General features: G+C 59.5%; 54 protein-coding genes and 2 tRNA genes. 38 read left to right on the top strand and 18 right to left on the bottom strand.

Annotation, left to right across the window (positions count from 1 at the left end; genetic code table 11):
- Positions 1 to 360: 360 nt before the first annotated feature.
- The 8 genes from I2H81_RS05085 (at position 361) to folB (ending at position 7991) form a co-directional block, all read left to right on the top strand.
- A complete protein-coding gene (locus I2H81_RS05085) occupies positions 361 to 2094 on the top strand; it encodes a glycoside hydrolase family 13 protein (RefSeq protein ID WP_229108075.1) in 1734 nt (577 codons plus the stop codon).
- Positions 2095 to 2235: 141 nt separating this feature from the next.
- A tRNA-Gly gene (locus I2H81_RS05080) sits at positions 2236 to 2311 on the top strand.
- A 3-nt stretch (positions 2312 to 2314) separates the two neighbouring features.
- Positions 2315 to 2389 (top strand) — tRNA-Val (locus tag I2H81_RS05075).
- 633 nt (positions 2390 to 3022) lie between these two features.
- A complete protein-coding gene (nrdD, locus tag I2H81_RS05070) occupies positions 3023 to 5245 on the top strand; it encodes an anaerobic ribonucleoside-triphosphate reductase (RefSeq protein WP_099431452.1) in 2223 nt (740 codons plus the stop codon).
- Between the two features lie 427 nt (positions 5246 to 5672).
- Positions 5673 to 6254, top strand: coding sequence for an anaerobic ribonucleoside-triphosphate reductase activating protein (nrdG, locus tag I2H81_RS05065; protein WP_195644789.1), 582 nt, complete (start codon positions 5673 to 5675; stop codon positions 6252 to 6254).
- A 66-nt stretch (positions 6255 to 6320) separates the two neighbouring features.
- Entirely contained in the window at positions 6321 to 6878 is a 558-nt protein-coding gene (gene folE / locus I2H81_RS05060; protein ID WP_195644788.1) for a GTP cyclohydrolase I FolE, read from the top strand.
- Between the two features lie 2 nt (positions 6879 to 6880).
- Positions 6881 to 7462 carry an HD domain-containing protein gene (locus I2H81_RS05055; protein WP_171021502.1) on the top strand — a complete coding sequence of 194 codons (582 nt, stop codon included), beginning with the start codon at positions 6881 to 6883 and terminating at the stop codon, positions 7460 to 7462.
- 43 nt (positions 7463 to 7505) lie between these two features.
- Positions 7506 to 7991, top strand: coding sequence for a dihydroneopterin aldolase (gene folB / locus I2H81_RS05050; protein WP_195644787.1), 486 nt, complete (start codon positions 7506 to 7508; stop codon positions 7989 to 7991).
- A gap of 6 nt (positions 7992 to 7997) precedes the next feature.
- On the opposite strand, the gene I2H81_RS05045 is transcribed toward folB, so the two are convergent.
- Together I2H81_RS05045 and I2H81_RS05040 are read right to left on the bottom strand one after the other, a co-directional pair.
- Positions 7998 to 8774: a M48 family metallopeptidase gene (locus I2H81_RS05045; protein ID WP_195644786.1), complete on the bottom strand. Its 777-nt coding sequence runs from the start codon at positions 8772 to 8774 to the stop codon at positions 7998 to 8000.
- Between the two features lie 74 nt (positions 8775 to 8848).
- Complete coding sequence (locus I2H81_RS05040) at positions 8849 to 9862, bottom strand: dipeptidase (RefSeq protein WP_195644785.1); 1014 nt, start codon at positions 9860 to 9862, stop codon at positions 8849 to 8851.
- Positions 9863 to 9982: 120 nt separating this feature from the next.
- Between I2H81_RS05040 and I2H81_RS05035 the strand changes: the two genes are divergently transcribed.
- From I2H81_RS05035 to I2H81_RS05025, 3 genes are all read left to right on the top strand, one after another.
- Entirely contained in the window at positions 9983 to 10411 is a 429-nt protein-coding gene (locus I2H81_RS05035) for an FKBP-type peptidyl-prolyl cis-trans isomerase (RefSeq protein WP_035138874.1), read from the top strand.
- 3 nt (positions 10412 to 10414) lie between these two features.
- Positions 10415 to 10993, top strand: a complete 579-nt coding sequence (locus I2H81_RS05030; protein WP_195644784.1) for an urease accessory protein UreE — start codon at positions 10415 to 10417, stop codon at positions 10991 to 10993.
- Positions 10994 to 11076: 83 nt separating this feature from the next.
- Positions 11077 to 11874, top strand: coding sequence for an HAD-IIB family hydrolase (locus I2H81_RS05025; protein ID WP_195644783.1), 798 nt, complete (start codon positions 11077 to 11079; stop codon positions 11872 to 11874).
- A gap of 15 nt (positions 11875 to 11889) precedes the next feature.
- On the opposite strand, the gene I2H81_RS05020 is transcribed toward I2H81_RS05025, so the two are convergent.
- The 5 genes from I2H81_RS05020 to I2H81_RS05000 all read right to left on the bottom strand — a co-directional run bounded on the left by I2H81_RS05020 (position 11890) and on the right by I2H81_RS05000 (position 15412).
- Positions 11890 to 12270 (bottom strand): Fur family transcriptional regulator, encoded by a 381-nt coding sequence (locus tag I2H81_RS05020; RefSeq protein WP_195644782.1) that lies wholly within the window; start codon positions 12268 to 12270, stop codon positions 11890 to 11892.
- Positions 12271 to 12331: 61 nt separating this feature from the next.
- Positions 12332 to 12742, bottom strand: coding sequence for an acylphosphatase (locus I2H81_RS05015; RefSeq protein WP_117655275.1), 411 nt, complete (start codon positions 12740 to 12742; stop codon positions 12332 to 12334).
- 2 nt (positions 12743 to 12744) lie between these two features.
- The gene (locus I2H81_RS05010) at positions 12745 to 13851 is read right to left on the bottom strand and encodes a Gfo/Idh/MocA family protein (protein ID WP_117779257.1); all 1107 of its coding nucleotides are present in this window, start codon (positions 13849 to 13851) and stop codon (positions 12745 to 12747) included.
- 73 nt (positions 13852 to 13924) lie between these two features.
- Positions 13925 to 14410: a ribonuclease HI gene (rnhA, locus tag I2H81_RS05005; RefSeq protein ID WP_089572983.1), complete on the bottom strand. Its 486-nt coding sequence runs from the start codon at positions 14408 to 14410 to the stop codon at positions 13925 to 13927.
- 99 nt (positions 14411 to 14509) lie between these two features.
- Positions 14510 to 15412 carry a LysR family transcriptional regulator gene (locus I2H81_RS05000; RefSeq protein WP_195644781.1) on the bottom strand — a complete coding sequence of 301 codons (903 nt, stop codon included), beginning with the start codon at positions 15410 to 15412 and terminating at the stop codon, positions 14510 to 14512.
- Positions 15413 to 15687: 275 nt separating this feature from the next.
- Between I2H81_RS05000 and I2H81_RS04995 the strand changes: the two genes are divergently transcribed.
- From I2H81_RS04995 to I2H81_RS04985, 3 genes are all read left to right on the top strand, one after another.
- Positions 15688 to 16998 carry an O-acetylhomoserine aminocarboxypropyltransferase/cysteine synthase family protein gene (locus I2H81_RS04995; RefSeq protein WP_117716543.1) on the top strand — a complete coding sequence of 437 codons (1311 nt, stop codon included), beginning with the start codon at positions 15688 to 15690 and terminating at the stop codon, positions 16996 to 16998.
- A 312-nt stretch (positions 16999 to 17310) separates the two neighbouring features.
- Positions 17311 to 18087 (top strand): hypothetical protein, encoded by a 777-nt coding sequence (locus I2H81_RS04990; RefSeq protein WP_195644780.1) that lies wholly within the window; start codon positions 17311 to 17313, stop codon positions 18085 to 18087.
- A 189-nt stretch (positions 18088 to 18276) separates the two neighbouring features.
- Positions 18277 to 18483 (top strand): hypothetical protein, encoded by a 207-nt coding sequence (locus tag I2H81_RS04985; RefSeq protein WP_195644779.1) that lies wholly within the window; start codon positions 18277 to 18279, stop codon positions 18481 to 18483.
- Between the two features lie 108 nt (positions 18484 to 18591).
- On the opposite strand, the gene I2H81_RS04980 is transcribed toward I2H81_RS04985, so the two are convergent.
- Entirely contained in the window at positions 18592 to 19506 is a 915-nt protein-coding gene (locus I2H81_RS04980; protein WP_229108074.1) for a ketopantoate reductase family protein, read from the bottom strand.
- A gap of 121 nt (positions 19507 to 19627) precedes the next feature.
- Positions 19628 to 20398, bottom strand: coding sequence for a cyclase family protein (locus I2H81_RS04975; RefSeq protein ID WP_195644777.1), 771 nt, complete (start codon positions 20396 to 20398; stop codon positions 19628 to 19630).
- 163 nt (positions 20399 to 20561) lie between these two features.
- Here I2H81_RS04975 and I2H81_RS04970 point away from each other — a divergent pair, with 163 nt between their 5' ends.
- The 6 genes from I2H81_RS04970 (at position 20562) to I2H81_RS04945 (ending at position 27124) form a co-directional block, all read left to right on the top strand.
- Complete coding sequence (locus I2H81_RS04970; RefSeq protein WP_195644776.1) at positions 20562 to 21752, top strand: aldo/keto reductase; 1191 nt, start codon at positions 20562 to 20564, stop codon at positions 21750 to 21752.
- Between the two features lie 90 nt (positions 21753 to 21842).
- Positions 21843 to 22862 carry a Gfo/Idh/MocA family protein gene (locus I2H81_RS04965; RefSeq protein ID WP_271817477.1) on the top strand — a complete coding sequence of 340 codons (1020 nt, stop codon included), beginning with the start codon at positions 21843 to 21845 and terminating at the stop codon, positions 22860 to 22862.
- 144 nt (positions 22863 to 23006) lie between these two features.
- Complete coding sequence (locus I2H81_RS04960; RefSeq protein ID WP_195644775.1) at positions 23007 to 23873, top strand: deoxyribonuclease IV; 867 nt, start codon at positions 23007 to 23009, stop codon at positions 23871 to 23873.
- A gap of 147 nt (positions 23874 to 24020) precedes the next feature.
- Positions 24021 to 24881 carry an ABC transporter substrate-binding protein gene (locus I2H81_RS04955; protein ID WP_195644774.1) on the top strand — a complete coding sequence of 287 codons (861 nt, stop codon included), beginning with the start codon at positions 24021 to 24023 and terminating at the stop codon, positions 24879 to 24881.
- Positions 24882 to 25021: 140 nt separating this feature from the next.
- Positions 25022 to 26359, top strand: coding sequence for an ABC transporter permease subunit (locus I2H81_RS04950; RefSeq protein WP_229108073.1), 1338 nt, complete (start codon positions 25022 to 25024; stop codon positions 26357 to 26359).
- A gap of 12 nt (positions 26360 to 26371) precedes the next feature.
- Positions 26372 to 27124, top strand: a complete 753-nt coding sequence (locus tag I2H81_RS04945; RefSeq protein ID WP_055251428.1) for an amino acid ABC transporter ATP-binding protein — start codon at positions 26372 to 26374, stop codon at positions 27122 to 27124.
- Positions 27125 to 27240: 116 nt separating this feature from the next.
- Here I2H81_RS04945 and I2H81_RS04940 read toward each other — a convergent pair whose 3' ends face one another.
- Together I2H81_RS04940 and I2H81_RS04935 are read right to left on the bottom strand one after the other, a co-directional pair.
- Positions 27241 to 27660 (bottom strand): flavodoxin, encoded by a 420-nt coding sequence (locus I2H81_RS04940; RefSeq protein WP_195644773.1) that lies wholly within the window; start codon positions 27658 to 27660, stop codon positions 27241 to 27243.
- Positions 27661 to 27705: 45 nt separating this feature from the next.
- Complete coding sequence (locus I2H81_RS04935; protein ID WP_195644772.1) at positions 27706 to 28410, bottom strand: DUF3793 family protein; 705 nt, start codon at positions 28408 to 28410, stop codon at positions 27706 to 27708.
- Positions 28411 to 28585: 175 nt separating this feature from the next.
- On the opposite strand from I2H81_RS04935, the gene I2H81_RS04930 reads away from it, so the two are divergent.
- The gene (locus I2H81_RS04930) at positions 28586 to 28969 is read left to right on the top strand and encodes a heavy-metal-associated domain-containing protein (RefSeq protein ID WP_195644771.1); all 384 of its coding nucleotides are present in this window, start codon (positions 28586 to 28588) and stop codon (positions 28967 to 28969) included.
- A 26-nt stretch (positions 28970 to 28995) separates the two neighbouring features.
- Here the strand turns inward: I2H81_RS04930 and I2H81_RS04925 are convergent, their stop codons facing one another.
- Both I2H81_RS04925 and I2H81_RS04920 read right to left on the bottom strand, forming a co-directional pair.
- Complete coding sequence (locus tag I2H81_RS04925; RefSeq protein ID WP_271817476.1) at positions 28996 to 29421, bottom strand: hypothetical protein; 426 nt, start codon at positions 29419 to 29421, stop codon at positions 28996 to 28998.
- Complete coding sequence (locus I2H81_RS04920) at positions 29414 to 30940, bottom strand: Y-family DNA polymerase (protein ID WP_411266928.1); 1527 nt, start codon at positions 30938 to 30940, stop codon at positions 29414 to 29416. Before I2H81_RS04920 ends, I2H81_RS04925 begins: the two co-directional genes overlap by 8 nt.
- Before the next feature lie 201 nt (positions 30941 to 31141).
- Between I2H81_RS04920 and I2H81_RS04915 the strand changes: the two genes are divergently transcribed.
- The 14 genes from I2H81_RS04915 to pgi all read left to right on the top strand — a co-directional run bounded on the left by I2H81_RS04915 (position 31142) and on the right by pgi (position 44567).
- Positions 31142 to 31666 (top strand): iron-containing alcohol dehydrogenase, encoded by a 525-nt coding sequence (locus I2H81_RS04915; RefSeq protein ID WP_229108082.1) that lies wholly within the window; start codon positions 31142 to 31144, stop codon positions 31664 to 31666.
- Positions 31667 to 31675: 9 nt separating this feature from the next.
- Positions 31676 to 31996, top strand: a complete 321-nt coding sequence (locus tag I2H81_RS04910; protein ID WP_195644768.1) for a DMT family transporter — start codon at positions 31676 to 31678, stop codon at positions 31994 to 31996.
- Positions 31997 to 32247: 251 nt separating this feature from the next.
- Positions 32248 to 32598: a P-II family nitrogen regulator gene (locus tag I2H81_RS04905; protein WP_195644767.1), complete on the top strand. Its 351-nt coding sequence runs from the start codon at positions 32248 to 32250 to the stop codon at positions 32596 to 32598.
- A 28-nt stretch (positions 32599 to 32626) separates the two neighbouring features.
- Positions 32627 to 33739 (top strand): ABC transporter ATP-binding protein, encoded by a 1113-nt coding sequence (locus tag I2H81_RS04900; protein ID WP_195644766.1) that lies wholly within the window; start codon positions 32627 to 32629, stop codon positions 33737 to 33739.
- Between the two features lie 12 nt (positions 33740 to 33751).
- The gene (locus I2H81_RS04895; protein ID WP_229108072.1) at positions 33752 to 34687 is read left to right on the top strand and encodes an ABC transporter permease; all 936 of its coding nucleotides are present in this window, start codon (positions 33752 to 33754) and stop codon (positions 34685 to 34687) included.
- 3 nt (positions 34688 to 34690) lie between these two features.
- Positions 34691 to 35536 (top strand): ABC transporter permease, encoded by an 846-nt coding sequence (locus tag I2H81_RS04890; protein ID WP_195644765.1) that lies wholly within the window; start codon positions 34691 to 34693, stop codon positions 35534 to 35536.
- 3 nt (positions 35537 to 35539) lie between these two features.
- Entirely contained in the window at positions 35540 to 36646 is a 1107-nt protein-coding gene (locus tag I2H81_RS04885) for an ABC transporter substrate-binding protein (RefSeq protein WP_195644764.1), read from the top strand.
- A gap of 6 nt (positions 36647 to 36652) precedes the next feature.
- The gene (locus I2H81_RS04880; protein WP_195644763.1) at positions 36653 to 37786 is read left to right on the top strand and encodes a tyramine oxidase subunit B; all 1134 of its coding nucleotides are present in this window, start codon (positions 36653 to 36655) and stop codon (positions 37784 to 37786) included.
- Between the two features lie 195 nt (positions 37787 to 37981).
- Positions 37982 to 38365 (top strand): (2Fe-2S)-binding protein, encoded by a 384-nt coding sequence (locus I2H81_RS04875; protein ID WP_195644762.1) that lies wholly within the window; start codon positions 37982 to 37984, stop codon positions 38363 to 38365.
- 1 nt (position 38366) lies between these two features.
- Complete coding sequence (locus I2H81_RS04870) at positions 38367 to 39974, top strand: FAD-dependent oxidoreductase (RefSeq protein WP_195644761.1); 1608 nt, start codon at positions 38367 to 38369, stop codon at positions 39972 to 39974.
- On the top strand, positions 39967 to 40335 hold the full coding sequence (locus I2H81_RS04865) for a (2Fe-2S)-binding protein (RefSeq protein ID WP_195644760.1): 369 nt from the start codon (positions 39967 to 39969) through the stop codon (positions 40333 to 40335). The genes I2H81_RS04870 and I2H81_RS04865 overlap by 8 nt, the downstream gene beginning before the upstream one ends.
- Before the next feature lie 2 nt (positions 40336 to 40337).
- Positions 40338 to 41489, top strand: coding sequence for an NAD(P)/FAD-dependent oxidoreductase (locus I2H81_RS04860; protein WP_195644759.1), 1152 nt, complete (start codon positions 40338 to 40340; stop codon positions 41487 to 41489).
- Complete coding sequence (locus I2H81_RS04855) at positions 41489 to 42673, top strand: iron-containing alcohol dehydrogenase (protein WP_195644758.1); 1185 nt, start codon at positions 41489 to 41491, stop codon at positions 42671 to 42673. Before I2H81_RS04860 ends, I2H81_RS04855 begins: the two co-directional genes overlap by 1 nt.
- Positions 42674 to 42872: 199 nt before the next feature.
- Positions 42873 to 44567, top strand: a complete 1695-nt coding sequence (gene pgi / locus I2H81_RS04850) for a glucose-6-phosphate isomerase (protein ID WP_195644757.1) — start codon at positions 42873 to 42875, stop codon at positions 44565 to 44567.
- 101 nt (positions 44568 to 44668) lie between these two features.
- Here pgi and I2H81_RS04845 read toward each other — a convergent pair whose 3' ends face one another.
- The 3 genes from I2H81_RS04845 to I2H81_RS04835 all read right to left on the bottom strand — a co-directional run bounded on the left by I2H81_RS04845 (position 44669) and on the right by I2H81_RS04835 (position 47704).
- Entirely contained in the window at positions 44669 to 45979 is a 1311-nt protein-coding gene (locus I2H81_RS04845) for a VirD4-like conjugal transfer protein, CD1115 family (protein WP_195644756.1), read from the bottom strand.
- A complete protein-coding gene (locus I2H81_RS04840) occupies positions 45972 to 46589 on the bottom strand; it encodes an ATP-dependent Clp protease proteolytic subunit (protein WP_195644755.1) in 618 nt (205 codons plus the stop codon). The genes I2H81_RS04845 and I2H81_RS04840 overlap by 8 nt, the downstream gene beginning before the upstream one ends.
- 65 nt (positions 46590 to 46654) lie before the next feature.
- Positions 46655 to 47704, bottom strand: a complete 1050-nt coding sequence (locus I2H81_RS04835; RefSeq protein WP_195644754.1) for a hypothetical protein — start codon at positions 47702 to 47704, stop codon at positions 46655 to 46657.
- 330 nt (positions 47705 to 48034) lie between these two features.
- On the opposite strand from I2H81_RS04835, the gene I2H81_RS04830 reads away from it, so the two are divergent.
- The 3 genes from I2H81_RS04830 (at position 48035) to I2H81_RS04820 (ending at position 50525) form a co-directional block, all read left to right on the top strand.
- Positions 48035 to 48877 (top strand): Cof-type HAD-IIB family hydrolase, encoded by an 843-nt coding sequence (locus I2H81_RS04830; protein WP_195644753.1) that lies wholly within the window; start codon positions 48035 to 48037, stop codon positions 48875 to 48877.
- Positions 48878 to 48941: 64 nt separating this feature from the next.
- Complete coding sequence (locus tag I2H81_RS04825; protein ID WP_324253206.1) at positions 48942 to 49601, top strand: HAD family hydrolase; 660 nt, start codon at positions 48942 to 48944, stop codon at positions 49599 to 49601.
- 60 nt (positions 49602 to 49661) lie between these two features.
- Entirely contained in the window at positions 49662 to 50525 is an 864-nt protein-coding gene (locus I2H81_RS04820; protein ID WP_195644751.1) for a PfkB family carbohydrate kinase, read from the top strand.
- 279 nt (positions 50526 to 50804) lie between these two features.
- On the opposite strand, the gene I2H81_RS04815 is transcribed toward I2H81_RS04820, so the two are convergent.
- Positions 50805 to 51587, bottom strand: coding sequence for a TatD family hydrolase (locus I2H81_RS04815; protein WP_195644750.1), 783 nt, complete (start codon positions 51585 to 51587; stop codon positions 50805 to 50807).
- Positions 51588 to 51601: 14 nt separating this feature from the next.
- The gene (locus I2H81_RS04810; RefSeq protein ID WP_195644749.1) at positions 51602 to 52393 is read right to left on the bottom strand and encodes a tRNA threonylcarbamoyladenosine dehydratase; all 792 of its coding nucleotides are present in this window, start codon (positions 52391 to 52393) and stop codon (positions 51602 to 51604) included.
- Positions 52394 to 52459: the final 66 nt, after the last annotated feature.

Below are 52459 nucleotides of genomic sequence, written 5' to 3'. Positions count from 1 at the left end.
CAGCAGCCCGACTACTACGGTAGCCGGGCTTTTTCGTACCCATCGCTTGGGCTCGAACCCGAGAGGGAGCGAGCGTTAAGCAAACGCGGAGCGTTTGTAGCGAGCTGGCGAGGACGCCGGCAGGCGGCCGAAGCCGGTGCGGATCCGCGAAGCGGATACGCGGACGCCCCGTTGTCCGCTCCAAACGCAGCAGCCCGACTACTACGGTAGCCGGGCTTTTTCGTACCCATCGCTTGGGCTCGAACCCGAGAGGGAGCGAGCGTTTGGGGCGTGGCTGTGGCGTTGTTTGCCGCGAATGTCCGCTTTGGGCGTATCATCGTGGGCATCTCGCAAAACCTCGTTGCAAGGGAGGCGCACCCCATGGCTACAGAAAAGTCCTCTTCGCGCTCATGGATGTCCGATGCCGCGATCTATCAGATCTACCCGCGCTCGTTTAAGGATTCGACTGGTTCGGGTCTGGGCGATATCGCGGGCATTACCCAGCAGATGGACTATCTTGAGCGGCTGGGTATCGAGGCCATCTGGCTGAGCCCGTTTTACCCATCGCCTCTTGTTGATGGCGGCTATGATGTGGCGGACTACTGCGATGTCGACCCACGTCTCGGCTCGCTTGACGACTTCGATGACATGATCGCTGCGGCTCACGCGCACGGCATCAAGGTCATCGTCGACATCGTGCCCAACCATTCGTCCAACCAGCACCCCTGGTTCAAAGCCGCTCTTGCCGCCGGCCCCGGATCGCCCGAGCGCGCCCGTTATATCTTCCGCGATGGCCGCGGCGAGCACGGCGAGCTGCCTCCCACCAATTGGAATGCCAACTTTGGCGGCCCCGCCTGGACGCGCGTCGCGGACGGTCAGTGGTATCTGCACATGTTTACACCCGAGCAGCCGGACTTTGACTGGTCGTGCCCCGAGGTTCATGCGTTCTTTTGCGACGTCCTGGCGTTTTGGAGCGATCGAGGCGTCGATGGCTTTCGCATTGATGTGGCGCACGGTCTCGCCAAGGATCTCGACCGCGATGACCTCGACCGGTGGCATCTCGCCGAGGGCGATGACATGGTTGACGACGGCACCCATCCGCTGTGGGACCGCAACGAGGTCCATGAGATCTATCGCGAGTGGCGCCGCGTGTTCGACCGCTATAATCCGCCGCGCAGCGCCGTTGCCGAGGCATGGGTGCTGCCCGAGCGCCAGTATCTCTACGCGCGTCCCAGCGAGCTTGGCCAGACATTCAACTTTGAGTTTGCCAAGGCCACTTGGACCTATGATGACATGCACGCTGCAATCGAGGAGGGCTTGAAGGCAGCTATAGAATCCGATTCCGCCTCGACCTGGGTACTCTCCAACCACGACGTGCCGCGCGTGGCGACGCGCTATGCCCTGCCGCAGATCAAAGCGACGCGCTACCACCAGATTGCGCTCGACTGGCTCTTACGCGACGGGTCGTCTTATGACGAGGACCGTGAACTCGGCGAGCGCCGCGCGCGGGCGGCCCTTTTGCTCGAGCTGGCGCTTCCGGGCTCGGCATACGTGTATCAGGGTGAGGAGCTCGGCCTTTTTGAGGTGGCTGACATTCCGTGGGCTGCACTCGAAGATCCTACTGCGACCAATACGCACGGACCGAAGCGCGAGAAGGGGCGCGACGGCTGCCGTGTGCCCCTGCCGTGGGTGGCGGCGGACGATCCCGCGCAGGGCGGATCGTTTGGGTTTTCACCGGCGGACGCCGATGCGGCGCCCCATCTGCCGCAGCCTGCATGGTTTTCCGATTACGCTGCCGATAGGGAAGAAGCGGACCCGACATCGATGCTTGCGCTCTATCGTGACGCCCTCTGGCTGCGGCGCAAGCTGCGCGGGTGCGCCAACGATCTCGCGTGGCTCGATCTTGACGGGCGCACCGGCCTTGCGGATGGTGCCGAGGGCGCTGAGGGCGGCGTCATCGCCTATCGCCGCGACAACGGCTGGACGTGTGTGACGAACTTCGGTGCAGCACCCGTGGAGCTGCCGGCGGGCAGGGTCCTGCTCACCTCATCACCGCTTGCAGACGGCAGGCTCGCGCAGGACAGTTCTGCCTGGATCATGCTCGCTGAGTTGTAGGGGCCTCTTGAGGCGAGTTTGCGTTTGCCTGCGCCTTACGTGGTGGTTGATGTCTTTGCGAGGTTCGCGAGGGCGTCGCAAAACTTTTCAAAAAAAGTTCTTGCATAGGATGCGGGTATCACGTAAGATTAATCCTCGTAAGCGGACATGGCTCAGTTGGTAGAGCACAACCTTGCCAAGGTTGGGGTCGCGGGTTCGAGCCCCGTTGTCCGCTCCATTTGGGCGTTTAGCTCAGGGGGAGAGCGCTTCCCTGACACGGAAGAGGTCAGAAGTTCAAATCTTCTAACGCCCACCAAATGTTCGCAGCTCAGAGGCTATGTCCTCTGGGCTGTTTTGTTTTGCCACCAAGCACGCCGCCAAATAAGCCGCCAAATATTGATCCAAGGTCTGTACGCGATGGTCTTCGCATCCCGTAGAGGTGCCGGCAGATTGCATACGTCCTGGCCGATCGTGACCGCAACATGTTGGTCAAGCATAATCTTTTGGATTCTTTTGGCGTGAGCGGCTTGGTTTTGGTAGGATTTGTCAGCGGCGCGGTTGAGGGGGTTTCAAAACTGCCGTGCAGGTAGTCGAGCTGATAACGTTTTAGCACTCTGCCAAGAGCCCTTCATTTTTAATGCGTCTGCAAAATGACTAATTGCTTTGACCTGCTGAAACACTATATGTTGTGTTTGACCTAAAAAAAGAATACAGGATATAGATGCCTCTTTGTCGTATGATAGATGGCGGACAGAGAACGAAGACCTTAACTGCCTCTTTTGAACGTGTCCTTGAGCCGCTTGATCGGCTCCTGGGAATGTCCGCATGGAGGCTTATGGTTTATCGAGAACACAGATTGCGCGACGGCGCCGCAAGACAGGGACAGGCCCTGTCGGGCATCGTTTGGCTCTGAAGCGCAATGAGACTACGACGCGAAAGAGGCAAGAGGATGAAGATCATCAAGCGCAGCGGCACCGAGGTTGTCTTTGACATCGATAAGATCGTCAATGCCATCCGCGCCGCCAACTTGGAGGTCGAGGAGAGCTCTCGTCTAACCGACCGCCAGGTGGTTTATGCGGCACAAAACGTCGCCGAGGCATGCGAGAACGCGGGCCACACCGTTTCGGTCGAGGAGATCCAGGATTTGGTCGAGGACGAGATCATGCGTCTCGACTGCTACGAGGTTGCTCGCCACTACATCATCTATCGCTATGTTCAGAGCCTGAAGCGCCAGAAGAACACGACCGACGACAAGATTTTGTCGCTGATCGAGTGCAATAACGAAGAGGTCAAGCAGGAGAACTCTAACAAGAACCCGACCGTCAATTCCGTCCAGCGTGACTATATGGCCGGCGAGATCTCCAAGGACCTGACTCAGCGTGTGCTGCTGCCCCAGGAGATCGTGGATGCCCACAATGAGGGCCTGATCCACTTCCACGATTCCGACTACTTTGCCCAGCACATGCATAACTGCGACCTGGTGAACCTGGAGGACATGCTCCAGAACGGCACCGTTATCTCGGGCACGCTGATCGAGAAGCCGCACAGCTTCTCGACTGCCTGCAACATCGCGACGCAGATTATCGCCCAGGTTGCTTCCTCCCAGTACGGCGGCCAGTCCATCTCGCTGACCCATCTCGCCCCCTTTGTTGAGGTGAGCCGTCAAAAGATTCGCGGCGAGGTTGCCCGCGAGCTCGAGGAGCTCGGTGTTTCGGCATCTGCCGAGAAAGTCCGTGAGGTCGTTGAGGACCGTCTGCGTGACGAGATCCGTCGCGGCGTCCAGACGATTCAGTATCAGGTCGTGACCCTTATGACCACCAACGGCCAGGCGCCGTTTGTGACGGTCTTTATGTATCTCAACGAGGCTCGCTCAGCGCAGGAGAAGCACGACCTTGCCATGATCGTGGAGGAGACGCTTCGTCAGCGCTATGAGGGCGTTAAGAACGAAGCCGGTGTGTGGATTACCCCGGCATTCCCCAAGCTTATCTATGTACTCGAGGACGATAACGTTCACGAGAATTCCCCGTACTTCTACCTGACCCAGCTGGCTGCCAAGTGCACCGCCAAGCGCATGGTGCCCGACTACATCTCCGAGAAGAAGATGCGCGAGCTCAAGCTGTCGAAGGGCGAGACCGCCGGCAACGGCGATTGCTACACCTGCATGGGTTGCCGCAGTTTCCTGACGCCCGACCGCTCGGGCAACGGCTTTAACAATGTCGCCAACGCGCTGAACTATGACCCGACCAAGCCTAAGTACTACGGTCGCTTTAACCAGGGCGTTGTGACCATCAACCTGCCCGATGTCGCGCTGAGCTCGCATCAGGACATGGACAAGTTCTGGAAAATCTTCGACGAGCGCCTCGAGCTGTGCCACCGCGCCCTGCTGTGCCGTCATGAGCGTCTGATGGGTACGCTTTCGGATGCCGCACCGATTCTTTGGCAGTACGGTGCCCTCGCCCGCCTGAAGAAGGGCGAGACGATCGACAAGCTGCTCGTGGGCGGCTATTCCACCATCAGCCTGGGGTATGCCGGCCTGTATGAGTGCGTCAAGTACATGACGGGCCACAGCCACACCGAGAAGGAGGGCACGCCCTTTGCCATGGCCGTCATGCAGCGTATGAACGATAAGTGCGCCGAGTGGAAGGCCGAAAGCGATATTGACTTCTCGCTGTACGGTACCCCGCTTGAGTCGACGACCTACAAGTTCGCCAAGTGCCTGCAGCGTCGTTTTGGCATTATCCCGGGCGTGACGGACAAGGGCTACATCACCAACAGCTACCACGTCCACGTGTCCGAGGAGATCGACGCATTCGACAAGCTTAAGTTTGAGGGCATGTTCCAGCAGCTTTCGCCGGGCGGTGCTATCTCCTACGTCGAGGTTCCCAACATGCAGGACAACCTCAAGGCTGTCATTCGCGTGATGCAGTACATCTACGACAACATCATGTACGCCGAGCTCAACACCAAGAGCGATTACTGCCAGGTGTGCGGCTACGACGGTGAGATCAAGATTGTCGAGGATGACGGCAAGCTGGTGTGGGAGTGCCCCAATTGCGGCAACCGCGATCAGGAGAAGATGAACGTCGCCCGTCGTACGTGCGGCTACATCGGTACCCAATTCTGGAACCAGGGTCGAACCGAGGAGATCCGCGACCGCGTGCTGCATCTCTAATACCGCTCCGGGGCTGAACCGAGAGGGCCGCTTGGGCATTTGCTCACTATTTCGGACAGTCCTGCGCAAGACGAAGGCCACATTAAGTGGCCTTCTTTGCGTGCGGAACTCATATCGAGCAAAAGCCCAAGCGGCCCTCTCGGTTCAGCCAAGTTGACGTAGCTGAGATGCAGCATGCGGTCTGCTCACTCCTCGAAGTTCTTAGCGGAAATAATTCGAGCTGCAGCTGCGATTTACTTGCGATGGTGGTTGAGCCGCAACCCAGTTTTTATTGGACCTCGAACCCTATGCTCGATGTTCGCTTCGTTCATTGAGTTACCCTTTGCATGAGGCCGGGACATATCGTCCCGCCCGCAGTTTCGCAGGCCGAAGGCCGAGAATGTTTGAGGACGGGATGATATGTCCCGGCCTCCCGGGAGAGTTACCTATGAACTACGCGAACATTAAGTATTTCGACATTGCTGATGGGGAAGGCGTTCGTACTTCTCTGTTTGTGAGCGGGTGCCGTCGTGGGTGCAAGAATTGCTTTAACTCTGTTGCGTGGGACTTTGCCGCGGGCGAGCCCTTTGATCGTGCCGTCGAGGACAAGATTATCGAGAGCCTCGATCATCCCTTTATTGACGGCCTGACGATTCTGGGCGGAGAGCCTATGGAGCCCGAGAACCAGGCGGGGCTCGTTGAGTTTGTCGAGCGTGTTCGTGCCGCTTATCCTGTGGGGTCGGGGAAGACTATTTGGTGCTTTACTGGCGACGTACTCGAGGAGCTTATGCCGGGCGGTCGTCATCATACCGAGGTGACGGACCGCATCCTTGCCTGCCTCGACATGTTGGTGGACGGCCCGTTTGTTCAAGATCTGTACGATATCTCGTTGCGCTTTAGGGGCTCGAGCAATCAGCGCGTGATTGATATGAACGCCACGCGTGCCCGTGCCGAGCGTGAGAACGTTGCGCTTTGCGACGCCGTGGAGCTTTGGCGGGACGATCCGGTCTATTCGACCCATACTATGTAGCTTGTGGTCGATGCCGGAGGGCGTGGTACCATAGCGCGAACGTGAAATCGGAAAAGTGAGGCCCAGATGGTCGATCAGGAAAAAGTCGAGGCCGCCATTAAGCTGTTGCTTGAGGGCATAGGCGAGGACCCAACTCGTGAGGGCCTGCTGGAGACCCCGGCGCGCGTTGCCCGTATGTATGGTGAGATCGCCGGCGGCATGGACCAGAGTGCCGAGGAGCACCTGTCCAAAACCTTTGCCGTCGCTTCGAACGATTTGGTTATCGAGCGCGACATTACGTTCTACTCGCTGTGCGAACATCATCTGCTGCCGTTTTATGGCAAGGCTGCCATTGGTTATATCCCTAACGGTCGGGTGGCTGGGCTTTCCAAGCTCGCCCGCACGGTTGAGGTTTATGCCCGCCGTCTTCAGCTGCAGGAGCAACTGTGCGCACAGGTTGCCGATGCCCTCATGGATTATCTCGCTCCCCAGGGAGCGATTGTGTTGATGGAGGCCGAGCATATGTGCATGACGATGCGTGGCGTGCAAAAGCCCGGCACCAAGACCGTGACGCTTGCTCGCCGCGGCGTCTTTGAGACCGATCTCGCGCTCGAGGAGCGTTTCTTTAGGATGCTGGGCCGCTAACCATGAGGGTCGTCAACGACTTTACATCGAAGACCGATGAGGGGACGTCGCGTCGCGGCTTTATGGCTTCGGGCCTGGCCCCCTTTGGTGCCATGCCTCGCATTGATTACATTTGTGCCAACGGGCTGTTCCGGCGGCACCTGGGCAACATCGCACAGTTGGAATCGGGGCGCATCTTCTGCCGCCACGGTATTGACCATCTGCTCGATGTCGCTCGCATTATGTGGATCAAGAATCTCGAGGAGCAGCTCGAATTTGACCGCGAGGTCATCTACGCCACGGCACTTCTTCACGATATCGGCAAAGATGAACAGTATGAATCGGGTATATCCCATGATGTTGCAAGCGAACGCGTCGCTGATGCGATTCTCGGCGGCATGCCCGATGACGTGGCGTTTGAGCCAGCCGATGCCGCAGCCATTAAGACGGCCATTCTGGGCCATCGAAAGCTGCGCGTGAACAGCCAACCGCTTGAGCGTCTGCTCTATGCAGCCGACAAAGCGTCGCGTGCCTGCTTTGCATGCCCCGCGCGCAACGCTTGCAACTGGAGCGATGATAAAAAGAACCTGTCGATTCGCGTGTAGTTAGTTTGCGCGGTCGGGGTTCTAAACGAAGGAGACGATCGCGTTGAGTAACAAGAAACTGCCCGAGAATGCAACCAAGACTGAAGGTGCTGAGCTCGCCCGCCGTGGAAGGGGCGAAATATCCACCGCAGCGGCGGTGCCCCACGTGAGCTATGACGATCTGCGCCATGCCGATCGCATTGTCATTGACGGCCTTGAGGTTTTTGCCAACCATGGCGTGTATCCCGAGGAGAATGCGCTGGGTCAGAAGTTCATCGTTTCTCTGGTGCTCTATGCCGACCTGCGCGCGGCGGGGGAGCACGATAACCTGGATGCCTCGATTGACTACGGCTCGGTGTGCCACGATGTCGATGGCTATCTGCGCGAGCATACGTTTAAGCTCATCGAGGCGGCAGCCGAGGGGACAGCCCAGATGCTGCTGCGCCGTTATCCCTCGCTGCTTGGTGTGCGCATAAAGCTCGATAAGCCGTGGGCTCCTGTTGGCCTGCCTCTGGCAAGCTGCGGCGTCGAGATCGAGCGTGTGCGCTAACCGGTTCTAATACGACTCTATGGGTGGCTGCTTGAGCCGCTGCGACAGAGCTCTATTGTTAGGGCAGTACGTGTCAAGCAGGGCGTGAAACCGCTGGTTGTGGCTTGGCTCGAGCAAGTGGACGAGCTCGTGGGCGACAACCATGTCGAGGCATTCGACGGGGTAGGCGGCGAGCTCGCGCGCGATGCGAATGGCGCCGGATTTGGGCGTGCATGATCCCCAGCGCGTTTTCATGCTGCGCACGGAGATGCGGGCCACGGTGACGCCCATTGCGATTTCGTACGCGTGCACGATGTCGCGTAGCGCTGCGGTGGCCTCGGACGTATAGAGCTGGTCGATGTGGGCTTGGAGCTCGTCGGACGTTAGGCCGTCGAGGATTGCGCGCCGCTTGGCCTGCGGGCCTTCGTCCGATTCGTCGATACCCATAAAACTTGCGAAGGTGGCCTGCTTGGGCCGCCGTGCGGGCGATGCAAAGTTGTGATCGAGTGCGTCCTGTACCGTGATGGGCTTGCCCCAAAGTGCAATGATGGTCGAGGGACTGAGCGACTCTCGCGCCGTCGCCTGACGTTGCCCGCGCTGGGCAAGTCGGCTGATAATCCAGGCGTTGTTGCGCTTCACAAACGCTTCGATACGCTCGCGGCTGGCGCCGAGCGGCGCGCTGGCGTGGACCTCACCGCTCGATGTGACACGTAGGTTAAAGTTCTTGACGCGCTTTTTAGTAACGACGACGGGGATGGATGTGCCATCCGGTCGGGATACGGAAATCGTAAATTGCTGCGTCAAAAGCGGTCCTTCAGATTGGGGACGGGCCGGCATGTCGACCATTCGGCATGCCGGCCCGCTCAAGGGATGTGAAATTAATAACGCTCAAAGAAGGCAAGCGCGTTGTCGCTGCAGAGCTTTTGCATCACGGTCTTGCCAAAGTGCTTGGAGAGCATGTTCTGGAACTCGGGCATCTTGCTGGCATCGGAGAGGAAAGCGGGCACCGTGGCGCCGTCCCAGTCGCCGCCGAGCGCGATGACGTCCTCGCCACCCAGGTCAAGCCAGTGTTCGATATGTGCCGCTAGCTGGTCGAAGGTGACGTCTGCGGCGGTTTTGTCGGTTGCGTCGTTGGAAAGGAACTCGCTGCAGTAGTTGAGGCCGACGATGCCACCCATGTCGCGAATGGTGCGGAACTGGTCGTCAGTGAGGTTGCGCTTGACGCCGCAAACCGCACGGGAGTTGGAGTGACTGGCGACGAAGGGGCGCGTGGCGTGGGCGACAACCTCGTCAAAGCACTCGTCGTTGAGGTGGGAGACGTCGAGTACCATGCCGGCGTGCTCCATCTGCGTAAGTGCCTCGATGCCGGCGGCGGTAAGGCCGGCGTGGGTGTCGTGACCGCTCGCGAGCGGTCCCTGCGCGTTCCAGCTGAGTGAGGACATAAGCACGCCCAGGCTCTTGAGCACCTCGATCAGCGCGGGGTCCTCGGCAAAGAACGTGGCGTTTTCGATGGTGTGGATGCAGGCAACCTTGCCGTCTTTGAGCGCAGGGCGAATGTCGGCGGCGCTGCGTACATTGACCATGTGGTCGTGGTTGAGCATTGCCTGGCCGCTCATATGCGCCATGATCTGCGCCTGGAAGCGCGCGGCGTGGGCGGTGGGAATCTCGTCGGGGACAAACGTGGCGAAGCACTGTGCCCACGGCGTGTTGCCGATCTTTGCGAGCGAGATGGCGCAGGCGTTGCCCTCGATGAGGTCGAAATCTTGCGGATGTGTCTCGTCGCCGGGGAAATACCCGTCGGTGCCGGCGGTAAAGCGCAGGTCGAGATCGAGCGTGGCCCAGCCGATGCGGTCGGCGGTGTCGCAGTGTAGGTCAAATACGGGATATGCCATGATTCCTCCGGTTGCAGCGTTTCTTTGCAAACTGTCCTTGAATTGTATGACTAGGGTATAGTTAGCGCCATATGTTCATGGCGGCCCGTGTTGTGCGCCGCCCTTATTACGGAGGTTACCATGTCCAACCAGGGCAAGAAGGTCAAGACCCATTATCGCGGCACGCTCGACGACGGCACGCAGTTCGACAGCTCCTACGATCGCGGCGAGCCGCTGGAGTTCACCTGCGGCGCCGGTCAGATGATCAAGGGCTTCGACGCCGCCGTGGTCGACATGCAGGTGGGCGAGAAGAAGACTGTGCACATCCCGGCTGCCGATGCCTACGGCGAGCACAACCCCGAGATGGTCCTGACCTTCCCGGCCGAGCAGGTTCCCAATATCGAGCAGATCGAGAAGGGCATGAAGCTCTTCCTGTCCACGCCGAGCGGTATGCCCGTCCCCGCCGTGGTCATCGACGTAACGCCCGAGGCCGTGACGCTCGACGCCAACCACGAGCTGGCCGGCAAGGACCTCAACTTTGATATCGAGCTCGTCGAGGTCGAGGGCTAGAGTATGCCTGAACGCTTGGTTTCGACGACATGCTTGGGAAATCTCAACGATCCGTCCTATGAACTCCTGCTTCGCCGGGAGCTGGGCGGTGTCTTTGAAGTTGACGAGCTGTTGCTCGATTGGGACCAGGCTGATGCATGCGCGTTTGTGGGCGTGACGGAGCTGGGGCGCACGATCGATGTTCGGTTGGATACTGCCGACGGCGGTCGTCTTGCCGATGGCGACGTGCTCGCCATTGACCGTTCGGGCATGGTGCCCGTGGCGGTTGTCGTGCGCCTGCGCAGCGCCGAGGTTTATTTGGTCGAAGTCGACCGCATGGATCCGATTGCGCTCGCGCATGCGTGCTGGGAGATCGGCAACATGCATGCGCCGCTCTTCCGGGGTGACTCGGATGAGCATACCGTGCGCATGTATACGCCGGTGCAGCCGGTTTTGGGCCGTATGCTTCGCGGTGTCGAGGGAGCTCGAATCTCGATTGTTTCGCACGAGCTCGATGCGGGTCGACGCTTTGCGTCGAGCGCGGCCGATGTTGTCGTGAGCATGGCTCCGGACTTTACCATCGTTAAAAAGACGCGCGACTAAGCGCGCGTATGCGCAAGACGGGCTTTGAGGGGTGACCGATCAAGGTCCGTCTTGCTGTTGATAGGAGGCTTTGGGGGAAGCATATGGGTCTTGAGGGAATCAAGCTGATTGCATGCGATTTGGACGGCACGTTGCTGCATCCGGGGGAGCGCGAGCCGCGTTCCGAGGCCTTTGAGCTTATCGATGAGCTGCATCGTCGCGGTATCGTGTTTATGCCGGCGAGCGGTCGCCAATACGCGAGCCTGCGCTACCTGTTTGCCCCGGTGGCCGATGAACTCGCCTATGTATGCGAAAACGGAGCCCTGGTCATGAGCGAGAGGCGTGCCGTGGTCAAGCGTTCTATGGAGCGTGGCCTGGCCATGGATATCGCGAATGCCGTGGTTGCGTACCCCCATGCCGACGTGACCCTTTCGTGCGAGGGACACCTCTACACCATGAGCGGCAACGATGCGTTTGTTGACCACCTGCGTTATGAGGTCCATTGTGATGTGGCGGTAGTCGACCGTCCCGAAGACATTGACGAGAATGTCATTAAGATTGCCTTCCAGACGCCCGAGGCGGAGCAGCCGGCGGCGCTGGAGTATTTTGAGTGCCTCTTTGGCGACCGTGTTGACGTGATGACGTCGGGAACCGAATGGACGGACTTTATCGGTTTCGGTTCGGGCAAGGGGTCCGCGCTTGCCGATTATGGCCGTGCACTGGGGATCTCGCCTGACGAAATGATGGCGTTTGGAGATAACGAAAACGATCGCGACATGCTCAACGTGGTGGGCCATCCCTATCTGATGGAGAGCTGCAATCCCAGCATGCGCGGTGTCAATGACCGTGTCCGCTACGTGCGCACGGTCGAAGAAGAGCTGCGTCGTCTACTTGCTGAGTAGACATGTCCCAAACATCTACCGGCAGTCGGGGCAGAGACCCTCGAAGATGGTGTAGTGCGAGATGACGCTCCAACCGATTTGCTCGGACGCCTTGGCGTCGAGCTGGGCATCGAAGGGGAGCGGTACGTCGATGACGCGGCTGCACGAGGTGCAGATGATATGTGCGTGCGGCTCGATGGTGCGATCGAAACGACTTCCGCCCGGCGTCTTGATGGAGAGAATCTCGCCGGCGTCGGCCAAGAGATTGAGGTTGCGGTAGACCGTACCGCGGCTGATTTTGTCATCCTGCGCGCGCACGACGTTGTAGATTTCGTCGGCGGTGGGATGGTTGTAGCTTTGGCGCACGGCGTCAAGAACCAGCTTTCGCTGCTTGGTATTCCTTCTTTGCACCGCCATGCGCCTCGCCTCTTTTCTATCAACGGTCGTAGGTAAATGATACCGTATTTAGCACACAATACTAATAACGAGGAATGAAACTGTCTTCATTGGCAAGTGGGGCTTGGGCCTGGGCTTCTACGAGGCGAAAACGCGTTCCCATGCGCTCGTAGGAGGCATGAAGCGCCTCGAGATGAGATAGGATGTTTGCCGGAGCTCCCTGTATCTCCATCTCGACCGAGCCGTCTTCCATGTTGCGCACCCAGCCGGTGAGTGCGCGTGCCTGCGCGAGGTTGGTGTTGGTAAAGCGAAAACCAACGCCCTGGACTTGCCCCGCCCAGCGCAGGAAATAGCGCAGGGGAGTGTCTTGAGTGGCCTCGTCGCTTGCGAGCACAGTAAGCCTGCGGCGCAACTCGAGCTCAATGTTTGATGGTTTTTGAGGCTCTCGACTGCCGCCAGTGACGCTGGAGAAGAACGCATCGAAGAAGCCCATCGTTAGGCCTGCTTGCCTGCGTCGGACGGGAAGGTAATGCCGGCCTGCTGGCGCACGGCATCCATGATGCGCAATGAGACGAGCGTGACATCGCGGTAGTGACCAAGTTCGTGACGTCCCGCCGGGGTCTCCCAAATCTCTTCCTTAACGTTATCGATGCCGCCGATGGCGGTGATAAAGTCTGTGAGTTCGTATTCCATAGTGTTGCTCGATTTGGGCAGGTCGAGCACGCGGCCGTTGTCGCCCTGTTCGCGCGGTGCCTCGGTCGCCGAGCCGCGTACGACATCGCCGCGATAGTCGATGCGGACGTTGCGGGGCGTGGACAGATGGTCGATCTGGATGGTGCCACGCTCGCCTTCGATCTGCGAGGGCAGCAGGTCATTCGTTATTTTGGAGTGCGCGAGCTCGACGGAGATACGGCCACCGCCGTAGCTGGCGAGGATGGAACCGCAGCCGTCGATGGGGCCGTGCGTGAGCTGTCGCGTGGCGGGGTCGAGCAGAGTAGCCATGCTCGTAAGGCCTGAGGGCATGCCGAAAATCTCGACCATGGGCTCGACGGTGTAGACGCCAATGTCCATGAGGGAACCCGATGCCATATTGCAATCGAAGATATTGGTGGCGCGTCCCGCGAGAATCTCGTTGTAGCGCGAGGAATATTTGCCAAAGCGCAATGAGGCGCGGCGGATGGGGGCGATCTCGCCCAGGGCGTCCTCGATGGCGTGGAAGGCGGGGTCGTGGAGGGGACGCATGGCCTCGAGGGCCACGACACCTGCTGCCTCGGCAGCGCGGAAGACTTCCAGCGCCTGCGCTTCGGTGGCGCAGAAGGGCTTCTCGACGATGACGTGCTTGCCACCGGCGATGCAGGCAAGGGCCTGCTCGTAATGAAGTGCGTTAGGGCTGCCGATATAGACGGCGTCGACGTCGGCGGCTGCCGCGAGCTCATCGAGTGAAGTAAAGTTTCGCTCGCCACCGCGCTCGGCGGTAAAGGCGGCACCGCGATTGGCATCGCGTGAAAGCGTGCCCACAAACGCGGCTTGGTCGTTGGCGTTGACGACTTGGATAAAGTCGTCGGTGATCATGGATGTGCCGATGGTCGCGATGCGCAGCATACGTCCCCCTTGCGTTGTTTGGTCTACAGGATGAGTGTAGCGCGTGGGGATATAAAGCTGCGCGAAAACGCTATTACAGGTCGCTCTCGTTAAAGCCGGCGTCGATATCGAGGTTGCTGCCGTCGGCCGCCGTGGTGGCGAGCTCATCGCAGCGCTCGTTGAGCTCGTGACCGGCGTGACCCTTAACCCAGATGAACTCAACCTTGTGCTTGCTTTTGGCGGTGAGTAGGCGCTCCCACAGGTCGCGGTTCTTGACGGGTTGCTTGTTGGCGGTTTTCCATCCGCGCTTTTTCCAGCCGTCGATCCAGTGCTTGTTAAAGGCGTTGACGACGTACTGCGAATCGGAATGGACTTCGACCTCGCAAGGGCGGTTGAGCGCCTCGAGCGCCACGATGACCGCCATGAGTTCCATGCGGTTGTTGGTGGTCTTGGCGTAGCCGCGCGAAAGCTCGGAGGTGAAGGTCTTGCCGGCGGGGTTGGTGTATTTGAGCACGGCGCCGTAGCCGCCGCGTCCCGGATTTGATCGGGCCGAGCCGTCGGTGTAGATGATGACCTTCACGGGCTTCCTTTCGTTGAGTGCATTTCACGTGAGTGACCATTGTAGCGCCATGCCCGCCGGGGGCCAGCAATCTACGATTTCTACCCCGTCTTCCGACTGTTAGTTGGCATGGATGATGCGGTTGAGCTCGTCGAGGTATTGCTGCAAGAGGAGAGAGGGCTTGCGCTCGTCGTGCATGATGTAGCCAACGCGCATCGTTGGGGCGTCTGCTAGCGGGATCGATGCCATGCCCCATTGCATTTCATTGGAGAGGACACCGGTCGACAGGGTGTAACCGTTCGACGTGATAAGTAAGTTAGTAAGTGTTCCGCGGTCCGAGATTCGTATGTTGCGGTCGCAAGGGATATAGCTAAAAGGTTCCTCGGCGTAATAGAAGGAGTTTGAGGTTCCCTGCTCAAAGCTGTAGCGCGTATAGGGTGTGAGGTCGGCAAGGGACAGTTGCGGGCGGCGTGCGAGCGGGTGGCGCTCGCTAACGAAGACGTGGACCGTCGCGTCGAATAGGGGATGGAAGCTTGCGCGGGCATCGGCGAAGGCCTTCTGCAGAACGCGGGCGTTAAAGTCATCCAGATACAGAATGCCGATATCGCTGCGAAACGCACGGACGTCATCGATGATCTGCGATGTGGTGGTCTCGCGCATGATGAACTCGAACTTGCTGTCGCGGCAGCGCTCGACTACGTTGACAAAGGCCTCGACCGAAAAGGCGTAGTGCTGGGCGGAAATGGCGAGGCGGGCTTGCGGGGTGCCACCGTCCTCGTAGCGTGCCTCGAGCATGTCGGCCTGCTCTACGACCTGGCGCGCATAGCCCAAAAGCTCGGTGCCGTCGTTGGTGAGCGTGACGCCGCGGCTGGAGCGCGTAAAGATCTCCAGATGGAGCTCTTGTTCTAGGCTTTTGACGGCGTTTGAGATGTTGGACTGAGCGGTATAGAGGCGCTGAGCTGCGGCGTTGATTGAGCCGGACTCTGCCACGGCGATCAGAAAACGAAGCTGCTGGAGGGTCATCGGTGCCCGTCCTTTCGATAGCTATCTAAAAAACCGATAACAGGTTAGCGCTTTTAAGTGATTGACCGAGCGAAACAATGCTCGTACTATTCAAAACACACAAAGGCGGTAGGTAATTAAGCCGACCACGGAACCGGGATGTCAAAGGGAGGACCGCATATGAACTGCTTGCCAAGACGAATGCCGGGCTCCTGTTTGCGCCCGTTGGCGTGATCAGGAGACAGCGACTTACTCTTCTCTTATTTATTTACTTTCGTTCGATCAAGGAGATCATCATGAGCCAGTTCATCAACAACCCCGAGCACACCTTTGGTTTCGATACCCTGCAGCTTCATGTTGGCCAGGAGAGCGCCGACCCCGCATCCGACTCCCGTGCCGTGCCTATCTACCAGACCACGAGCTATGTGTTCCGCAACTCCCAGCACGCCGCCGATCGCTTCGGTCTTGCCGACGCCGGTAACATCTACGGCCGTCTGACCAACTCCACCCAGGGCGTCTTCGAGGACCGTATCGCCGCACTCGAGGGTGGCGTGGCCGGTCTTGCCGTCGCCTCCGGCGCTGCTGCCATCACCTATACCCTGCAGGCTCTTGCCCAGGCTGGTGACCACGTGGTGGCTCAGAAGACCATCTACGGTGGTTCCTACAACCTGCTCGAGCATACGCTCTCCCAGTTTGGCGTCGAGACCACGTTTGTCGATGCTCATAACCTGGAAGAGGTTGAGGGTGCCATCAAGGACAACACCACGGTCATCTATCTCGAGACGCTCGGCAACCCCAACTCTGACATCCCCAACATCGACGCCATCTCCGAGATCGCCAAGAAGCACGGTCTGCCGGTTGTCGTCGACAACACTTTCGGCACCCCGTATCTGTTCCGTCCGCTGGAGCATGGCGCCAACATCGTTGTCCACTCCGCAACCAAGTTCATCGGCGGCCACGGCACCTCGCTGGGCGGTGTGATCGTCGACGGCGGTAACTTCGATTGGAAGGCGAGCGGAAAGTACGCCCAGATCGCTGAGCCCAACCCCTCCTACCATGGTGTTTCGTTTGCCGAGGCTGCCGGTCCCGCCGCCTTCGCAACCTATGTCCGCGCCATCCTGCTGCGCGACGAGGGTGCCTGCATCAGCCCGTTCAACGCCTGGGTCCTGCTCCAGGGCACCGAGACCCTGTCGCTGCGCGTCGACCGCCATGTCGAGAACACCAAGAAGGTCGTTGAGTTCCTGGCTGGTGACAGCCATGTCGCCAAGGTGAACCACCCGAGCCTGCCTGAGCACCCCGATCACGAGCTCTATCAGAAGTACTTCCCCCGTGGCGGCGCTTCGATCTTCACCTTTGAGATTAAGGGTGGCCAGGAGGCAGCTTGGAAGTTCATCGATCATCTGCAGGTGTTCTCGCTGCTCGCCAACGTGGCCGACGTCAAGTCGCTCGTCGTGCACCCGGCTACCACCACGCACTCCCAGCTCTCTGCCGAGGAGCTCGCCGAGCAGAACATCACGCCCTCCACGATCCGTCTTTCCATCGGTACCGAGAACGCCGAGGACATCATTTGGGATCTGAAGCAGGCCTTCGCCGCGCTGGACGAGTAAGGCGACTTGTGCAAGGACCCCTTGCGACTCGATAGGTATAACTGCATAAAATGCCTGCTCAAGGCGCCTGCGCAAGCAATGGTTGCGCAGGCGCTTTTTTTGCATAGGAAGGGCGCTATTACAGGGTTTTTGGCATGCTTTATGCATTCGAGTTGTGGAAAACTCCTGTTGAGAGGATGTGAGTTTTACGCAATTGACGTGCGCCTTTTGAGTAAAACCGCAGGTCGCGATTTGCTCGAGGTACTATGCAGCGCGATCGAATCACACGCAGCTCAAACGCAGCAAAAACGCACTACGGAGGTTTCCAGCTACATGAGGATCGATTCACGAAAACCGAAAGCCGCCGCCCTTTCCGCCGCTCTGATCGTGGCGCTTTTGGCGGGCGCCGGCACAACTGATGCCCACGCGGCAACACTGTCCGATACGGTTGGATCTACGCCGTCCGAGACGACGCTGGTACAGCCCGTTGATTATCGCGGCGATGGTTATGGTTCCATGCAGGAGTGGAACGCCTCGATGGAGGCCAAGCGCGATTCCCTTGAGATACGCGCTCAGATTATCCTAAACATGTATGGTGACTATGCCACCGATGACGAGCACGCTGTGCTGCAGGGTTGTATCGATGGTGCGGGCAGCCTTTTGACGATGGGGGAGGTCGACGCGAAGTCGACCGAGCTCGATGAGCTGCGCACTGCGCTTGAGAATGCCAAGCGCGAAGCGCTCGAGGCCGCTGCCGCCGAGGCGGAGGCTGCCGAGGCCGCCCAGGCTTCGTATTACAACGCCGGCTCCGGCTCGTCTTACACGTCTGCTGCGTATTACGCGAACGGCTCGGGTCTGACGCGCTCGAGCGGCGTCAATAACTATAACGGCCGCCGCGAGACTTATTACAGCAGCAACGTGTTGTATCACCACCGCACGGGCGAATGGACGCAGGATTCTGAGGGCTTCTGGCGCGATTCCGACGGCTATTACGTTGTTGCCGCGGGCGATATGGCCCAGGGCTCGACCTTTACGGGCTCCAAGGGTGATTGCAAGGTCTATGACTCCGGCTGCGCTGCCGGAACCACCGACTACTACACCGGTTGGTAATCTGCCATAAGCAAAATACGCACATGATGGGCGGGCGTCTTTACTGAGCTTTTAGGCAACGTAAAGCCGCCCTTTCTTTATGTGCGTTTGAGTTAACAGAGCCCTTACCGTGGCGGTACGCTGGGCGTATGCATGCGGGGCACACTGGTTCATGAGAAATAAGGTCTTTCTCGTGGAGGAAGTGGTCTCATGAACGCTCGAGATATCGCTATCGCCGCCGTCGCATTGGTACTTGGCTGTCTTGGCCCTACAGCTGCGTTTGTCGCAGGCATGCAGGGCTCGTGCGGGGCTGCTCCTATTGTGGTCGGCGCGCTCATCGCAGCAGCGCTGCTGGGAAGTGCGGGCGTGACCCTTTGCCGCGATGACGAGGACGAGACGCCGCAGGCGCGGCGCTAGCGGTTGCGAAACTGGTTTTGGTCATAGATGAAGAAAGAAGCCGCCGCAAGGGGAGTGCCTCTTGCGGCGGCTTTGCTCTTGAGGCTGTTGGCTGCGGTGCGTCGAGCACTACCAGCTGGCCTCGATTTCGCGGATGCGCGAATGGAGCCATTCGTTTTGCGGCACTTGGATACCGTGCTTGGCCGCGAGGCGGCAGATGGTGCCCGCAAACTCATCAACCTCGGTTTTGCGCCTTGCGACGCGGTCTTGCGCCATCGAGGGCATGCCGGCGGGATCGAGCCCTTTTATGAGACGCACCATCTGCGTTAGGTCTGCCTCGGTGAGCTCGATGCCCTCGGCATTGGCGACTGCAAGCGTCTCGCGCATGGCGGAGACAAAACTGCGGAGCTGCTCGGAGCCCTGCTCCGTAGCGCTTCCGTAGGTGCCGCCGTAGGCCATACAGGTCTGGTTGATGCCGTCGTTGAGCATGAGTTTGGCCCACATGCGATGTGCGATGTCGTGCTCGACGGTATGGGCGATGCCGCAACGCGTGTAGAGCTCGTCGATGGCGATAACGGTTGCGGGGTCGGTGCCCGCTGCCGCACCAAAGCGGATCTCGCCGGCATTGGTATAGGTGAGCTCCCCGTTGAGGAATACGGCGTCCATGCCCTGGCAGATACCAAGGACGGTGTGCTCCCAGCCAAAGCGCTCGGCAATCTTCTGCTCGCTCGTGATGCCGTTGCACAGCGACGCGATCAGCGTGTCGGGTCCCACGACGCTTTCCAGGGTTTTGAGCGCCACATCGAGCCCGGTTGTCTTGACCGTGAGGATGACCAGGTCGACGGGCGTCGCCTCGCTCGCGCGGACGGACTTGAGCGCGCAGGGCTTGCCGTTGACGGTGAGTGCATCGTTCGCATGGCGCTCAAAGCGAGCGTCGTCCATGACGTATTCGACGGCATCGTTGCCGAGTGCCTGGGCGATCATGCTGCCGTAGAGTAGCCCGACGCCACCCTTGCCGATAAAGGCGACCTTGTTGATCTGCATATGAATCATCTCCCCATATAAAAGGCGCCCGCGTAAGGGGCGCCTGATGGATTGTATGCTGCCGGGGTGATTGATGGGTGCGCGGAGCAGCTGTTATGAAAAAGAAACGTTTGCCTGGACGCTACGCTGCAGGGCAGACCGCAAAAACGCGCGCGGGATATCCAACGCCATCGCGCACCTTGGGGAAGGTGCAGAAGATGACAGCGCCCGTGGCGGGAAGCTCGTCTAGATGGTCCATGACCTCGATCTGATAGCGGTCGACCGAGAGGATGTACTGTTCGCCGGGGTAGGGGTAGGCGTCCTCACGCGTGGTCACGCTCGCCGGGTCGGTGTCAGCCGGCTCGTGGCCGATGGCGCCGATGTCGCGCTCTTCAACGAGCCACTTGATGGCGTCGAAGTCCCAGCCGGGGTAGTGGGGCTGGCCGTCCTCGTCCTTGTTCTCGAGGTCGGCGAGCTTGGACCAGTCGGAGCGGAAGGCGACGAAAGCGTCCTCGGGAATGCGACCGTGCTCATCCTCCCAGGCTTTGAGGTCCTCGATGGTCAGGATAAAGTCGGGATTCGCGGCGCACTCCTCATGCTTGTCGATCACGCAGAGCGGATGCATAAACTCGATGGGTTCAATCTCTCCAAGGGAACGACCCTCGACATGGAAGTGGCGCGGCGCGTCGACGTGGGTGCCGTACTGCGAGGCGACCGAATACTGGAAGCAACGCATGGGCGCGAGCATGTCCTCGGGCGTGCCGGACAGGTAGTCGAAGAGCTTGGTGGACTCAAATGGCTTAAAGCCAAACCAGTGCGGGGTGTCGCATGAGAGCGTGTGGGTGAGGTCGACCCAGCGATAATCGGTGCTTTTGAGCTGGGAGGCGAGGTTCCAAAGGTCGAGCGCGGGCATGGGCGGCTCCTTTCATCGGGCTTTTTGCTGATGTTAAAGCGGTGCCGTGACAGCTCGATTTCTGCTGCGTTACGATACGTTCTCGATTGCGATTCCACGATGTTTCGGCCGCGTGACCATTGTGTTTCGTCTTGCCGGGGTGCTGATGGCGAAAGGAGGGGCCGTGCAATACCGCGTTGACCCCAAAAGTGGTAACCGAATATCCGCTCTGGGTCTGGGCTGCATGAGATTTCCCGGTGCGCCGGGACACCCCGATGCGAAGACATCCGATGCCATCATTTCCTGTGCGGTGGAGCAGGGGATTAATTATCTGGATACCGCGTATCTCTATCCCGGTAACGAGGTGTGCGTGGGCGCCTCACTTGAGCGCTTGGGGCTGCGCGACCGGGTGTTGCTGGCGACTAAGTTGCCGCACGCTTCGTGCAAATGTGCGGAGGATTTCGACCGCTTTTTTGACGAGCAGCTGCACCGTTTGCGGACCGACCATATTGACTACTACCTTATGCACAACATCACCTCGCCCGCCCAGTGGGAGCGCGTGGTGGCGTTGGGCATCGAGGACTGGATTGCGCACCAAAAGGCTGCGGGGCGTATTCGCCAGATAGGTTTTTCGTACCACGGCAGTGCGGCGGACTTCCTCACGATGCTTGACGCGTATGACTGGGATTTTTGCCAGATCCAGTACAACTACGCTGGAGAGCGCTACCAAGCGGGGACGGCGGGACTTATAGCAGCCGCCGAGCGCGGGCTCGCGGTGTTTGTGATGGAACCGCTTTTGGGTGGACGCCTGGCGGGCAAGCTGCCTCCGCGGGCCCGCGCCGTGCTCGATGACGTACGCGATCCGTACCTGAAGTCGCCGGCTGCTTGGGGCCTTTCGTGGGTGTGGAACCATCCTCAAGTCACGATGCTGCTTTCGGGCATGACCGATACCGCGCAGGTGGACGAGAACGCGGTGCTGGCGGATCGCGCGCTGCCGGATTCTATGACGACAGAGCAGCTCGATACCATCGCGCGTGTGCTAGGAGAGTTTGAGAAATCGAATCGCGTACCCTGTACGGGGTGCGGCTACTGCATGCCATGCCCCAAGGGCATCAATATTCCCGGCTGCTTTGCCGCCTACAACGCGAGTTACGCGCATAGTTGGTTTACGGGGCTGTCTCAATACTTTACGGCGAGCGCGGTGCGGACGAACGAGCCCAAGCTGGTGAGCAATTGCGTCAAGTGCGGCAAATGCGCACGTCACTGCCCGCAGCACATCGATATCCCCGGGCGCTTGGACGACGTACGCCGCCGTTTTCAGCCTGGCCCCGTAACGGCCGCGCTTAAAGTCTTCAGCAAAACTCGCTCCTCATGACCCTTTTATATCTTGTGATGGAATAGTTCCTGTTTGCGGCAGAATAGGGCGATAGCAGGAACTATTTCGTCGCAACTGAAGGGGGCTGTCGTGGGCTATCGGGATTCATGTGATGATTTGCGTGAGGTTCGTTGGGGCGTTTTGGGCGCTGGGCACATTTCGCATCGATTTGCATCGTCGCTCAAGAAGGTCGACGAGGCACGGCTGGTGGCTGCGGCCGGCCGCACTCCTGCACATGTCGAGGAATTTTGTCGAGCGTTTTCGATTGATGCCGCGCACAGTTATGCCACGGCTGACGATAGCGGCGATGCGGCTTATGATGCGTTGATTGCCGATCCCGATGTCGATGCAATCTACTTGGCTATTCCGCATGGCATGCATGCGCATTGGGCTTGTCGGGCACTGCGCGCGGGAAAGGCCGTGCTGTGCGAAAAGCCGGCCGTTTTGAATGAAGAAGAGGCCCATGCGATCGCCTCTGTTTCCCGTGAGTGCGGTGTGCCGTTTATGGAGGCGATGAAAAATCGGTTTTGTCCGATGCATACTCGCGTGAAGGGTTTGCTTGCGTCGGGCGAGCTCGGCTGTATCGTCTCGATCGAAAGCGTGCAAAAACTCGATTATGGTGAGTCCCCTTCGAGTTATCTGCTCGATCCGTTGCAGGGTGGCTGTCTATATGACATGGGCTGCTATGCGGTCGGGTGGTTTGAGGATCTGCTTGCGGGTGCGTGCGATGTTTCGTCTCGTGAAGTTCGCTGGCGTGACGTATTAGGCGGCCGCGTGGATTGGGCCGATGAGATCCATATGAGTGTCGGCGGTATGCCCATTCATATGGTGTGCGACGGCAAAGCAGCATATGAAAGCCGCTTAATGATTGCTTGCGAACGGGGTTCGGTGGAAATCGAGCGCCTCCATCGCCCCGAGCTCGCCCATGTGAAGTACTCCGACGGACGAATGCTCGAAATTAATGCCCCGTTTGAGGTCGATGATTTCTACGGCGAAATTCAGCATGCGACCCAGCTCATCCGGGCGGGGAAACTCGAGAGTCCCGTTATGCCTCTTGCCGCCACGCAGCGCTGTGCGCAGATCATCGATGCGATTCGCTTGACGCTCTAGGCTGCGGTGCTGGTGCTCAGGGGGGGCTCGGCGGACCGTGCCCCTGATGCCCTTATATATCTTGCGGTGGAATACGGTCTGTTTGCGCCAAAATAAGGCACCAATAGACCGTATTTCACCGCAACTGATGAGGGGGAGCTGGAGATGCTGACGATCGGGTGTCATCTTTCGACGACGAAGGGCTATCGGGCAATGGGGGAGACGGCGCTATCCATTGGCGCCAATACCTTTGCGTTCTTTACGCGCAACCCGCGCGGTGGCAAGGCAAAAGAACTTGACATGGATGACGTGGCGGCTCTGCGCGAGCTTATGGCACAAAACGACTTTGGACCGCTGGTGGCGCATGCCCCGTATACCTACAACCCCTGTTCTGCCAAAGAGCGGGCGCGCGAGTTTGCCTTGGAGGCAATGGCCGAGGACTTGCAGCGTCTGGAAGCACTGCCCGGCAACTACTACAACTTCCATCCCGGTGCGCATGTGGGACAGGGCTCCGACGTCGGCATTCAGATGATTGTCGACATGCTGTGCCAGGTGATGTTTGAGGGGCAGCAGACGACGGTATTACTCGAGACCATGGCAGGCAAGGGCACCGAGGTGGGCCGTAGCTTTGAAGAACTGGCGTGCATTATCGAGGGCGTTGCCGCCAAGCGCCCAGAGCTGTCCGATAAGCTGGGCGTTTGTTTGGACACCTGCCATGTGAGCGATGCCGGCTACGACATCATCCATGATCTGGACGGCGTACTCGACGAGTTCGACCGCGTGGTGGGTATCGATCGCTTGCATGCCGTACATATCAACGATTCGAAGAACTCTTGTGGCGCCCATAAAGATCGTCACGAGTGCATCGGCAAGGGATACCTTGGCAGCGAGGAATTTGGTGGCGGTATGCAGGTTATGCAGAATATTGTATCGAATGGCCGTTTGCGTTCGCTGCCGTTTATTTTGGAGACTCCGAACGAACTTGCAGGTTATGCAGCTGAAATTAGACTATTAAGGTCATTGCAGCAGTAATGACTGTCACAAAGTAGAGTATTCCATTCACGTTATGGGTTTGTTTCAATCAGTTTTCTCATTGCAGATTCGTAATTCCGGGTGCATAATAGCCAACAGTTTTTGCAGACCTCTGAATCAAACGGGGTCACCGGAAGGAGACTGATTATGAAGCTCAAGAAGCTTGGCGCATTTGCCGCCACGGGCGTCATGGCGCTCGCCCTCGCACTGACGGGCTGCGGCTCGTCCAACGCCACCTCTGGTTCCGATGCCGGTTCCAGCGGCTCTGATGACGTGAAGGTCGAGAAGGTCGACGGCTCCAAGGAGTATGCACTCGTCAAGGACGGTACGCTCACCGTCGGCACCTCTGCCGAGTACGCGCCGTTTGAGTACAAGGATGACAACGGCGATTACCAGGGCTTTGACCTTGAGCTCATCAAGGCTATCGGTGACAAGCTGGGCCTGGATGTCGAGTACGTCAACAACGACTTTGACACGCTCGTCCCCGGCGTTGCTTCGGGCGCCAAGTACGACGTCGCCATCGCGGCTATCACCGACACGCCCGAGCGTGAGAAGGAAGTCGCGTTCTCCGACTCTTACTACATGGACGATCAGGCTATCGTGACCAAGGTCGATAACACCGACATCACGGCCGACAACTACAGCGAGAAGCTCAACAACGCCGACGCCACGATCATCGTCCAGTCTGGCTCGACTGCCGAGGCCTTTGCCCAGGAGAATTTCCCCAAGGCAAAGATCGTCCCCTACAAGGACGCTACCGAGTGCTTCAGCGCCCTGCAGTCCGATAAGGGCGACGCTGTGGTCACCAACCGCTCCGTCGCCAGCCAACTGACCGCCGAGCAGTTCAACACCTGCCAGACCATCAAGCAGATCAGCACCGGCGAGGAGTACGCCATCGCCATCAACCAGGGCAACACTAAGCTCAAGGACGACATCAACCAGGCTATCAAGGACCTGACCGATGACGGTACCGTTGACGCCCTTATGGCTAAGTACAACATCAAGTAAAATAGCTACTTGATTGCACGCGGGCCCTTTCCGTTTTGGCGGAGAGGGCCTTTGCGTTTCTTGAATGGGCGTCATCCCGCCCCGTTATGTCGGCAACTTAAACGTTAGGAGCCACCTTGTCTCGATTGAACCAAGGAGCCATGGGCAAGAGCCATCCACTGCCCTCGATGCTCCAAAAGCTGGCCTGTGCCCTGGCTGTGGTGCTCGCCCTGGTATGCGCGGGAGCCTGCGTGCCCTCGACTGCTCAGGCACTTGAGACCGCAAAGATCACCGCCCGACCCAATACCGGTTCGGGTAGCGACGTAGTCGGTGGCACCGAGACTCGTATCACCTGGGAGGTCCAGGCCGATGCCGACGAGGAACTGAGCGGTCTTTCGCTGACGTTTGCCGATGGCACGACCTTTGATGCGGACGACACGCGTCTGACGATGCTCTCGGGCGATGACCTTATGGACCGTACGCCCATGAAGCCCACGTGCAAGGTCGACGGCCAGACGCTCAAGATCGATTTTGGCGAGACGGCTCCGGCCGGCGGCTATTTCCGCGTCGAGGTCTACGGCGTGACCTTCCCCGTCGAGGGCGGCGACGAGGCCTTTAGCGGCACCTACACTTTGGCCGATGGTTCGACCAAGAAGATCTCCAAGATTCCGTCGGTGGAGATCAAGGGCGTGACGGCATTCGATAACTTCCTGGCCGACCTTAAGGAGCAGCCGTGGGTCGAGGCATGGAATTCCAACATGTTCCTGCGCCTGTTCCTGAACCCGGTCATTTTGGTCCAGAGCCTGCCGATCGTCTTCAAAGGCTTCCTCATGTCGCTCTCGATCGTGCTCGTGGCGTTTCCGCTGGCAATTCCCTTTGGCTTTGCCCTGTCGCTCATGCGCATTTCCAAGTCGCGCATCCTGCGTTGCCTTGCCGGCATCTATGTGAATATCATCCGTGGTACGCCGGCGTTCCTGCAGATCTACATCGCGTTCTTTGGCCTGCCGCTGGCCGGCGTCAAGGTTGACGACTATGTGTTGGGCGTCATCGTCATGGCCATGAATTCGTCTGCCTATCTGTGTGAGATTTTCCGTGCCGGTATTCAGTCGATCCCCAAGGGCCAGAACGAGGCTGCGCGTTCGCTGGGCATGAACGCGTTCCAGACGCTGCTCTATGTCATGATTCCGCAGACGTTCCGTAATGTCCTGCCTACGCTGACCAGTGAATTTATCCTGCTTTACAAGGATACGTCGCTGCTCGCGGCCGTGGGCGTGGTCGAGATCGTCATGAACGCCCGCACCATCGTGGCCACGACGGGCTCCATTACACCGTACGTGGTTGCCGCCCTGTTCTATCTGGTCATCACCCTGCCGCTCGCTCGCTTGGTGAGCGGTCTTGAGGCAAGGCTTTTGGGCACGGCCGAGACCAAGAAGAAGCGTCCCGCCAAGAGCGCCGGACAGGTTGTCGCGACGCCCGCCGATCACATCGCCGGTCTGTAAGGAGGTCCTATCATGAGCGAAACCAATAACTCGAACGAGGTTGTCGTCAGTATCAAGAACCTCCAGAAAGCCTTTGGCGATAACGTCGTTCTGCGAGATATCGATCTGGATGTGCATAAGGGCGAGGTCGTCGTGGTTCTGGGTCCCTCGGGCTCGGGTAAGTCGACGATGCTTCGCTGCATCAACCGTCTGGAGCATCCCACGAGTGGCTCGATTGTCGTTGAGGGTGTGGACGTGTGCGCCAAGGGCGTCGACCTTAACAAGGTGCGCACGCATCTGGGTATGGTGTTCCAGCAGTTCAATTTGTTCCCGCACCTGTCAGTCAAAAAGAACGTCATGCTTGCGCAGCAGAAGGTACTCAAGCGCAGCAAGGAAGAGGCCGAGAAGATTGCCGTCGAGGAGCTGACCAAGGTCGGTCTTGCCGAGCGTATCGACTTTATGCCGAGCCAGCTCTCGGGCGGCCAGCAGCAGCGCGTTGCCATCGCCCGTGCCCTGTCGATGAACCCGCACGTCATGCTCTTTGACGAGGCCACCTCGGCACTCGACCCCGAGCTCGTGCGCGACGTCCTGGGCGTCATGCGCGACTTGGCGCGCGACGGCATGACCATGATCGTCGTGACGCACGAGATGGGCTTTGCCCGCGATGTCGCCGACCGCGTCGTCTTTATGGACGGCGGCGTCATTGTGGAAGAGGGTACGCCGAGCGAGGTCTTCGACCACCCCAAGAGCGAGCGCACCAAGGCGTTCTTGGGCAATATTTCGTAGCCGGTTGATGTAACTGCCGTTACAAAAGAGCGGGGGCTGGACTTGAATCCAGCCCCCGCTCTTTTGTAGGGATGGGGATACGCTGTGATACAGGCTCTTTTGGAGGCCTGGTTTCGTTACGCGAGCTCGGCTCCGAGGGCCTTGCAGGCCGCCTCGCCCTCATCGTCGGGCGCATCGTAGCAAATGACGGAGTCCACGACGTTGACGCCGGCCTCGTCGGCGTCGGCCTTCCAGTTGTCCATCCACTCGCCCTCGGCCCACGAATAGGAGCCAAAGAGGACGACCTTCTTGTCGCCGAGGGTCTCCTTGACCTCGTCCCACATGGGCTGAAACTCGTCATACTCAAGCTCCTCGGAGCCCATGGCGGGGCAGCCGAAGGCGAAGGCATCATATTCGGCGGCCTTGTCGGCAGAGAAGTCGGCGCAGGGGATGACCTCAGTCTCGGCACCCGCACCGGTTGCGCCCTCGGCGACGAAGTTGGCCATGGCCTCGGTATTGCCCGTGCCGCTCCAATAGACGACGGCGATCTTACTCATGTTTTGTCCTTTCGGTCGTGCGGCGCTTGCCGCGGTTTGTACGTTCTATCGGGTTGCCTGGGCAAGTTGCGCCAGGCTGCAGCCCTGCTGATAGACAAAGGTGAAGTATTGGGTGCAGGCACGGTAGGCATCAAACGTCGCAAGTGCCTGCTCGACATTTGCGTAGACCTTCCAGGCCCCAAAGACCTTGTAGTTCTCGCCGCGCTGGACGATAAACTCGTGCACGTCGTCGTAGGGATATCCAAGGAAGTAGCCTATTTCGTGTGGGAACTCACAGGTGCAGTCTTTGCTGCAGCTAGCTTGATGGTCCAATGCGCATCGGGTTTGGCCGCATGCGCTTTCCGCGGCGTTATTGCTCGCGAGCGTGATGCGTGATGCCAAATGCACAAGGCATGTCGAAAGGTCTCCCGTGTCGTAGCCTTCCGAGGCGAGCGCCGTTTGGGCGCGAGGGTCTGCGAAATAGGTGGTGAGGCTTTTGGCTCGGTACACGTACACGAGCGCTCCGCAGGGCCGCCAGACCAAAACGCTCAGGTGGATGCCAAGCGGGTCAAGCTCGCTATTACACTGGGCGATAACGTTGAGCAGGCGCGCGCGGCGTTCTGTGATTGGCGCGGTCGCGCCCGAACCATCCTGATGGGCGTAGACGCCGGGATAGGTAAAGAGCGATGCCGGCTTGATGCCCGCGAGTGTGGGAGAGCAGTTGCGCACGACTGCTGCCTGAAACGTTGGGATGTCTATGGTTCGAGTCACGGCGCTCCTTACGAATCTAAACTGTTAGCCTAGGAAAACTTATACACGAAAGTAAGCCTTGGTCAACAAAAAAAGTTTGAAGAGGGAAACTAATTGACCGAACGGACATGATTTTGGGTTAAGATGGGGACACCCCATGGGGGTATCTAGATAGGGCTACTTGAAAGGGGAGCGCATGGAAGACTTGCTAAACCCTGCAAATATCATCGTGTTTGCCGCGATTGTCGTTGGCATGTTCTTTGGCCTGCGGCGTATTGTCGCTTCGGCACACGGAAAGAGCTGCTGCAGCGATGGCGCGAGCGGTAAGAAGGCCAAGAAGGTAGTGGTTGCGGATACCGATCCGTCCCACTATCCCTATAGCGATGAGTTGCTCATCGGCGGCATGAGCTGCGATGGCTGCGCTCAGAACGTGGCCAATGCCCTGAATGCACTGGATGGCGTGTGGGCAACGGTAACGTACGCGGACCACACGGCACGCGTGCGCTCTAAGCAGCCGATCGATCGCGGCGCTCTCGTGGCGGCCGTGAAGGACGCGGGTTACTACGTCATGACGCTGTAAGTGCCGCCTTGGATGCATTTCCTTGTCTAGGCTCGTCCGCGCAGTTCGATGTCTTGAATGTCATCGAAATCGATGGCGATGTCTTTGAGCTTGAGGAGTTTGAAAGCAGGGAGTACCTCGTCGAGGATGCCGGTGCGGGAGCGATAGCCGTACGTATCGTAATAGGTGACGCGGACTAGGTCGCCACGTTTGAGGCCCTCGAGCTTGTTCGAAAGCTCGAGGGCTTTTTCTTCCGTGAGTTCGCATTTGGGCTCGACGGTGATCTCCTGCTTGCGCACGAGTTCGTAGTATCCCGTGAGGGCGGCAAAGGGCATAAACTGTGCGGCGCGGTTGGCGCGCACGGCACCGTTGGCGGTGAGTCTGGGGTCGGCGGCGCGGTGTCTTCCCTCGGGGTCTGCCAGGCGCTCGAAGGCGGTCGGCGGGCGCACGGGCTGTTGTTTGGGTTTAGGCACGGTGTCCTCCAATTTGGTCGTTGCGTTCGCGCGCGGTGGCGCCGGCGGTAAAGCTTAATCCCTTGACGAGCGCGTTTTTGCCGTACTTGCCTTTCACGGCCAGGACGGCGCGCGCCAGGTCGCGCTCGCGCTCATCGGCCTCGATATCGCTGAACAGATCGATGGTGGTAAATTCCTCGGGCATGAGGTTGCCAAATCCAAGGTTGATGCGCTTGACCGGTCGTTTGGGATCGACGGTCTGCGCCCAGAGCTCATCGAAATAGCCCATGATTTTCTTAAACGAATTAGTGCGCTCGGGCAGCTTTCGCGAGGCGTTGGAGTGCGCAAAGAGTGCGGCATAGCCACCACGCGGTTTGCCGCCATGCTCTCCCACAAAGATGCCATCGATTGCCTGCGCTTCGCGCACCAGGCGACGCCTTTCGTCATCGCGCTGGACGGGCTTGGGAGCACGGGGCGCGAGCTCGGAGCCGTCGGTCGCTGCGGGTTCGATGCCCGAGGTACTCGAGCGCAGGTGTCCGCAGCCGTCTATATACTGCGCCGTGCCGCTGACGTTGAGCCGGCGTATGTCGGCGCGCTCGCTTGCATAGCCCACAAAGAGCGAGATGCTGTCGCACACCACGTGCTTGTCGATCAAATCCAGCACGGCGGCATCGACCATTTCGCGCAAGACGGTGTAGGCCTGCTCGTAGGCATAGCCCTTCGAGAGCACCTGCCCCGTGGTGGTCGAGGTCGCTTGCGGGCGATAGGCTTGGATATCGGCGATGGTCGTTGGCTCGCGCCCAAAGGCGTGGTCGATAAGATATTCGGCATTGACGCCGAGCTCATCGTAAAGCAGGTTTTCGTCGAGCGCGGCGACACCCATCAGATCGTAGACGCCGTACTTTTCGAGGCGGGCTGCCACGCCGGGGCCGATGCCCCAGATGTCGGTGATGGGGCGATGGGGCCAGATCTCCTTGCGAAAGGTCCCGTCGTCGAGTATGCCGATGCGGCTGGGTACGTGCTTGGCGGTAATGTCGAGCGCTACCTTGGCCTGGAATAGGTTGGGGCCGATGCCGACCGTCGCCGTGACGCCGGTACGCGCGAGGACTTCGTCGCGTAACATGCAGGCGAACCCCTCGGCATCGGTATGGTAGAGGTCTAGATAGGGCGTCACGTCGATAAAACACTCGTCGATTGAATAGACGTGAATGTCTCGCGGGCTCACGTATTCCAGATAGATGCCGTAGATTTGCGCCGACACCTCCATGTAGTGCTGCATGCGCGGTACGGCTTTGATGTAGTCGATGCCGTCGGGAATCTCGAACAGACGGCAGCGATTGTGTATCCCGAGGCCCTTCATGGACTGCGTGATGGCGAGGCAGATGGTCGTGCGCCCGCGCGATTCGTCGGCAACGACCAGGTTGGTGGTGAGCGGATCGAGCCCACGATCGACGCACTCGACGCTGGCATAAAACGTCTTGAGGTCGATGCAGATGTAGGTGTGCTGCTCGTGCGCCACGCTTCCTCCCATCAAACACATGTTATTATCGAATACATGTTCGATAATACCCGCTTGCGCGCACATCGTCAAAACCTGTCCCTCTTTGGCGGGTATGGTCGTGCGGTTGCATCGGGTTTTTAACGCAGCTCTAAAGAGTGCGAAACAGCTCGGAAAAGCTCGCTTCGTAGCATGAGCCTGACGAATGGATTCGCCTACATGCACGGAAGGGTTGTGGAAACGATGGTCAACTATGGGTTTGGTATGCCGACGCGCCTTGTCGCGGACGGAGACGTGGCTCGCTGGTGCGGACGGTTGGTCGCTCACTACGGCGGTACCAAGGCGCTGGTCGTGCTGGGAGGCGACAAGCATACGCGCGACGAGCTCGTCTCGGCGGCGCTCGGCTCGCTCGATCGGGCTCTGCTCGAGCGCGTGCTCTTTCGCTGCGGCCCGGTTGGAGCCGACGGGGGAGATGGACTGGTGGACGAAGCCGTGGCCTTGGCGACCGACGAAGGCGTGGACTTTGTCCTGGCGATCGGCGATGCCGATACTGCCGGCTTTGCGCGCGAACTCGCGCGTCGCATGGCGGCGCTCGATGTCGGTGAGGACGGCTTTGTCCCGTATGGATGCATTGTCTCGGAGGGCAGGGTGCCCACTGCGGTGGGTGCCGGCGAGGTCCCCGTTTTTGCCATCATCGCGCCCGAACTGCTTGAGGGCATTGGGTCTCCTTTGCGCGAGTTGCTCGGCAGCGTGTGCGCCGCGGCGTAGGAGGGCGGTATGCCATACGTTCAGCTTGCTATTGCCATAGCCTGCGAAATCGGCGCGTCGTCGGCGCTCAAGGCAACGCACGGCTTTACCGTGCTGGCACCCAGTGTGGCGACGGTCGTGCTGTACGGTTTGAGCTTCTATTTGTTTTCGCTCGTCCTCAACGTGCTCGATCTTGCGAGCGCCTATGCCACATGGTGTGCTGCGGGCATCGTCGCCACCTCGGCCATCTCGGTGCTCGTTTTTGGTGACCGTCTGAGCCCGATGATGCTTGTGGGGCTTGGGCTGTGTGTTGCGGGCGTAGTGATTGTGAACCTTGCGAGCGCTTCGTAGTTTGCCGGGCAGCACCCTCTCTGGCGCAATTAAAGAACGCCGGTCGTGCGGATAGGCTTCCGCGCGACCGGCGTTTCGTTTGTATTTCGAGCATATTGCCAGCTCGCGACCTATGTTGCGCGGGCGTAAACGCTCGGCGTCACCCGTGTTTCAAAACACTCCGTTAATAAAACGGGCGGTTTTGGCACGCATAATCCCCAACAACGAACGCGCACGGGCGCGCTCATCGCCACCGAAGAGGGGAGAAAACCATGAAGGAACTGGTACTCATCATCCGTCCGGAGATGCTCGAGAGCCTGAAGGCCATTCTTGACGAGGTGCATTGCGGCGGTATGACCGTTTCGTCCGTTATGGGTTGCGGCACGCAGAAGGGTGCGATGACCGACGGCGTCAACGAGATTCGCGGCTTCAAGATCAACATCAACCTGCTGCCCAAGATCCAGGCAAGCGTGGTCGTGCGCGACCAGGATGTCGAGACCATCATCTCGGCGGTTCGAGAGCGCATGGCCGACGGCCGCGTGGGAGACGGCAAGATCTTCATCCGCGATATTGCCGATGCCGTGCGTATCCGTACCGGCGAGCGTGGCAACGCCGCGCTGTAGGTAGACGGATTGAGAGAAGGCGATTGCCATGCCTGGTACCAAACCGCTCGTCCAGATTAGGAATATCAACAAGTTCTACGGCGAAAACCATGTGGTCAAGGACCTGTCCATCGATGTACAGGAGGGCGAGTTCCTGACGATTCTGGGCTCTTCGGGCTCGGGCAAGTCGACGACGCTTCGCATGGTTGCCGGCTTTGAGCAGCCCACTACGGGCGAGATTCTGCTCGCCGGCACCAACGTGGCCGACAAAGAGCCGTTCGAGCGCGACGTGAACACGGTGTTCCAGAGCTACGCGCTGTTTCCGCACATGACCATTTTCGACAACGTTGCCTATGGCCTTAGGATGAAGAAAGTCTCCAAGGACGAGATCCGCGAGCGCGTGATGGAGATGCTCGACCTGGTGCAGCTCGGCGGTTTTGAGGGGCGCAAGCCCGACCAGTTGTCCGGCGGCCAAAGGCAGCGCGTCGCCATCGCCCGCGCCCTGGTCAACCGACCCAAGATTCTGCTGCTCGACGAGCCGCTGGGTGCGCTCGATCTCAAGCTGCGCAAGCAGATGCAGCTCGAGCTCAAGCGCCTCCAGCGCAAGCTCAACATCACGTTTCTCTATGTGACGCACGATCAGGAAGAGGCGCTCACCATGAGCGACCGCATCGCGATTATGCACGACGGCGTGCTGGAGCAGATCGGTACGCCCAAGGAGATCTACGAGGCGCCGGCAAGCAAGTTCGTGGCCACGTTTATCGGCGAGACCAACCTGTTTGAGGGCATGGTTTCGGCCGACACGCCCGATGGACTCGAGATTTCGCTCGAATCCGGCACGATTCGCTCCAATGCCAAGGGCTTTCACTTTGGCGAGCTTGTGGCCGTATCGGTGCGTCCGGAGCGCATGCAGTTTGCGCTCGAGCCGCGCGATGGCTTCTCGCTTATGGGTACCGTTCGCGAGCAGGTGTACGTGGGGTCCATGATCAAGGCGATTGTGGTGCTGCCCGATGGCCAGGAGGTCCGTCTGGAACGTCTCGCCGGCGACGAGCTGCCCGAGAACGGTCCGGTCTACCTGTACTGGGATCCGGCGGATGCCCGCACCATCAAGACGCTCGACCAGGTCTTTTTCTCGGCACTCGAGAATGCCGAGATGCGTTAGGGGGCGACAGCCATGTCCGATACCGCAACTATGGCGGCGACTGTCGCCGCCACCGAGCACGACGTCGAGGCCGCCCGCATCGAGCGTCACCGCCGTTTTCGTTCCAACACGCTGCCGGCGTTGGTTACCGTGGGCCCCGTCACCTTGTGGCTGCTGGCGTTTATCGCGGTGCCGCTGCTCTACATTCTGATCATGGGCTTTTGTTCCACCGACCAGTACTACAACGTGGCCTACAGCTTTACGCTCGATAACTTCCAGGCCATGTTGGATCCCGAGTATCTCAAGATTTACGGGCAGTCCATCCTGATCGCGGCTGTCTCCACGGCCATCTGCCTGGTGCTGGCCTATCCGTTTAGCTATCTGATCAGCCGTACGTTTAAGTCCAAAAAGACGCTGCTGTATATGATGATCATCATCCCGTTTTGGACCAACTCGCTGGTGCGCATCTATGGCTGGCGCACGTTTCTTTCGGCAACCGGTCAGCTCAACACCTTTTTGATGGCGATCGGCGTGACGAGCGAGCCTATTCAGTTTTTGTACAACCAGGCATGCACGGTCTTTGGCATGGCCTACGACATGTTTCCGTTTATGGTGCTGCCGCTCTACGCCGCTATCGAAAAACTCGATGAATCGCAGATCGAGGCGAGCTTTGACCTCGGCGCCAATATGCTGACCACGATCTTTAAGGTCGTGATTCCTCAGACTATGAGCGGCATCTTTTCGGGCTGCATCATGGTGTTCATCCCCAGCCTGGGTGCGTTCTATATCGCGGACATCCTGGGTGGCGGTAATGCCGACGTTATCGGCAACCTGATTCAACGTCAGTTCCAAAGCGCTAACGACTGGCCCTTGGGTGCCGCGCTTTCGATTCTGCTCATCGCGATAACGCTGCTGCTGGTCAAGATTTACCAAAAGGCCGGCGGCGATATGGAAAGCTTGGGGGTGTAGGCAATGGCGATCAAGCGTCAAACCAAGCACAAGCTGAGCCGCGGGACGGGTGTTGTCTTTTGCGCCCTGATCTATGCGATCTTGTTTCTGCCCATTGTGATTGTTGTTGCCAACTCGTTTAACGGCAACACCGAGAAGCCTTATCTGAGCTGGGGCGGCTTTAGCCTACGTTGGTATGTGCACCTGTTTCAGAACGGCCCGCTGCTGGCGAGTTTTGGCAACACCATGGTGCTCGCCATCACCACGACGGCCCTGGCGACCGCACTGGGCACGCTGGGGGCCGTGGGCCTCTACCGCTACAAGTTCCCCGGCCGCAACCTCATTGACAGCCTTCTATACATCCCGGTGGTTATCCCCGAGATCGTCATGGGCATCTCGCTGTTACTCGTTTACGTAAAGGTGGGCGTGCCCCGTGGCATGGTGGGCCTGATCATCGCGCACGTTACCTTTTGCGTGAGCTTTGTGATCTTTAACGTCCGTGCCCGCCTGGACGGTTACGACCCGTCGCTCGAGGAGGCGTCGATGGACCTGGGCGCCAATCGCCTGGTCACCTTCTTTAAGGTGACGCTGCCCATGCTGGCTCCGGGCATTGCCGGAGGCGCGCTGCTCTCCTTTACGCTTTCGATCGATGATGTGGTCGTGTCCTACTTTGTCTACGGCCAGGACCTGACCTTCCCGCTCAAGGTCATGCAGTCCATCAAGGGCGGTGTGGTACCCGACGTCAACGCGCTGTCCACGCTGATCTTGCTGGGAACGGTTGCCGTCGTGGTGATTACCCAGAGCGGCATGATTGACAAATGGCGTGAACGTCGTGCCGCAGCCAAGCTGAGCCAGGAAAGGGGGTGCTAGGACATGGGCGACTTCGATGTGATGGAGGCCTTCCACAAGCAGCAAATCTCGCGCCGACAGTTTTTGCGCGGTGCGCTGGGCTTGGCTGCCGCCGGACTTGCGGTCGGTACCGCGGGCGGCCTGACGGGATGCGGTAAGTCCGACAACCCCAACGAACTCAACATCTTCATTTGGACCGAGTATGTGCCCGATTCGGTGCTCGAGGGTTTTGAGAAGGAGACGGGTATCCACATCAACCAGTACCTCTACTCCTCCAACGAGGACATGCTGGCCAAGGTAAGGACCGAAAACGAGGGCACCTACGATATTCTGCAGCCGACCGACTACATGGTCAAAAGCCTGATTGCGCAGGACTTGCTCGAGCCGCTCGACCTTGCCAAGCTCACCAACAAGGGCAATATCGGCAAGCAGTATATGGATCAGGAATTTGACCCGGGCAACAAGTACTCCATCCCGTTTATGGGCAGCTGCACCGCGATTGCCTATAACGAGGACGAGGTCGATAAGCCCGAGAGCTTTACCGATATGCTCGACGAGAAGTTCCGCAGCAACATCGTGACGCTGAACGATTTTCGCGAGGTGCTCGCTGTCGCCGGCATGACAGTGGGCCTGACCGGCAACGAGAAAGACGACGAGAGCATCGCCAAGATTGCCAAACAGGCGGCCAAGTTCAAGCCGAACTTTAAGCTGTACGACTCCGATAGCCCCCGCAACGCGCTGGTTTCGGGCGATTGTATTGCCGGCATCATCTGGACGGCCGAGATCGCCCTGGCACAGCGCGATAACCCGGCGATTCAGGTGGCGTTTCCCAGCGAGGGTTGCGGCATCGGTACCGATAACTGGTGCATCCCCAAGGGCGCCAAGCACAACGACAATGCGTTGCAGTTTATCAACTACATGCTGCGTCCCGAGGTGGCCAAGGTGGTTTCGGAGGACTATCCCTACGTGCAGCCCAATACCGAGGCAATCAAGTTGCTCGATGAGGATTTCCAAAACAACCCGGTTGAGAACGTGCCGTCGGACGTGTTTAAGCATGGGCGCCGCACCGAGGCGCTGCCGCCCAAGGTGCTGCGCAAATACGACAAGATTTGGACGAATCTGAAGGGATAGATCGATATGAGTAGCTCGACCGAAGTCGATTTTAGGTTTCTTTCGGAGCCCGACATCATCAAGGCGGGCGCGACCGATATGGCACACTGCATCGATGTGATGGAGGACCAGTTTAAGCTGCTGAGCTTGGGCGATTACCGTATGAGCGGTAAGAATAAGAACAGTCATGGCGCTTTTTTGGACTTTCCCGAGAGCTCGCCGTTTCCCAACATGCCTGTCGCCGGTCCCGACCGTCGCTTTATGGCCATGTGTTCCTACCTGGGCGGCAGCTACAACATGTGTGGCCTTAAGTGGTACGGCTCCAATGTCAACAACCGCGAGAAGGGTTTGCCGCGCTCGATTCTGACGCTCATGCTCAACGATCCCGATACCGGAGTGCCGTTGGCCCTGATGAGCGCGAACCTTATCAGCAGCTATCGCACCGCCGCCGTACCTGCCGTGGGTGTGCGTTATCTGGCTCGCAAGGACGTTCGCACCGTGGGCATTATCGGCCCGGGCGTGATGAATAAGACCACGCTGCGCTCATTTTTGATGGAGCGCCCCGATATCGAAACGGTAAAGGTCAAGGGCCGTGGCCGTCGCTCGCTGGAGTCCTACGTGGACTACGTGCACCAGAACTTTCCGAGCATTAAAAACGTGGTGATCGTCGATACCGAGGAAGAGGCGATCCGCGACAGCGACCTGGTGAGTGTCGCCACCAACGAGAACGGCGGCATCGAGACGTATCCGCGCGTCAAGCGCGAATGGGTCAAGCCCGGCGCACTCATCTGCGCCCCGAGCGACCTGTATGCCGACCGCGAGCCGTTTATCGAGGGCGAGTGGAAGTGCGTGACCGACCTGTACCCCATGTACGAGGACTGGCGCGACGAGATCGGCCGCTTTGACGTGTGCGGTACGCTCGGCAACGAGTGGGTCGATATGGTCGACTACGGCATGCTGCCGCGCGAGCGTGTGGTGGACCTGGGCGATATCGTGCGCGGGGTCGATCCGGGCCGTACGAGCGAGGATGACATCTACTTCTTTAGCATCGGCGGCATCAATACCGAGGACGTGAGCTGGGGCACCACGATCTACCGCAAGGCTGTTGAGATGGGACTGGGGCAGGAGCTCGAGCTCTGGGACACGCCTGCGCTGGCCTAAATCGCATAAGGACATGCACGACGCATTGACGTTGTGGACGAGGCAAGGGGATGGCTGTTCCCCTGCCTCGTTTTTTTATTTCGTATCCGTTTGTTTCCCTTTGAATGGTAATCGAGCGGAAACGGCTCGTTAACAGGCCAAATCGTAGGATAGGCGCTGTTGGTAACCGATAGACGAGAGGGGTTTGGTGGTGCCATGTCCAGGATTGTCGAACATCCCATTTTGGGTGCTCCCAGCAAGGGGAGTCGAGTCGTTTTTACCTATGACGGCGTTGAGATGGAAGGGTACGAGGGCGAACCGATCGCCATGGCGCTCAAGGCCGCAGGGGTCGAGGTACATCGCTTTACCGCCAAGCGCCACGAGCCGCGCGGCATCTTTTGCGCTATCGGTCGGTGTACCGACTGCGTCATGGTCGTGGACGGTAAGCCCAACGTGCGTACATGCATGACGCCGCTTGTCGCCGGTATGGACGTGCGCACGCAAGATGGCGTGGCTCCGCTCGATTTGGATGACCCTCGCGCTGAGGCTTTGGCCGCCGAGGCTGCCGCAAGCCCCGCTGCCGCAAAGGAGGCCGAGTAGCATGGAACGTCATGATCTGGTTGTGGTCGGCGCCGGCCCCAGCGGCCTTTCCGCTGCCATCGAGGCCGCCAAGCGTGGACTCGACGTCGTCGTCTTTGACGAGAACGCCCGTCCCGGCGGTCAGCTGTTTAAGCAGATCCACAAGTTCTTTGGCTCCAAGGAACATCGCGCCAAGGTTCGTGGCTTTCGCATTGGCGATGAGCTGCTGGCCGAGGCCGATGCGGCGGGCGTGGCCGTGGTGCTGGACGCTACGGTGATTGGCTTGTACGAGGGCTGCGAAGTCGTGGTGCGCGTGGGCGACGTCGTTCGCCACGTGAAGGGCGATGCCGTGCTGGTTGCCACGGGCGCGGCCGAGAACACGCTCAATTTTCCCGGTTGGACGCTGCCCGGCGTGATTGGCGCCGGCGCCGCACAGACCATGATGAACCTGCACGGTGTGAAGCCGGGCGACCGCGTGCTCATGGTCGGCTCGGGCAACGTTGGCCTGGTCGTATCGTTTCAGCTGCTGCAGGCGGGCTGCGACGTGGTCGCGCTGGTGGATGCGGCGCCGCGCGTGGGTGGCTACGGTGTCCATGCGGCCAAAGTGGCGCGCTGCGGCGTGCCGTTCTACCTGTCGCATACCGTGGTTGCCGCCGAGGGTGACGACCGTGTGACCGGGGTGACGATCGGTGAGGTTGACGCGCATTGGCAGGTTGTACCCGGTACCGAGAAGCATTTTGACGTAGATACGATCTGCGTTGCCGTGGGTCTGTCTCCCATGAGCCAGTTGCTCTCGATGGCCGGATGCGACATGGTCGATGACCCCAAGCGCGGCGGGTATGTTCCCGTGTGCGACGAGAAGGGCGCGACGAGCGTGCCCGGCGTGTACGTTTCGGGCGATGTCGCGGGTATTGAGGAGGCCTCTTCGGCCATGATCGAGGGCCGCATCTCCGGTGTGGCGATTGCAGAGTATTTGGGCTACACCGACGCGGCGGATGCCGATGAATCCGAGGACAAGCTCGAGGCTTCGCTCGATACGCTGCGTCAGGGCATGTTTGCGCCCAAGAACCGCGGTAAGAAAATCGAGACTACTGAGGAGGGCTGCCCGGTTTCGCAGCATCTGCTGCGCCATGGCTACCTTGCCGATGACGAGCTCGATAGCTATCCCGGCGTGACCCATGGCGTGGGCGTTCATCCCGTGATCGAGTGCACGCAGAACATCCCCTGCAACCCGTGCCAGGATGCCTGCAAAAAGGGCTGCATCTCCATTGGCGAGCATATTACGTCACTGCCGATTGTCGTTGGCGAGTCGCATTGCATCGACTGCGGCATGTGCGTTGCCAGCTGCCCTGGCCAGTCGATCTTCTTGGTCAACGAGGACTGCGGGGACGGTACCGCGACGGTCACCTTGCCCTACGAGTTCTACCCGTTGCCGCAGGTGGGCGATTGCGGCCACGCTTTGAGCCGCTCGGGCGAGCCGGTGTGCGATGCCCAAGTGGTACGCGTGCGCAGCGTCAAGGCGTTTGACAAGACGGCGCTCGTGACCATGAGTGTGCCCAAGGAGTTTGCCATGACGGCGCGCATGTTCAAACCCGTCGAGGATACCGAGGAGGTGGCCTGCCATGAGTGAGGCCGTGAACTTTTACAAGGAGCCGGGTGAGCCGCTCGACCGTGCGGCGATTGACTTGGGTCCCTATGTGCCCGCGCCCGATGACGGCGTGCTCGTCTGCCGTTGCGAAGAGGTGACGAAGGGCGATATCCGTCGCGCCATTCATGACGGCATGTACACCATGACCGAGATCCGTCGTTATCTGCGTCAGGGCATGGGGCTGTGCCAGGGACAGAGCTGCACCAAGCTCGTGCGTCGCATTATGGCGGCGGAGCTTGCGGGCACGCCGGCAGTGACGCTGCTGGAGCCCGAGACCTCGCGAGCGCCTATGCGCCCGATCGAGATGAGCGTGCTCGGCAACGGCGAAGAGGGGAGAGCGTAGCCATGGCGGGAACTTATGCAGATATCACCGACGTCGCCTGCGATGTCGTCATTATCGGTGCCGGCGTGATTGGATGCGCGGCGGCGTACAACTTGGCCAAGAAGGGCCGCAGCGTCACGGTGCTCGACCGCGAGCCCAACGTGGGCGAGGGCGCGAGTTCGCGCAACGGCGGCGGCGTGCGCCAGAGTGGACGCGATGCGCGCGAATTGCCGCTGGCCATGTATGCCGTCGAGAACATATGGCCCACGCTGTCCGATGAATTGGGCGCCGATGTCGAGTACGTCAAGCGCGGCAACCTGCGCCTGGGCAAGACCGAGGAGCACCTGCAGACGCTTCGCAAACTGGCGAGTATGTCGCAGGGTCTGGGCCTCGACATGAAGATGATCGGGCCCGATGAGGTGCGCGAGATCAACCCGTACCTGTCCGATCAGGTGATCGGTGCCTCCTGGTGCCCTACGGACGGACATGCCAACCCCATGCGCACCACGCTCGCATATTATCGTGCCGCCAAGGCGCTCGGCGTGCGCTTTGTGACGGGCGTCGAGGTCAAACGCCTGCGCAAGGTGCGCGGCCGCGTTGCCGGCGTCGAGTGCAACATCGGCACCTTTACGGCCAACGATGTGCTGCTGGCGGCGGGTCTGGGTAGCCGCGGTATCGCCGAGAGCGTGGGTATCGACATTCCCATGACGGGATCGCTTATCGAGTGCCTGGTTACCGAGGCCGAGCCCACGATGTTCCCGCAGATGCTCGGCGTTGCCACGGGTGACTTTTACGGCCATCAGACGGCGCACGGCTCGTTTGTCTTTGGTGGCAGCTCGGGCCTTGAGGAGTCGAACGGCGCGTTTGGCGGCCGTCCCACCTCGAGCATTACGGCCCCTGCCGAGTGCCGCGCCATTATGGGCTACATCCCGCGCCTGGCCGACGCCAAGATCGTGCGCACCTGGGCCGGCTGGGAGGACGAGAGTGCCGATGGCGTGCCGGTGATCTCGAAGATCGACGAGGTCCCGGGTCTGACCATCGCCTGCGCCTTTACCGGACACGGATTTGGCATCTCGCCCATCGTGGGCCTGCTGCTTTCCGAGCTGGTGTGCGATGAGCCCACGACGCTCGACGTCTCGGCCTTTCGCTACGACCGCTTTAAGGCGTGGTTGTGATGGAGGATTTCTCGTATCGCCTGCCCACGCACTTTGTGTTTGGACGCGGTTGCGAGCGGGAGTCAGGACGGCTTGTGGCGCACTATGGCGGCACCAAGGTGCTCGTGCTGTTCGGTGGCGGTTCGGTCGAGCGTTCGGGGCTGCTGTCGCGTGTACTCGATTCGCTTGACCGTGCATTGCTCGACCATGTTGAGCTCAAAGGCGTCAAGCCCAATCCGCTGCTAAGCACGGTGTATGAGGGCATTTCGCTCGTGCGCGATGAGCACGTGGACTTTATTCTCGCCTTGGGGGGCGGAAGCGTTATCGATACCGCGAAAGCCATCGCTGCCGGCGCGCGCTATTCGGGCGATGTGTGGGACTTTTACAGCGGTGATCGCACGCCCGATCGGGCGTTGCCGATTGGCTGCGCGCTCACCATTGCGGCGTCTGGCTCCGAGGCCTCGCCCGATTCGGTGATTACGCAGGACGGCTCGATGCTCAAGCGCGAGACGTCCTCGTCGGTGCTGCTGCCGACGTTTAGCATCTTGAATCCCGAGCTGACGGAGACCCTGCCGGCGTATCAGACGGCGTGCGGCATTACCGATATGTACTCGCATCTGCTGGAGCGTTATGTGGGCAGGAGCAGCGCCGTGAACGTTTCCGATCGCATGATCGAGGGCCTGATGCTCGCGATTATCGATGAGGCCTCGCTCGTTATCGAGGATCCGCGGGATTACGATGCCCGCGCCAACTTAATGTGGGCGGCCACGATGGCGCACTGCGGTATCGCCGGTGTTGACCGCAAGCACGACTGGGCGAGCCACGATATCGAGTATGCCCTGTCTTCGCGCTATGGCGTGGCACATGGCGCGGGGCTTGCCGTGGTGATTCCGGCGGTGCTCACGTACTACCTAGATGTCGAGGTTGCGGCGGTGCCGCGCTTGGCCCAGCTGGCGCGTCGCGTGTGGGACGTTGACGAGGCAGACGATATGGCCGCCGCCCGTGCCGGCGTGGAGGCGCAGCGTGCGTTTTTTGCCTCGCTGGGCATGCCGACGACGCTCGAGGCGGTGGGCGGCAAGCTTGAGGACATTCCCGTGCTGGCGCAGGAGACGTGCTATGCCGGCGGACGCTCCGGCGCCGTGGGAGGCTATCTTCCGCTCGACGAACGCGCCGTCGCGCGCATCTTCAGCCTGATGCTCGCCTAATACCTGCCATAAAGGGACAGGTTAATTTTGGTGGGTAAAGCGTTTGACCTGCCAAAAGAAACCTGTCTCTTTTTGGTTGGTCGCCGTTTGGGGGCGGATTGGCAACGCTCGCTGATTACGGTCTTGACCTGCGTTAGAATAGGGGCATCTGATTATCCGGGCGCATGGAGGTATGCGCCCGTATGTTGAGGAGGACTTTATGGCAACTGTTGCCGCACCTATCGACGCTACGTCGACCGCCGCTTGGAAGGCGCTCGAGGCCCATCAGGAGAAGCTCGAGGCCGAGGGTATCGACCTCAAGGCATGGTTCGCTGCCGATGCAGAGCGCGTGAACAAGCTGAGCTTTGACGCCGGTGACCTGCACTTCGACCTGTCCAAGAACCTGGTGACCGATGAGACCGTCAAGCTGCTGTGCGATCTTGCCCGCGAGGTGAAGCTCGAGGAGCGCCGCGACGCCATGTTCTCCGGCGAGCACATCAACACCACCGAGGACCGCGCCGTCCTGCACACCGCGCTGCGCCGTCCGGCAAGCGAGAAGGGCCAGCTCATCGTCGACGGCCAGGACGTCGTCGCCGACGTGCACGAGGTCCTCGATCGCATGTATGCCTTTGCCGAGCGCGTGCGCTCCGGTGAGTGGAAGGGCGTTACCGGCAAGAAGATCGAGCACCTGGTGTCCATCGGCATCGGTGGCTCCGACTTGGGCCCGGTCATGGCTTACGAGGCCCTGCGCCCCTATGCCGACGCCGGTATCGACTGCCGCTACATCTCCAACATCGACCCCAACGACCAGGCCGAGAAGCTCAAGGGTTTGGATCCCGAGACCACGCTCGTGATCATCGTCTCCAAGACCTTCACCACGCTCGAGACCCTCACCAACGCCCGCGAGGTTAAGACCTGGATGCTCGAGCAGCTCAAGGCTCAGGGCGCCATCGACGGCTCCGATGAGCAGAACGCCGAGGCCGTGGCAAAGCACTTCGTCGCCGTTTCCACCGCACTCGAGAAGGTCGAGGCCTTCGGTATCGACCCCGCCAACGCCTTTGGTTTCTGGAACTGGGTCGGCGGCCGCTACTCCGTCGATTCCGCCGTGGGCCTGTCGCTGATCGTCGTGCTCGGTCCCGAGCGCTTCCAGCAGTTCCTCGAGGGCTTCCATGCCATCGACGAGTACTTCTGCAACACGCCGCTCGAGAACAATGCCGTCGCGCTGATGGGTCTGCTTAACGTCTGGTACGTCAACTTCTTCGGTTCCAAGAGCCACGCCGTGCTGCCGTACAGCCAGTACCTGCACCGTTTCCCGGCATACCTGCAGCAGCTCACCATGGAGTCCAACGGCAAGCATGTCCGCTGGGACGGCAGCGCCGTGACCTCCGACACCGGTGAGATCTTCTGGGGCGAGCCCGGCACCAACGGCCAGCACGCCTTCTACCAGCTGCTGCACCAGGGCACCGTGGTGGTTCCGGCCGACTTCATCGCCTTCGCCAACACCGCCAACCCCGCAACCGACAACGGCCAGGACGTGCACGAGCTGTTCCTGGGCAACTTCCTGGCCCAGACCAAGGCGCTCGCCTTTGGTAAGACGGCCGATGAGGTGCGTGCCGAGGGCACGCCCGAGCAGATCGTCCCGGCCCGCTGCTTTGAGGGCAACCGTCCGACGACCTCGATCTTCGGTGACACGCTGACCCCGTTTGCGCTCGGCGAGCTCATCGCCCTGTACGAGCACATCACGTTTGTCGAGGGCACGGTCTGGGGCATCGACTCCTACGACCAGTGGGGCGTCGAGCTGGGCAAGCAGCTTGCCAAGCAGATCACCCCGGCCTTCCACGACGACGCCGCCAAGGCCGAGCAAGACGCTTCGACCCAGGCGCTCATCGAGTTCTACCGCGCTCATCGCAAGTAGGATTCGCTGAGACAATTTGCGCATAGCTGACAAGGGCCCGTATCCGTTAGGATGCGGGCCCTTGCTGTTTGTGGCCGAGCGTGGCGGACTGCGCGGCGTTGTTAATGGGCGAATTCGACCTGGGTGGTGTCTCGCTGCGCTTCGGGCAGTTCCCCGTACAGCGGATGGTCTTCGAGCCTAAAGCGTTCGACCTGCTCGGGGGCGCGACCGCGCACAAAGAGCCATGAGCGATCGATCGGCGTCGCCATAAGCGTGCTGGGCAATGCGTCGGCTCGGTCGGAAAACACTCGGGCGCTCTCGGGGTCTTGGAACGCCAGCACCAGATGCGCGTCGCAGTTGCCCATGATGGAGCGTGCGCGTGCCTCGCCGTAGAGCGCATCGAGCTGATTGGTCGACTGCAGCAGCAGCGTTGCCCAGATGTTGCGGCTTCGGATAATCGAGAGCACGTTGTCGATCTGGGGAATCTGCAGGTTTGCGAAATCGTCGAGCATAAAGCGCACGGGCACGGGCAGGCTGCCATCGGGCTGCTTGTCGGCCTCGCGTATGAGGCCCATAAACGCCTGCGTAATAAAGAGGCTGGCTAGCGGGTCGAGATTGCGGTCGATATCGCTCACGGTTACAAACAGGGCGCAAGGGGCGTGTCCCATGGAGGCGAAGTCCACCTGATGGCATTCCTGATAGAGCTGTGTCGCGCCGTCGAACCCCAGGCACATGACCTTTTCGGCGAGAATGCCGACGATGCTTGCGTGCATGCGCTCGGCGCTTTGCGTAATGGCGTAGCGACGCCAGAGCGAGAGGGCATAGCTTTGGGGGTCGGTCGTGATCAGGTCATCGAACAATCGGCCCGTGGCGCCGTCCTCCAGGTGCTCGATGAGCTTGATGACCGAGCAGATCGTCTGCTCGTCGGCGGGCAGCTGCTCTGTGACGTAGGCGATGAAACACGACAGCAGATTTGCTGCCGCATGATCCCAGAAAGGCTGGTTGTTGTCCTCGATGGGGCAGATTGCCTTTGCCACCGAGAGGATGTCCTGTTGGTTGGGCCTGCCGTCCGCCTTGCGGCGAATATGCCTCAGGGGGTTGTAGCCGCAGCGCTCGATGCCGTGCGCAAGGGCCGGGGCATTGTTGAGATCGGCGAAGTTGAGGCATTGCACAAGGTAGCCGTGGGCCGCCAGCACGGGACCCACTTCGCGACAGAGCGTGCCCTTGGTATCGAGCACGATATAGCTTGCGTTCATCTGCAGCAAGTTGGGCTTGAGGACGTTTCGGGTCTTGCCGGCTCCCGAAGGGCCGATCACGAGCGCGTTGTTGTTGAGCCCCGTTTGGCGGGTGTCGCAGGACAGCGAGCGATTTTTTGCGAGGATGGTGGTCGATGCGGACTTGGATGCGGTGAGTCGGCTGGCGAGGTTAGACATGGGCGATCTCCTTGGTGGTCGAGAGGATTCCGTGGGCAAAGCCGAGCTCGACGGCGCGCTCGGCCGAAAGGTAGGTGTCTTTTGCGGTGAGGGATTGGATGCGCTTGAGCGGGAGGCCGCTGCGGTCCGAGAGGATCTGCGTGAGGGTCTTGCGGGTCTGCATGAGGCGCCGGCTGGTCTCCTGCATCGCGAGCGCCGAGCCGCCTGCCCCTTGGGGGATCAACGGGTCGTGAATCATGAGCTCTGCATGGGGAGCCATACGGCGATCGTCGCCGCCCATAAAGATCACGGCGCCCATGGATGCGGCAAATTCGAGGCAGACGGTGTGGACGGGGCACGATGCGAGCTGCATGGTGTCATAGATCGCAAGACCCGCTCGCACACTTCCTCCGGTGCTGGCGATGAATATGGTGATGGGACGGCAGGGGTCAGTGGCATCGAGCAGGCGGATCTGCTGGCAAAGGTCGTGGGCCATCGAGGTTTCGATGTTTCCCATGACGGAGAGCTCGCGGCGGGCGAGCATCTCGTCATAGATGCTGGTGAGCGTGATGCCTCGGGCGGATTCGCGCATGGTGAGGGGGCTGATGATGGGGGATTGACAAGTGTCCATGAGGACTCCTTTCTGGTTGGTTGTGTTGTGGGATGGGTTGCTGCCCGCCGAGGGCGGGCGAGCTATCAGGTTCGTCCGAGCCTACGATCGAGCTCGGTTTCGGGGCATGCCGCCTGTTCGTGCGGCTCGCGGATGTCAAGGGCTCCAAAGCGATGGAGCGTTGCGATGGGCGTGGTGTATGCGAGCCGTAGCTGATGCTCCACTGGGGCGCGTTCGCCGTTTGTGTAATGGGCCTTGTAGTACCGCACGATGCTGGCGTTCATTTCCTCGTCGTTGCGATGGCGCCCAAACTGGTGCCTGCAGGTCTCGATGATTTTTGCCACCGACTTGGGTGCCGTCGCGGGGACAAGGGCGAGATAGCCCTCGAACAGTTCGTTGATGCTCAGGAGGCACAATGTGTCGACCAAGGCTCTAACGGCTGCCTCATCGATGGAAAACTGCGCGGTCAACTGGTTATGGCGGTTGCGGTCGATAACGGTCGTGCGGGACCTTGGGGTCTTCTGCCTCGCGGTGCCGGGCATTTGCATTTGCCGGGTCTGCGCATCGAGCTCGACGTTGCCGCGCTTGAGGTCGTTCAGCGGAAGGAACAATGCGGTGCACAGGGCGTCCCGCTTGATTTCGAGCTTGCAACGTTCGTCGGGTGTCCATTCGAGCTTGAGTTTCGTGTCGAGCGCCGTGAGCATATGGGCTAAGCGGCCCATAGTAAGGACGCGAGGCTCGTTATCTCGATTTGGGGCATAGGGATCTGCCAGCCTGCGAATGTTGGGATCGCCCATGATTTTGATGCAGCGCTTCAGCAGTTGAGGCTTGCCGGCCAGGACCGTCGCAAGCGGTAGCGACGCGAAGTTCTTGATGGTTGCGGCGGCAAAGGCGGCGTCGTATTTGTTTGCGGATGCTCGCTCAATGCGGGCATCCAGGACGCTTCCTTTATTGCCGTCTTCAATACGGTGGGTTGTCATAGCTTCTCCAATCGGTTGATGTTCGTGCTGTTTGTTGATGTGTCGGTTGTCAGGTGTGATGTGCTTGCCGTGGGTGATGTGCTGACGTTGGGGCGCTATGCGGTTTTCAATGAGCCCGTGAGGCGGTTGCTGCAGGGGCGGGGTGGGGCTGCCCATGCAAGGCGGAGCGCACTGTGCTCAAAATCGAGACAGCAATGCCCGGGATGCCTCACATATGGCAGTTACCTCATTAAGTTGTCATTACGCTTGGGGTTGTACTTTGCCGATCTTCCTTCTCTTACACGCTAAAACTCAAACTGCATATGCTCGATCTACTTAAAACCGCAACGGCGGTCCTTTTTAACTTAAATGTCGGGATGCGTCTTTGCAAGCACTTTTTTACTTCTTTCAAATGGGGTGGTTTTGCAACCGTCATGCGCTGCACCGTGCGAACGTGCCCCGGCTCGGATAAGATGGTGCACGGAAAAACGATGCAAGGAGGCGCATATGGCAATTAAAGCCATCGCAATGGATATCGACGGTACGCTCACCAACGATCAAAAGGTTATCAGCCCGCGCACGCGCGAGACGCTGCTCGCGGCGCAGGAGTCGGGTATTAAGCTCATCTTGGCCTCAGGTCGTCCCGCATGGGGCCTTCGCGCGCTTGCTCGTGAGCTCGACCTGCAGCATCATGACGGTCTGCTGGTTGCTTTTAACGGCGCGCATGTGGTCGATGCCCAGACCGATGAGGTGCTGTTCGACCAGGCGATGCCGGTCGATGAGCTGCATCGCCTGATTGATCACCTGCGCAACTTTGACGTGATCCCCATGATTTCGCTTGGGCGTGACCTGCACGTAGAGGACTCGTATCGCTGCATGATTACGCTGCCGGACGGCTCGCAGAAGAACATTGTCAAATACGAGCGCGATGCCTGCGATCTCAAGATCCGTGAAGTCGAGAGTCTTCACGAGGTGGCAGACGCCTATCCGGTAGACAAGTTGCTCACCGCGGGCGACCCCGCGTACCTGCAGGCGCATTACGAGCAGATGTATGCTCCCTTTGCCCAGACGCTGTCGGGCATGTTCACGGCTGACTGGTACTTTGAGTTTACGGCGCCCGGCATCGATAAGGCCCGCGCACTCGAGGGCTCCCTGTCCAAGCTGGGCATCGATGCCAGCGAGGTCGTTTCGTTTGGCGACGGCCAGAACGACAAGTCCATGATTGAGTGGGCAGGCACGGGTGTTGCCATGGGTAACGCCGTCGACGAGGTTAAGGCGGTGGCGCAGATGGTGACCGCCAACAACAACGAAGATGGCATTGCGGTGGCACTTGACCAGCTGCTGGGTTAGAATCGCCGATAGTGCATGGTTCGGGCGTCCGCTTGCGGGCGCCTTTTTGTTTAGGGAGGGTGCCGTGTCCGCATTTCCGTTCGACGCCGTTATCTTTGACATGGACGGCGTCATTGTCGATACCGAGTATTACTACCTGGGCGAGACTGCCGCGTTTGCCAAGGAGCTTGGGCTTAACCTGACTCAAGAGGAGTTGAATGGGCAGGTTGGTACCTCGCATCAGTTCTTCCTGCATATGCTGATCGATTGGTTTGAGCGTGCCGGTAAGGGACATTTCACTGGCGAGGAAGCGTTGGCCCGTTGGGACGAGTGGACGCATAAGCGTCCGCGCGACTATCAGGCTTTGATTAACCCAGGCGCCGTGGATACGATTCGAGAGCTGCCGCGCCGCGGCGTTCGCGTGGCGCTTGCCAGCTCGTCGCCCATGGATAGCATCGAGGAAGTACTCAATGCCTGCGGGCTGTCGGATGCCTTTGAGTATGTGGTGAGTGGCGAGCAGTTTAAGGAGAGCAAGCCCGAGCCCGACATCTACCTGCATGCGCTGGAACTACTGGGACTGCCCGCGAATCGCTGCTGCTGCGTTGAGGATTCGGTGCCTGGCATCACTGCCGGCAAGCGCGCCGGTCTGACAGTAATCGCCAAGCGTGAGGAGCGCTTTGGCTTTAGTCAGGACGCCGCGGATAAGATTATCGATCAGCTGCCGGACCTGCTGGAACTCGCGTAGATCCTGGGCGGTACTGCTGTCACAACAGTGATTCCGTTGGCATAAGAGAGGGGCGGCGTCATGGCATTTAACGTGAACGCACTGGGGTTTGGCGACAACGTCGTCGACCGCTACGAGCATATCCACACGATGTATCCGGGCGGCAATGCGGTGAACTTTGCCGTGTATGCCAAGAAGTGCGGGGCCGCGCGCTCCGCGTATATGGGCATCTTTGGAAATGACGCTGCTGCTGAGCATGTGATTGCGAGTCTTGAGGATGAGGACGTTGAACTGGCCAAATGCAAGCAGCTCATCGGCGAGAATGGTGCGGCACGCGTTACTGTGGTCGATGGTGATCGTGTATTTCTGGGGTCTAACGAGGGCGGCATCCGCGGTGATGCGCGCTATGTGCTCGATCGTTTTGATCTGGCGTATATGAAACAGTTCGATGTGGTCCATTCGGGTAACTACTGCTTTACCGAGCGTGAGCTGCCTAAGCTGAAGGCGTCGGGTGTTACCGTTTCGTTTGACTTCTCGGATGATTCGACCGATGAGTACTACGAGCAGATTGCTCCCTACGTTGACTTCGCGTTCTTTAGCGCGGCAGATGCTGCGAGCGAGGATGAGATTCGCGAGCGTCTGGCATGGGTGAAGAGCCTAGGTCCGCGTTTTGTATCGGCAACGGCTGGCGCTGAGGGCTGCATTGCCTACGATGGCGAGCGTTATTACCGCCAACTGGCTAAACCGGTAACGGATATGAAGGACACCATGGGTGCGGGTGACTCGTTCCTCACCTCGTTTTTGATGTGCTATCTCGATTCCGCCAAGCGTGGTGAGGATGGCGCCGAGGCCATCGAGCGCGCGCTCGACTTTGCTGCCGGGTTTGCCTCGACCGTGTGCGGCATGGAAGGCTCTTGGGGCCACGGAGCGCCGATTTTTGAATAGTTGAGCGGTCCCGGGAAGTCGAATTGTTGTCTTCCCGGGACCCTGTGGGCAAAAAATGCCAAATATGAGTACTGTAACTATTTTAGTAACAGCAAAATCAAGCCTTTGAGGCCCTAACTGAGTGCCTGGGAGCGATAAAAGCCTGTTTCAAACGGCTTTAGCCATGCTAAAACGCCTAGATAATGAACGGCTGTGCATTATCTAGGCGTTCATTTGTCGCAAAATAATGCTACTAGCATTGCAGCAGTACTCATATTTGGTGTTTTTTGCCCACCGGGGTCAGCGGAAGTCAAATATGAAGCGCGAATTTTCCAAAACGATCGATTCGGCGCTCTCCACGACGCAGTTTTTAAGTTCGGCGATGTGCGGGGAGGCGCTTTTTAGCGATGTGATGAGCTGTCGCGCGCTTGCATCTGCTTGCGGTTCGGCTGGAGCGTCGGTTTCGAGCAGCAGACGGTCGAGTGGGATCTGTCGGGCGTATTCACGACCGCGCTTGGTAGCGAGCATCCGCTCGTTCACGGAAAAATAGCAGCCTGCGTTTCGCGCGCGGACGAACTCGTTCGAGGTGCCGCTAAACCAGTGGAAGATGATGGCGGGGGAGTTGGGGCTTAGGGTGAGTAATCCATATGACTCAAGGGCGTCCAGTACGGTTCCTGCCGAACGAACAGCGTGAATTGATATCACGCGCCCGGCGAGAGGGTGCTGCACGAGTGCATCGCAGAGCCGGTCAAATGCCTGTATTTGTAGCGGCTCGCTTCCGGCAAAGCGCGCGGAAAAGTCGAGTCCAACCTCGCCAATTAAGCGCTCTTGCGCAGCGACCTCGCAAAGCAGATTGATTTCGGCGGTTCCGCATCGCCCGTCGGCAAGCCACCAGGGATGGAGACCGATTCCGGCAAAGATATTTGAACGGTTGCAAGCGCGCTTCTTGGCGCGCGCAAAGTCGCGCGGATCGACGCCGCAGTCAAATAGACTCAGGCCCAGCGTCGTCGCCTCATCGGCAACGGCGTCCGGGCGAGCCATTAAATCAAGGTGGCAATGCGCGTCAAATAACTGCGGTGTCATTGCGGCACGCCTCGTTAATCTAGGCGCTGGCCATCGGCGCGCACGCGCTCGCACCCGCGCCCGCTAATCTGGCGGATAACCTCGCCGGCAATCATCTGGCCCATGATGGGCGGCATAAAGCTCGCGGTTCCCAGCTCGGTGCGCTCGTGGATGTTGGACGGGTCGCGGGGCTGGGTCTTAACCGATTCCTCGCAGCTAAACAGTACGTGCAGGCTCTTGATGCCGCGCTTCTTGCATTCTTTGCGCATAATGCGGCTCATGGGGTCACGTACCGTATCGAAGATGTCGGCAAAGCGGAGGCACTCGGGATGGAGCTTGTTGGCCCCGCCCATGGAGCTAACCAAACGAATGCCATGGTCCTGAGCATATTTGGCAATGGTAAGCTTTGCCGAAATGGTGTCGATGGCATCGACGACGTAGTCGAGCTTGCCGCCCGTCTGCTCCAAAACGCTCGCAAAGAACTCATCGATGTTGTCGCTCAGCAGGTATTCGGTGCGTTTGATAACGGTGGCGGCGGGATTGATATCGTGGATCATGGCTTCCATCACGTCAACCTTGCGCTTGCCGACGGTGCTGTGAAAGGCGATGGACTGGCGATTGATATTGCTGGGCGCGATGATGTCCTTGTCCAGAATCACAAAATGCCCGATGCCGCCGCGGGCAAGTGCCTCGCAGCAGTTGGAGCCCACACCTCCGCAGCCGAGTACCAGCACCGTGGCATCGGCGAGCTTGTCGAGTGCCTCGCGGCCCATGATGATTTCGAGCTTGGTATCGCGCGTCTCGACGAGTGCAGCAGTTTCGGCCATAGATATCCTCCGATGGGGAAGCGATTCATGTTTTAACTATCGCCATTATAGGTATTATCGCGATTC

The organism is Collinsella aerofaciens (genome assembly GCF_015561195.1).
GTDB classification, from domain to species: domain Bacteria; phylum Actinomycetota; class Coriobacteriia; order Coriobacteriales; family Coriobacteriaceae; genus Collinsella; species Collinsella aerofaciens_AC.
This window is presented reverse-complemented; position numbering and strand designations above follow the sequence as displayed.

Excerpts from the sequence above, each read along its gene's own strand:
- I2H81_RS05085 (WP_229108075.1), top strand. The coding sequence starts at position 361 with ATGGCTACAGAAAAGTCCTCTTCGCGCTCATGGATGTCCGATGCCGCG.
- nrdD (WP_099431452.1), top strand. The coding sequence starts at position 3,023 with ATGAAGATCATCAAGCGCAGCGGCACCGAGGTTGTCTTTGACATCGAT.
- nrdG (WP_195644789.1), top strand. The coding sequence starts at position 5,673 with ATGAACTACGCGAACATTAAGTATTTCGACATTGCTGATGGGGAAGGC.
- folE (WP_195644788.1), top strand. The coding sequence starts at position 6,321 with ATGGTCGATCAGGAAAAAGTCGAGGCCGCCATTAAGCTGTTGCTTGAG.
- I2H81_RS05055 (WP_171021502.1), top strand. The coding sequence starts at position 6,881 with ATGAGGGTCGTCAACGACTTTACATCGAAGACCGATGAGGGGACGTCG.
- I2H81_RS05040 (WP_195644785.1), bottom strand. The coding sequence starts at position 9,862 with ATGGCATATCCCGTATTTGACCTACACTGCGACACCGCCGACCGCATC.
- I2H81_RS05035 (WP_035138874.1), top strand. The coding sequence starts at position 9,983 with ATGTCCAACCAGGGCAAGAAGGTCAAGACCCATTATCGCGGCACGCTC.
- I2H81_RS05030 (WP_195644784.1), top strand. The coding sequence starts at position 10,415 with ATGCCTGAACGCTTGGTTTCGACGACATGCTTGGGAAATCTCAACGAT.
- I2H81_RS05025 (WP_195644783.1), top strand. The coding sequence starts at position 11,077 with ATGGGTCTTGAGGGAATCAAGCTGATTGCATGCGATTTGGACGGCACG.
- I2H81_RS05020 (WP_195644782.1), bottom strand. The coding sequence starts at position 12,270 with ATGGCGGTGCAAAGAAGGAATACCAAGCAGCGAAAGCTGGTTCTTGAC.
- I2H81_RS05015 (WP_117655275.1), bottom strand. The coding sequence starts at position 12,742 with ATGGGCTTCTTCGATGCGTTCTTCTCCAGCGTCACTGGCGGCAGTCGA.
- I2H81_RS05010 (WP_117779257.1), bottom strand. The coding sequence starts at position 13,851 with ATGCTGCGCATCGCGACCATCGGCACATCCATGATCACCGACGACTTT.
- I2H81_RS05000 (WP_195644781.1), bottom strand. The coding sequence starts at position 15,412 with ATGACCCTCCAGCAGCTTCGTTTTCTGATCGCCGTGGCAGAGTCCGGC.
- I2H81_RS04995 (WP_117716543.1), top strand. The coding sequence starts at position 15,688 with ATGAGCCAGTTCATCAACAACCCCGAGCACACCTTTGGTTTCGATACC.
- I2H81_RS04990 (WP_195644780.1), top strand. The coding sequence starts at position 17,311 with ATGAGGATCGATTCACGAAAACCGAAAGCCGCCGCCCTTTCCGCCGCT.
- I2H81_RS04985 (WP_195644779.1), top strand. The coding sequence starts at position 18,277 with ATGAACGCTCGAGATATCGCTATCGCCGCCGTCGCATTGGTACTTGGC.
- I2H81_RS04980 (WP_229108074.1), bottom strand. The coding sequence starts at position 19,506 with ATGCAGATCAACAAGGTCGCCTTTATCGGCAAGGGTGGCGTCGGGCTA.
- I2H81_RS04975 (WP_195644777.1), bottom strand. The coding sequence starts at position 20,398 with ATGCCCGCGCTCGACCTTTGGAACCTCGCCTCCCAGCTCAAAAGCACC.
- I2H81_RS04960 (WP_195644775.1), top strand. The coding sequence starts at position 23,007 with ATGCTGACGATCGGGTGTCATCTTTCGACGACGAAGGGCTATCGGGCA.
- I2H81_RS04955 (WP_195644774.1), top strand. The coding sequence starts at position 24,021 with ATGAAGCTCAAGAAGCTTGGCGCATTTGCCGCCACGGGCGTCATGGCG.
- I2H81_RS04950 (WP_229108073.1), top strand. The coding sequence starts at position 25,022 with ATGGGCAAGAGCCATCCACTGCCCTCGATGCTCCAAAAGCTGGCCTGT.
- I2H81_RS04945 (WP_055251428.1), top strand. The coding sequence starts at position 26,372 with ATGAGCGAAACCAATAACTCGAACGAGGTTGTCGTCAGTATCAAGAAC.
- I2H81_RS04940 (WP_195644773.1), bottom strand. The coding sequence starts at position 27,660 with ATGAGTAAGATCGCCGTCGTCTATTGGAGCGGCACGGGCAATACCGAG.
- I2H81_RS04930 (WP_195644771.1), top strand. The coding sequence starts at position 28,586 with ATGGAAGACTTGCTAAACCCTGCAAATATCATCGTGTTTGCCGCGATT.
- I2H81_RS04920 (WP_411266928.1), bottom strand. The coding sequence starts at position 30,940 with ATGTGTTTGATGGGAGGAAGCGTGGCGCACGAGCAGCACACCTACATC.
- I2H81_RS04915 (WP_229108082.1), top strand. The coding sequence starts at position 31,142 with ATGGTCAACTATGGGTTTGGTATGCCGACGCGCCTTGTCGCGGACGGA.
- I2H81_RS04910 (WP_195644768.1), top strand. The coding sequence starts at position 31,676 with ATGCCATACGTTCAGCTTGCTATTGCCATAGCCTGCGAAATCGGCGCG.
- I2H81_RS04905 (WP_195644767.1), top strand. The coding sequence starts at position 32,248 with ATGAAGGAACTGGTACTCATCATCCGTCCGGAGATGCTCGAGAGCCTG.
- I2H81_RS04900 (WP_195644766.1), top strand. The coding sequence starts at position 32,627 with ATGCCTGGTACCAAACCGCTCGTCCAGATTAGGAATATCAACAAGTTC.
- I2H81_RS04895 (WP_229108072.1), top strand. The coding sequence starts at position 33,752 with ATGTCCGATACCGCAACTATGGCGGCGACTGTCGCCGCCACCGAGCAC.
- I2H81_RS04890 (WP_195644765.1), top strand. The coding sequence starts at position 34,691 with ATGGCGATCAAGCGTCAAACCAAGCACAAGCTGAGCCGCGGGACGGGT.
- I2H81_RS04885 (WP_195644764.1), top strand. The coding sequence starts at position 35,540 with ATGGGCGACTTCGATGTGATGGAGGCCTTCCACAAGCAGCAAATCTCG.
- I2H81_RS04880 (WP_195644763.1), top strand. The coding sequence starts at position 36,653 with ATGAGTAGCTCGACCGAAGTCGATTTTAGGTTTCTTTCGGAGCCCGAC.
- I2H81_RS04875 (WP_195644762.1), top strand. The coding sequence starts at position 37,982 with ATGTCCAGGATTGTCGAACATCCCATTTTGGGTGCTCCCAGCAAGGGG.
- I2H81_RS04870 (WP_195644761.1), top strand. The coding sequence starts at position 38,367 with ATGGAACGTCATGATCTGGTTGTGGTCGGCGCCGGCCCCAGCGGCCTT.
- I2H81_RS04865 (WP_195644760.1), top strand. The coding sequence starts at position 39,967 with ATGAGTGAGGCCGTGAACTTTTACAAGGAGCCGGGTGAGCCGCTCGAC.
- I2H81_RS04860 (WP_195644759.1), top strand. The coding sequence starts at position 40,338 with ATGGCGGGAACTTATGCAGATATCACCGACGTCGCCTGCGATGTCGTC.
- I2H81_RS04855 (WP_195644758.1), top strand. The coding sequence starts at position 41,489 with ATGGAGGATTTCTCGTATCGCCTGCCCACGCACTTTGTGTTTGGACGC.
- pgi (WP_195644757.1), top strand. The coding sequence starts at position 42,873 with ATGGCAACTGTTGCCGCACCTATCGACGCTACGTCGACCGCCGCTTGG.
- I2H81_RS04845 (WP_195644756.1), bottom strand. The coding sequence starts at position 45,979 with ATGTCTAACCTCGCCAGCCGACTCACCGCATCCAAGTCCGCATCGACC.
- I2H81_RS04840 (WP_195644755.1), bottom strand. The coding sequence starts at position 46,589 with ATGGACACTTGTCAATCCCCCATCATCAGCCCCCTCACCATGCGCGAA.
- I2H81_RS04835 (WP_195644754.1), bottom strand. The coding sequence starts at position 47,704 with ATGGGCAGCCCCACCCCGCCCCTGCAGCAACCGCCTCACGGGCTCATT.
- I2H81_RS04830 (WP_195644753.1), top strand. The coding sequence starts at position 48,035 with ATGGCAATTAAAGCCATCGCAATGGATATCGACGGTACGCTCACCAAC.
- I2H81_RS04820 (WP_195644751.1), top strand. The coding sequence starts at position 49,662 with ATGGCATTTAACGTGAACGCACTGGGGTTTGGCGACAACGTCGTCGAC.
- I2H81_RS04815 (WP_195644750.1), bottom strand. The coding sequence starts at position 51,587 with ATGACACCGCAGTTATTTGACGCGCATTGCCACCTTGATTTAATGGCT.
- I2H81_RS04810 (WP_195644749.1), bottom strand. The coding sequence starts at position 52,393 with ATGGCCGAAACTGCTGCACTCGTCGAGACGCGCGATACCAAGCTCGAA.